Below are 57,671 nucleotides of genomic sequence, written 5' to 3'. Positions count from 1 at the left end.
AAAAACGTTCCTTTTACAAAACCGATGGAATCTTTGCAACACAGTTGCACGAAAATTCGGTTATCTTTGCAAAGTGAAAACAATTGCACTCATACTATCCATCTACTTTCTAGCACTTAATTTAGTGCCTTGTAGCGATACTGCAAATGTTGCAGATGATACACAAGAGGTTTCTGTTATCGATTTCAATGGCGAACATGACCAGGAGTGCGAGCTATGTTCCCCTTTCTGTCAATGCCATTGTTGCCATGTTCACATTGTGGATTTAGGTCTCGCCAACTTCAAACCCTTTCAACCTTCAGTTAGCCAAGAAATATTTGCCCATTTCGATAGTCTTGGCAAAGACATTTCACGCTCTCTTCTACAACCCCCACGAGCATAATTCAGTTTACATAGGATAACTATATCCTTTTTTGAAGCTTTCGTTTCGATAACTATCGAATTCACGGAAGAACACACCTATTTTTTTTAACTGAATTAACGCTGTAACCTATGATTAATAGAATCATTGATTTTTCAATCAATAACAAACTTATAATAGGGCTATTTACCCTGCTCATTGCGGGCTGGGGAGTTTACTCGCTCAATCAAATACCCATTGATGCCGTACCCGATATTACCAATAATCAGGTACAGGTCATTACTACGTCCCAGAACCTTGCGGCCCAAGAAGTCGAGCAGTTCATTACCTATCCTGTGGAACTGGCAATGGCCAATATTCCCGGAGTGGTAGAAATCCGTTCCATATCCCGTTTCGGACTTTCCGTTGTTACCGTGGTCTTTGAGGAAGATATGGGAACTTATCTTCCGAGGCAACTCGTCAACGAAAAATTAAAAGAGGCCGAAGAAGACATCGGTTCCGATTTGGGAACGCCTTCCATCGGACCCATATCTACGGGGCTTGGGGAAATCTATCAGTACACCCTAGAGGTTGAATCGGGCTATGAATCCCAGTACGATGCCGTCAAGTTACGAAGCATACAGGACTGGATTGTAAAACGTCAACTGAGTATGACCCCCGGTGTAGTCGAAATCAGTAGTTGGGGAGGCTATATCAAGCAGTATGAAGTTGCCATTGACCCCTCTGTACTCAACTCTTACAACCTCACTTTACCAGAAGTGTTCAATGCCCTAGAACAGAATAATGCCAATACGGGAGGAAGCTATATTGAAAAAGGCTCCGAGCTTTTTTATATACGCAGTAAAGGATTGGCAAAGGATTTTGACGACATACGCCGGACCGTAATTACCAACAGGAACGGAGTACCGCTGACCGTAGGACAAATCGGGAAAGTGGGAGTTGGTAAAGCACCAAGATACGGAGCGGCAACCAAGGATGGAAAAGGCGAAACAGTTGTAGGTATTGTGATGATGCTGAAGGATGCCAACTCTGCCGAGGTAATTACCCGAGTAAAGGAAAACGTTGCAAAAATCCAGCAGACCCTGCCGGAAGGTATAACGATTAAACCCTTTCTCGACCGTACCCGCCTAGTGGAGAAAACGACATCTACCATTTCAGAAAATTTGATAATCGGTGGACTTATCGTGATATTCTTCTTGGTATTTCTATTGGGAACGTGGCGTTCAGGACTTATCGTGGCATCCGTAATTCCACTTTCGATGTTGTTTGCCTTGGGGATGATGAACACCTTCGGCGTTTCGGCCAACCTAATGAGTCTGGGGGCTATTGATTTTGGGATTATAGTAGATGGAGCGGTCATTATTATCGAAGCAATGGTCGTCCTTATAGTGGCAAGGCTTGCCACGCTCAAAAATCTATCCAAAGAGGAACGCAAAACCGAGGTAAACAAGCTAGCTTTTAAATCATCTTCCCAGATGATGAACGCCGCTATTTTCGGTCAGATTATCATTCTGATTGTCTTTATCCCTATCCTAACACTTACGGGTATCGAAGGGAAGATGTTCCGCCCAATGGCGTTGGTATTCGGATTCGCCATTATTGGGGCGATGATTTTATGTCTGACCTACGTTCCGATGATTGCTGCCAGCCTATTGTATTCCAAAAAATTGGATAAAAAAACATGGGGCGACAAATTCATGGGATGGTTGGAACGTAAGTACCGCCCTGTTTTGGATTGGGCATTGACCGCTAAAAAACTTGTGGTCATGGGTGCAGTTTTTCTTTTGGCGATTGCCCTTTTCATATTCTCGACATTGGGCGGGGAGTTTATCCCAAAACTGGATGAAGGGGATTTTGCATTGGAAACCCGTATGGCACCAGGTACTTCCCTTTCGGAAATGACCAGAAATATGACCAAACTGGAAGCTATTCTACAGGAAGAATTTCCAGAGGTCGAAACCGTTGTCACGAAAATAGGGGCGGGAGAAATCCCTACCGACCCAATGCCCATAGAAGGTGCGGATATTATGGTAAGCCTTAAAAATAAGAACGAATGGGTATCGGCCGAAAGCAAACAAGAATTGGCGGAACAAATGGAGGAAGCCCTGTCCGTAATTCCGGGAGTAGATGTAGAATTTTCACAGCCTATCGAAATGCGTTTCAATGAACTAATGACGGGAGTGAAACAGGACATCGCCGTAAAAATTTACGGCGAGGATTTGGAATTGTTACAGGAAAAAGGAAACCAAGCTGCTGAAATTATCAGGGGCATTACAGGTGCCGCTGATGTTCTTGTGGAACAGGTCGTGGGCCTACCACAAATCGTTATCGATTACCAACGTAGCCGAATGGCAGAGTATGGCCTTACCATTCGCGAACTCAATCAGATTGTCAGTACAGCTTTCGCAGGGGCAACTACAGGAAAGGTTTTTGAGGGCGAAAGAAGGTTCGACCTAACGGTTCGGCTGCAGGAAAAGTCCCGTGATGGTATTGCCTCCATTCAGAACCTATACGTACCACTTGCGAACGGTCAAAAAATTCCGCTCAAGGAAGTGGCCGATATTAGTTTTGAGGATGCACCCGCCCAGATTTCGCGTGATGATACAAGGCGTCGTATTGTTATCGGGGTCAACGTGGGCAATAGGGACACCCAATCTCTGGTCGAGGAAATGCAGAATACGATACAACAACAACTCGACCTGCCACCGGGCTACTCGGTTACTTATGGCGGAGAGTTCGAAAACTTGCAACGGGCGAAAAAACGCCTTGCTCTGGTCGTTCCCTTGGCCTTGGTGCTCATTTTTGTCATCCTGTTCATCAGCCTTCGCTCTTTGAAGCAGTCGCTATTAATCTACACCGCCATTCCCTTTGCTGCAGTCGGGGGCGTATTCGCGCTTTGGCTGCGGGGGATGCCATTCAGTATTTCCGCAGGAGTCGGCTTTATTGCCCTATTCGGGGTAGCGGTGCTCAACGGTCTAGTATTGATAAGCAGTTTGAACGAACTGAAAGCGGACGGAGTAAACGACCTAAAGACCCGAATCAGAAAAGCGACCAAATCACGATTACGGCCTATTTTTCTGACCGCCGTAACCGATATCGTTGGCTTTCTGCCTATGGCTCTTTCCGGTTCTTCGGGTGCTGAAGTACAAAGACCTCTGGCAACGGTCGTCATTGGCGGTCTGTTTACCGCCACGCTGCTAACCCTAATCGTATTACCGGTTCTATACAGCTGGTTTGAAAAACCCAAAAGGATGAAAATAAACCCAGCAATAGCAACGGTCTTGGTGTTTTTGGTTTTCTCGTTTTCCGTGAAAGCGCAGACCCCAAAAGATAGTAATGGAATTTCCCTGGCCCAAATTCAGGAACGGGCCATGGAAAACAATCCATTGCTCAAGGCAGACAGCTTGAATATCTATAAAAACAGGAAGTTGCAAGGAACAGCCTTCAATCCTTCGAATACGAATTTTTTCTATTCAGAGGAAGAGGTGCCTGGCAACGGTATCGACCAATCCAATCTAGGAAGCGGTATCAATAGTTATGGCATTGGCCAGAAATTCGATTTCCCTACCACCTATATACAACGTTCACAATTATTGAAACAGCGTACAAAAATTGCCGAAAAAAGCTATCGATTGCAACAAAACGAACTGGAAAAACAGGTGGCAACGGTCTATTACAAATGGGTCAACGGATGGCAGAAAGTTATGTTCTATAATCAACTGGACAGTCTGTATGCCAATTTTGAGAAGGCGGCCAAACTTCGTTATCAGACAGGCGAGACAACTAAATTGGAACAGTTAAATGCCAGTAGTAAACGAAAGCAAGTCGAACTGAAACTGAAGGAATCCATGGTTCTTTTCAATTCCGCAGTTTTGGAACTGGAACAGTTGACAGCTTCGGAAATATCTAATAGGGATTATCCATTAGCGATTCAACATAGTCCTATTTTGAATTCCGAGAATGAAGAAGCCCTGACCGATGACAATGCTTTTATTTCCTATCGCAGCGAGTTGGTAAAACTGGCCGAGGAAGAAACCGATGTCCAAAAGTCGCAATGGTTACCTGATATCAACCTGCAATATTCCTTACAGACCGTTGACGGTACAAGTGGATTTTATGGTTTTCAGGCAGGTATCAGCATTCCATTACTTTTCAATTCCCAAAAAGCAAACGTACAAGCCTTGAAAATCGATAAGATGCGTCAAGAGGAACTGTTGAGAAGCGAAAGACTGACCATAAACAAAAGCGTGGCAACGGCCACAGCAAATTATGTCCAATGGTTGCAACAAGTTGCCTATTATAAGGAAACTGGACTACCAATGAGCGAGGAACTATTAAGCGGGGCTTCGCTCTCCTTCCGAGTAGGCGGTATTGATTATATTGAATACATCCAAAGTCTTTCGGAGGCGACCAATATAAAGACCAATTGGTTCGGTGCCCTGCTGAATTACAATCTGTCGGTAGTCGAACTCGAGTACTTAACTGCAAAAAAGTAATAAAATGAGCCCGAAATGGGCATTTAAAATATATACAAATGAAAGATTTATCAAAAATATTTGTCTTGGGATTTGCGCTTTTTTCGTTGACCGCCTGTAAGGACAATCAGAACGATACAACTGAGATAATGGCAGAAAATGCTGAAAAAGAACATCACGAAGAAGGACATATTAGCCTAACGCAATCACAGGCGGAAGATGCCGGACTTGCCTATGGCACCTTTGCTCAGGAGGAAATCAAAGTACCTATCGAGGCCAACGGAAGTATAGAGCTCCCGCCCAACAATATGGCTTCCATTTCTTCCCTTTTGGATGGATTTGTGGTCAAAATCAATTTCTTGGAGGGCGACGTGGTCAAAAAAGGCCAAGTATTGGTGGAATTGAAAGACCCTGCCTATGTAAAAATGCAACAGGAATATTTGAGTGTTTATGGTCGCCTTAATTACTTGGAGCAGGAACTGGAACGCCAACAGATTTTAAACGATGCCGATGTAGGGGCAAAGAAAAACCTTCAACAAGCACAGTCCGAGTTCTCGGCTAAAAAGTCGGAATTGGCGGCATTAAAAGAGCAATTGAGTTATGCCGGGATAAGTGCAAGCGCAATAGAGGAAGGTCAGATTCAGAACCGGGTTTATTTGAGGGCACCATTTGGGGGTACGGTCACATCGGTATCGGCCCATAACGGCCAGAAAATGATGTCGGGACAGGAAATAATGCAGGTCATCAACAGGGAACATATGCACTTGGAGCTGCAACTATTCCAAAAGGATATTCCCAAGGTCAAGAAAGGACAAAAAGTACAGTTTACTATTCCGGCATTTGAGGACAGTCCTGTTTTCGAAGGCGAGGTTTCATTGGTAGGTAGAAACCTAGATATGGATTCTAAAACCATTAGGGTACACGCCCATTTCAAGGAAAATGAATGGTTGATACCAGGCTTGTACACAGAAGCAAGGATTATGCAGGATAGCAAAAAGACACGGGTTCTGCCAACGTCGGCAATAGTCTCGGACAAAGGAACTTCCTATTTCTTTGTCAAAACCGAAACAGATGGAAATGAAATCGATTATGAAAAAGTCGCCTTTGAGCCGGGCATCAAATCGGACGACTATGTTCAAATAAAAAAATACGATGAAATACAGGACACTACTGCAATTGTTTTAAATGGTGCGTTTACCTTAAAAGCGGTAATGAACAAGTCCGAAGGCGGGCATCAGGACTAAAATAAAAACGAGCAATGACAGAAATAGAAAAAACTTTAGAGAACAAGAATGTGCGGCCTACGGCAATGCGCATCCTGATTTACAAATATATGGCCGAAAAGGAAATCGCAATCGCGCTGACCGATATTGAGAACGCCTTTGCAAAAGCGGAACGCACCACTTTGTACCGTACCCTTAAAACTTTCGAGGAAAACGGCATTGTGCACCAAATAGACGATGGCACGGGAATTTCAAAATTTGCGCTTTGCGAGGCGGGCTGTAATTGTGATATAGAGCAGGATTTGCACCTACATTTCCATTGCAGCAACTGCAATGAAACGGTCTGTCTGACTGAACATAAGATTCCACATATCAACCTTCCTGAGGGTTACGTTGCCGAGGATGCAAATTTGGTTTTGAAGGGAATCTGTGACAAATGCAGCGGACAATAAATGCACTTCTGTTGCATCAAAAAAATTAGGAAATTGCACTTATGAAAAAGAAGAAAGTAAACTTACGCGATTTAGACCCGAAGGAACACCAGGGCGAGCACAGTCACGATGACGGACACAATCACAGCAGTCCAGAAGAAGCATCCAATTTCAAAACTTATTTACCAGCGATTTTTAGCTTTGTAATGTTGATAGCCGGTATCGCCATTGATTATTTTGATGCCTTTCCTTTCTTTAAGGGATGGGTCCGAATCGTATGGTACACGGTAGCCTATATTCCTGTAGGTTTTCCTGTCATTAAGGAAGGTTGGAATAGCATCTTAAATGGGGACTTTTTTACGGAGTTTTTATTGATGTCTATTGCAACCTTGGGCGCATTTGCCATAGGCGAATATCCCGAGGGTGTTGCGGTAATGCTCTTTTATGCCGTAGGCGAACTTTTTCAGAATGCTGCGGTCAACCGTGCTAAAGGAAACATCAAAGCGCTGCTCGATGTACGTCCTAATGAAGCCTTGGTAAACCGTGATGGCGATTTCATTTCGGTCAATCCCGAGACTGTTCAGATAGGCGAAAAGATTCAGGTGCGTGTGGGCGAAAAAGTACCACTCGATGGTATTCTGCTTTCAGAAAAAGGGTCTTTCAATACTGCTGCCCTAACAGGCGAGAGCAAACCTGACACCATCGCCAAGGATGATAAGGTTTTTGCCGGAAGTATCAATTTGGATGGTGTAATCGAAATCGAGACCACAAAAGAGTTTAAAGATAGTTCCATTGCGCGTATTCTCGATATGGTACAAAATGCAACCGCTCATAAATCAAAGACAGAATTGTTTATTAGAAAGTTCGCACGGATTTATACGCCAATCGTCGTTTTCCTCGCCATCGGTCTGACATTCTTGCCCTACTTTTTTGTTGATGATTATGAATTTAGGGATTGGCTTTATCGCGCTTTGATATTCTTAGTGATTTCATGTCCCTGTGCATTGGTCATCTCTATTCCATTGGGTTATTTCGGTGGTCTTGGTGCAGCGTCCCGAAACGGTATTCTGTTCAAGGGCGCATCCTTTCTCGATGCAATGACAAAGGTAAATACTGTTGTGATGGACAAGACCGGAACCGTTACCAAAGGGGTTTTTAAAATCAAGGAAGTGGCAAATATTTCCGCTTTCGCTGAGACGGAATTTATGAAATACCTAATGGCAATGGAAGAACAGTCAACCCACCCCATTGCCAAGGCGATATTGCAATACAAGGCGAACGGAGCGGATTTTGAAGCGACCGATGTCTCAGAAGTTGCTGGAAAGGGATTGAAAGGAACTGTTAACGGGAAAGACGTTTTGGTAGGAAACAAATCCTTAATGACCTCGAACAAAATAGAAGTGCCTCCAGAAACGGATAATATCGTAGAATCAATTGTAATGGTCGCCATTGATGGAAAATTTGCAGGCTACGTGACCATTGCCGATGAATTAAAAGAAGATGCCCATCTAGCCATAAAACAGATTAGGGAATCGGGGATTTCCAAAATCATTATGCTTTCGGGCGATAAAGATTCCATTACCCAACAAGTTGCCAAAGAGTTAGGTATCGATTGGGCAAAGGGTGGATTACTTCCAGAAGATAAACTCAATGAAGTAGAAAAACTCAAAGAACAACCAGATACAAAGGTTGCCTTTATTGGCGATGGTATCAACGATGCTCCCGTTTTGGCTGCAAGTGATGTTGGGATTGCTATGGGCGGTTTGGGTAGCGATGTGGCTATTGAAACTGCTGACGTTATTATTCAAAATGACCAACCTTCAAAGATTGCACGTGCCATAAAAATAGGACGTTCTACAAGACTTATCGTCTGGCAGAATATCGGGTTGGCATTCGGGGTCAAAATCATAGTTCTCATTTTGGGTGCAGGTGGTTTGGCTACAATGTGGGAAGCCGTGTTTGCCGATGTGGGTGTGGCGTTACTTGCAATATTAAATGCGGTTAGATTACAGCGGATGAAGTGGCAGTAGACCATTTTGATAAATAGACATTTAAAATCTAGTCCCAAAAAACGGCCGTTTTACGGTACGATTAAAATCTAATCAAAAGATATCTGTTTCTAGTTCCATTTGTCGTTCTTTTTAGTAGTTTCGTAAAGTAACCTTTAACGGAACTAATTATGGTAGTCGGATATGCAAGGGTATCAACCCCAGAACAAAAATTGGAATCACAAATCGATTTGTTGAAAAATGCAGGATGTGATAAAATTTATTCCGATATCGCAAGCGGAACTCGGGACGATAGAAAAGGCCTGAACGAGATGTTGAAATATATGCGAAAAGGCGACACCGTCCTGACATATAAAAATGATAGGGTATTTCGTTCACTGAAAAATATGGTAGAACTTATCGACAGGTTCAATGAGGCCGGTGTGCATTTCAAGAGCTTGAGTGAGCCCGAATTCGATACCACTTCCGCTAACGGTAAATTTTTACTTCAAATTTTTGCGGCCGTTGCAGAATTCGAACGAAATCTAATAAGTGAACGGACGAAGGTAGGATTGAATAATGCCAGAAAACGGAACAAGCTTTTGGGTAGACCCAAGGGCTCCAAACCCGATACAATTGAAAAGTACCAATATGCCAAGCATCTTTACGAAAATCAAGGAGTTTCAATGGATACAGCTTGCCAACGAGCAAAAATAGGTAAGACTACTTTCTATAGGGTAGAAAAGGAAGTCTCAAAAATAAGTAACTTCTAGTGTTAATAGGGTCTCAGACCGAAGATGTCGTTTCATGCAGCTATTAGGTCATTGGGACTCTTAAGTGTTTTGCAATAAAAACTGCAATGCTCACTTTAATCCGGAATGGGTGGTGTACTATGTCCCTCATTTCCAATATATGTCTTGAATAAATACAATCAAGGCACTTTCGATAGTTCAAAAATGGCTATTCAAAGAGGTTTGTTATTATTAAGCCTCACTTTTTCTATTGTATTTTATATACAAAAAAAAGAATTTCAAGGAATTAAGGATGTGTTAGCTTTCTTTTCAGAATCTGCTTTTGCACCACCAACAGCCGTAGAACTTTTACATTGAATTGTCAAATTATATAAAAAGAGGTCCATCTAATTTTGCATTCACTGAAATAGCTTCTACATATCTTTCATACCCATAGGCTATTTAAAACTAAGCGTTTTAATTATTTATCCATGCAACATTCTTTAACCAATGTTCTTCTCCGTCTCCATCTTTATAAAAGATTTCGGGGTTACCCTCCTGATAAGTACGCTCAAATGTTCTTATATCATCAAATCTTTCTTGACGACAGGTATGCGAAGCACTTAGCCCACTACTAATCAAAAATTCAGCGTAACCATTATCATCTGTTTTTACAGAAGTTGCAACTTCTCCGTTGAATTTGGTTGGTTCTTCACAATTATTTTCGACAAAAGCCAAAGAACTTCTTCCATAAATATTGACATTTGATACTGCATACCCCAAAGATCTTAAGTTCTCTAATGTGGGATTTACCAAGTCATCACCTTCCACATGATCGTCAGGAAAGGCCATGAAACCAATCGTTCCTGTCTCTGAAGATTGATTAAAACCATCATAGAATCCAACAAATTTTCCTGGAATTCGGTATTCACGGCTTAAAGGATGATCTTCCTCATACAATGTTCCTTCTTGACCAATACTTTTAAAAACTTTTTGAGTTACACCCAATCGAGCACTTCCTTTGATTTGGGTGCCAATATGCCAGTCTATACCGTTTGATTTGTATGTTGTGTAACGAGACACTCCACCTTCTATAAAAATACTTAGTGACCTAAAAAAGAGCACCTCAGTTTTCAAATACAACCCATGTCCTAAGGAAAAATTAAGGTCTGTATGATATTCTGGGTACAACCCTTTTTTGCCCCAACCAAACGTAACCTCATTTCGATTCACACTTAGTCCTCTATTATCATAGGTAAACTTATATTCGGGATAAAGATTAAATTCTAAAGATCTCTTTGTAGTTACCTCAGATGCTGCAAAAACTTCTGGTCGATATATAAGGGTTGCTCGTACAGTTGTATAAATTGGACCTATCAGAAAAGTTTTTTCAATAGAACCTAGTTTAAAATCGGTCTGTTCTTCCACACTACCGCTCACCCTCAATACCATCTCTCCATACAGATGTATGTCCTGATCTCCATTATGTTCTTTTTCACCTATAGTACCTATTTCAGGATTTATACTAAATTCAATTTCTTTTTCTTCATAGTTAACTTTTGTTTTGAAAACAGGTTTCCAATTCATCCCTCCGTTAAAAGTAGCCGTTACACCATTTGCTATGCTAAATGTTTTGCCAAAACTAAGTGATAAATCCAAATCTGTATCGGTTTCTTTTATTCCTGATCCATCAGGATTAGTTTGAAGAATAGATGTTAGGCCAGAAAAGAAGAATTGATCTAAACTTGCATCTACAACAATTAGAATATCATCTTTTATCTCGACAACTTCGACTAAAAAACCTCGCACGTTATCCATAAGAATACTACCTACTTTAATGTTCGTTTCATTTTCAATAGACTTACGACTTTCAGTTGTTTTATTGGAAGAACTTGAGACTTTGTTGGAGATTCTTGAGATATTAATCCGCATTTCACCTGTTGATTGAATGGTATCAATTACAAATCCTTCGGTAGTAACGTCTATCGCATTTTCAGTTAAAGTAAGTCCACCAATTTGCCTAGATTTATTGTTTGAATCTGATGGTTGGTCTCCATTACTTTCTTCATTACCTTCAGAATCTGCATCTTCACTATTATTTTCTTCATAAATTGATTCTTCTACTTCGGTTTGGGAATCAAGAACGCTAGTATCATTAGAACATCCAATTAAAGTAAGAAGAAGAAATAATATTAGAGAATCCTTGAACATGACTTAATTTTTTGAAAAACAATATAATTTAATTTTTCAAATATTGAAAGAAATTAATTAGACAATGGACCATAATCTGTAAATTCATCTTTAAAGCTATTATAGACTTCTTTATGTTTACCATTATATGCAAGACTATGTATTAGTTTTTTGATACTTAGAAGGGGCAAAACCTACGATTTTTTTTTAAATTCTTTAATTAGAAGGGCTTGCTCATAGTACCCGCTTGTATACTTAAATAGTTAGATAAAGAAAATCTTTTTATTTCTTAAGAGCCTTAAAAAATCGTTTCATACTACGCTATAAAGCAGTTTACAATTAAAAATGCTATGTTCACTTTAATCCGGCATGGGTGGTATACTATGTCCGTCCTTTCCTTAATTCCCCCGATTCCAGTTTTTTGTCAGATTGACAACTGAAAATGAAAATTAGAAATGTTACTAAGTATCTCATTTGTTTTATAATAACAGCTAACGGCTGGGCTCGTATGTTAATCAATCTTTATTTGAACTTTCTTGGAAGTTACTAAAAATCCCATAGCAGTATAAAATCTATACAGAAATTGCGAATTGTAAAGAGTTAAATAGAAACTTCATAATTGATACGATAAAATAAACTTGTAGTATACTAAGGGCCCATAATTTACTAGTATTTATTATATTAGTTGTTATAAAAGAAACATTCACAATTGTTCCCGTCAAGCTAATCCATACAACTAATATTACCACCCTTCTATGCAGGATAGGAATGAAATTATCAAAAATTTTGCAGGCATCGCACTTTCAACAGGTCTTGCTATTGCAACTCAAGGCAGCTCTAATTTAATATTGGGAACCTTAAGTGGAATGGCTGGTGGAATAGCTACCAATTATATCTCCAAAGTTGAATTCAATAAAATCAAAAAACTCCTTAACCAAACGGATCCGTCCGACCTAAATCATGATTTACAAAAAATCATAATTCAAGCTTTAGAATGGGCTATCTTAAATATTCAAATACTCTATAAAAAAGAAGAGTTAGATAAACTACAAATTGAAGAGTTAAATGAGTTTTCAAAATCACTAATTGAAGAGGTCAAAATATTAAATACTCAATTGTCAAAAACGGGAGGTAGTTTATATAAAATAATTGAGAAACCAGAAAATGAGCAAATCATTTTCAAAACTTTCGATTTAAAAGTTGATTCTTTTCCAATTGTCAAAAATGACAATCCCTATAATGAGTTTTTCAAGAAACATTTCACTTCTAACTTACAACTTTGTTTCGGCGAACTATTAAAAAATGAAAAAAATAGGCCAGCACTAATAGCCTATCAAAGAGAAATTTATCAAAATTTAGGATCAAGTATTGATAGGGTGATCTCTCAAAATGAGAAAATACTCATTGCCTTAACCCAACAAGTAGATAAAGAACATACAATAAGAGAAAATGAAAAGTGGGTTGTAGTAAAAGACAAAATACAAGAGAAGTCTTTAAATACGGTAACGCCTGAGTTTGAAAATCTACTTAATTCTCGATTATCAAACATTAAACAAGACACCGAATTACTTATAGATACTACCTCTGATATTAAAAATGAAATAGAAAGGGTTAAAGGTATCACAGTTGGATTTGGAAAGGAGTTGAAGAAAAACTGGATAGCCAAAAACAAAGTTTGGATTCTTTCGCTCTTTGTAATAGCCGCTTTGATTATTACAGGCTTGACTTACAAGCTAAATACTGCTTCTTATCATATGAATGTGGGACTTAATATTGACAAAAATATTAAAGTACATCCTGAATATCCTAAACTTTCGAATGAAGCTCGACTGCGTTTTTATTTTCCTCAAGAGAACATAGAAAAGGAAGTAACCTTTAAAAATGAAATTATCCTTTCGGAAATTTCGAATGATTTAAAAAATAGTAAAATCAAAATTGAATTAATCGATGATTATTGGAAGTTAACCAATGATAGTTTAACGATAAATAAAACAGCTATACAGTTATCAATACAGCCAAATGATAGATTGGCAAACTTATCTGGTAAGGTAATTTCACGAAATTTACAAGAGCTAATTCTCGACGCAATAATTAAAGTTGATGGCTTGGAAACTAGTACGGATAAAAATGGTAAGTTTTCACTAAATATGCCAATAGAATTGAGAAAACCAGACTATATAATACGCGTTGAAAAAGAAGGATACCTCTCTAAAGAAAAATACGGTGTACCAAATGACCACATCGAAATTCTTATTTCCAAAAAGAATTGATTATGCTAAAATCAATAGTAACTATCATCGTTTTATTGTATTCGTTTTCTATTTATTCTCAAAGTAGAATCATGGGAGAGGTAGTATATCTTAATAGCGGTAACAAAGCTGCCAATGGTGTCGAAATAATGGCAAAAGGGAGTAGCGGAGCAACTTCAAGAAATGGGAGTTACATTCTAGATTTTCCAAATTTAAAAGCAGGTACAACAGTATATCCTAAAATAGGCGCTGAAATAGAAAAGAATGGAAAAATAAGCAAAATTGAATTGGTCAATGACGAACGATTAAAATCTTTCTCCATACCAACAGACCCTACATTAGATTCTTTAAAAATAATTGTATGCCCTAAAGGTTTTAGAGATGAAGCAGCTAAAAGATATTATAAAATATTAAAAACATCCTCAGAAAAGCAATTACAAAAACTAAAAAATCAAACCGCTGAACTAAAACAAAAAGGGAAAGACACAAGTGCTTTTTATGCAAAAAAGGTAGCGCAATTGAAGGAATATCAAAAAATAGTAAACGATAGTTTGCAAATTTATAAGGAAGCCCTTGCTTATGCGAGTATTAATAGACCCGATCAAAACGGAAGAACAAATGAATATTTAGAGGCGATAGATAATGGCATGGACATAGAGGAAGCCCGAAAGTTCTTAAGCACAAAAAAAGCATATCTTGAAATACTAAAATATGAAAATGGCATAGAATCTAGAATAGCCGAGATAGAATTGGATGCAAAAAATCTAGAAACACAGTTTAAATTTGAACGAGCCATTCAGAAATACGACACTATTAGCCTTATTTTAAGACGTAAAAGGTACAACCCGAGGTCATTAATATCTAATCTTCATATAGCAGGGTTATTATGCCAAAAACAAAATTATTTTATGCAAGCAGAGCATAACTATCAAGAAATATTAGGGGTATATAAAAAGGAAGGATATAACACCAAAGATTTCACCTATCCAAGTATTTTGTACAATTTGGCTATGTTATATTCAAACAACAATGAATTTTCTAAGGCATTAGACAATTATCAAGACGCACTAAAAATATTTAGAGAACTTGCCAAGCAAACCCCAAGAATCTATCTGCCAAATGTAGCTACAACGTTGGACGGTTTAGGAAGTTTACAACAAGTTAAAAATGAATTTTCACTAGCAGTAGACAACTACCAAGAAGCCATTGAAATTAAACGTGAACTTGCTAAGGAAAACCCAAGTATTTATTTGCCAGATGTAGCCATAACTTTGAACAATTTAGCCGTTTTACAGTTGGGCAACAATGAATTTTCAATGGCACTTACTAATTTCGAAGAAGTTTTAAAAATATTTAGAGTGTTTGCCAAAGAAAATGAAGAAACATATTTGCCAAAGGTAGCAACAGTTTTGAACAATATGGGAAGCATACAAAAAAATGAAAATGAAATTTCGAAGGCCGAAGACAACTACCGAAACGCCTTGGAGATATATAGAAAACTTGCCAAAAACAACTCAAGAATTTATTTGTCCCATATAGCACAGACTTTGAATAATTTGGCTCTTTTACAGCAGGGAAAGAAGGATTTTTCACAGGCACTGAGCAACTACAAAGAATCATTAATGATATTTAGAGAACTTGCTCAAGAAAACTCAAAAGTTTATTTTCCTCAAATTGCTCAGACTTTGAACAACTTAGCAATTTTACAAACGGCTACAATTGAATTTGCGAAAGCAGAAGAAAGCTATCAAGAAGCCTTATCGATAGGAAAAGAACTTGCCAAAGAAAAGCCAAGTGTCTATTCGTCCGTTGTAGCTTCAACTTTATTTGGTTTAGCCCATATACAACAAGTCAAAAATGAATTTTCGAAGGCCGAAGGCAATTACCTAGAAGCCTTAAAACTTTATAAAAAACTCGCTAAAGATAACCCTAGAAAATTTAATTTTAAATTAGTAAGAACTTATTTGAGTTATGCATATAACAAAACCTCACAGTTACAATTGACTTTTAATTCTAAAACTAAAAATGAAGCAATAGAATTGGTTAATGAAGCAAAAAATACTCTAAAATTTTATGATAATGCGAATGCAACTAAAGTAATCTTCAACAAAAATATTTCAACTTTAGAAACTTTTCTTGCCAATATAAACGAAAACTCAGTTAAATTTACTAAACTTAAACATGAGATATCTATTCTAAGTAAACAAATAGAATCCGAACACAACCCCAACAAAAAAGTTAGTATACAAAAGGAAATTGTTAACAAGTTACTTGCTTATTCCAAAAGAGACCCAGACAACATAGAAGCCATTGTTTTAATAAGTCAAAATTATGGCAGTTTGGCTTGGTTTGCTTTATTCAATAAAGAATTTGTTTTGGCCGAGAATTCCGCTAAAAAAGGACTTGAACTATCACTGAATGAAGAGTGGATAAACACCAATTTGGTATTAGCTTATGTTTTACAAGATAAGTATGATATGGCTCTACCCATTTATCAAAAAATGAAAGACAAACCTTATGTTAATGCCACCTATGCAACAACATTTCTAGAAGATATTGAGGCCCTTGAAAAAAGTGGAATCACGCACAAAGATTTTGAAAAAGTAAAGAAGCTTTTAAAAGACTAATTATCATAAAACGAGCAGAGTATTAGATAATTAACAACATGAAAAAAACATAAGTTTCAAATGATATTTGGTGTAAAATACGCAGTACTAAAATATGCACTCCCTCTTACCTTTTTATTACCCTTCTTAAGCTATTCCGATTTATCACAAACAAAAACAGATAAATTATGGGTTTATATTTCCACATCAGAGTCTAAAATTCTAAACAAGGAGTGTCCAAAAGAATTGTTTACAGAAGTTTTTGAGATTGAGAAATGGAAAGACGGGTATGACAATTACATGAAGAAATTAATTGAAGAAGCCTTTAGAAATTCACCCCAATTCGAAAAGCATGATCTTCTTTTAAGCACAATAGAAGTACATACGCATAAAAGCCTTGATGATGCTGAGGAAAATCTAGGAATTGCTTATAACGACGCACTAATCAAGAATCAGCAGTATTTCTCAAATACCGCTGATTATGAAAAAGAAAACAGATGTGCCCCAAAATTTATTGATTGGTCATATCAAGCTGATGATAAAAGTAATTTATCTAAAATTAGACCCTTAAAAAATGGCTGGAAAAAAGCAGATACAACAGATTTATCCTTTATAGCAAATTTTACAGATAGCATTAATAATTACCATATCAGTAGCAAGTTAATGCAAAATATTAGCGTTAGTAAAAATGTGCTTTTATGGTACGATGCTACTCTCTATGAGGTCCAAATGCTTAAACAAAATGGCCCTACCAGAGTATTCTATATGATGAGGACAAAAAATGGATCATTCATTCTAAATAGTAAAAATGAATTGTATGAACATTTTTCAAAAAACCCACCAACACGATTGTCCTATAAGCGCTTTTTGATGGATTATTTTACGCTCTGCATTAATTCTACCTACACAGAAGATGGTCCTTTTAAGCTCGTTACTAGAGATAATTTTTCGATATACTTTGAAAAGTCTGAAATCATCCCTGACGATTTGGTATTCGAAATATCGAATCCAGAGGTTATTTATATGAATGATGATGCTTCACTTATTTCCGCTCTTTTTTATCATAATGAAACCTTATCTCAAGTAATCATACAAATCGATTTATCATCCGGTATTATGGAAATGAAAAAAAAAATTACGCTTAAAAAAGATATTTCGGTACCAGCACAAGTATTAGAGGATGGGGTTTTTCTGTTATCGAATTAATCATATTAATTCCCCTTTAGTTGATTTGGAATATATTCTAATTCAATGATATCAATTTCCACATTAAATAAGTAATGTTAAAGGTGAATTCCACTTAGTCGTTATTATTTACAGCTAAAAAAATCGGACGCCCTTTTGCGACCTTTTTTTCAATATTCTTTACATTTCGCATGCTGGTCGCGATTATAAAATCGTTTTAGAAGTTTCCAAAATAGGGCTCTTAAAAACAGAACTCTTTACAAAATCCGCTTTATGTCAAGAGTTCGACATTTTCCTGAACCCAAATGACTTAATTAATAGCAAAGTAGCTGCGCCCCTAACTGGTTTTTGCTTAACGTTTATCTGACGGTACACTACAAAACTGGTCAGAATCTAAGTGCAATTTTTTTTAACTAAATCATACTTGACCTCCAACACCTTTAAACTTTTCTACAAAGGAGGAAATCTTCTGAAAAACACTTTGCTTTTTTGTTAAGTACTGAGGATTTAAAGGACTCATTTTAGGTAAAATTGAATTTAATTCTGTACCGTTTTCACTAGCATATTCACGTTTTAATGATGACGTGATGTAACGCTTCGCTTCTTCTGCATTTAAACTTTCTTCGGTAATTAATTCTGAGGCTTCTTTTTTCTGTTTAGCTTGTGCATATCCAAAGAAAGCATCAATAATAGTCGCTTTCTCTTTTATATCATCTAAATCTGTTTCATTGATAAAATCTACAACTAAACTTTCTTTTGCTCTATTGCCTACACTTGCACGAATTACACGTCTTATTTCTTCTACTAAATCTGCTTTATTCTTGGTTTTCTTATTACTATCAAAAATTAATTCTAAAATATAGTCTAAGTTTATTTCTTGAGATTTTAATAAATCGACTTCAAAAACAACATCATCCCAATCAATATCTGATTCTTCCGCTTCATTACCTTTTTTCTCACGCCTCAACCAATCACGTATATCATTATAAGTAGAGCGATAATCTTGAATTGTTCTTTCCGCTGGTACTTCAATACCTTGCATATTAGCAATATCTTCGTCCGTCAAAAAGTTATCTTCTTTAAACTCCTCTATTGCAACTGTATCAGTTTTATCGATGCTTTGCAATTCTTTTAAATGAACAAACTCGTCATAATTTTGAAGTATGTTTTCTACACGTAAATACTCACCAAATAGTTTAGCAAATGCTTTTTTATCCTTTTCGGTTTCAATTTCATCAGGGTTAGGGAATCTTTCATTTAACTCATTTATCACTTCTACATAACCTCTACGAGCTTTACCCGTTGCAATATCTGTAAACCCTTCTAAATATTCTTTATAGCTTTTTTCTAGGACTACATTTTTAGTACTACTGTCACCAAAAAGTGTAATCGCATCTATAGTTGATTTTTCTAAATCTCTAAAGGTTACAATGTTTCCAAATGTCTTAGTTGCATCATAAATACGGTTGGTACGTGAAAAGGCTTGCATTAATCCATGATAACGTAGATTTTTATCTACAAATAAGGTGTTTAAAGTAGGTGCATCAAAACCAGTTAAGAACATACCGACCACTATCAGTAAATCAACTTCTTTACTTTTTACACGTTTAGCAAGGTCTCGATAATAGTCTTGAAAGCCTTTGCTATCAATACTATAATTCATCTTAAAGGCAGCATTATAATCATCAATAGCCTTAGACAAAAACTCCTTTGCGCTACTGTTCATTGCAGTAGGCTCAAAAGTTTCATCTGGAATTTCACCAATTGCACTCTGTTCTTCATTGGCTGCAAAAGAAAAAATAGTCGCTATTTTTAAAGGCTTATCACTATCTATTTGAAACTTATTTAACGCCTCGTAGTAACATTTTGCAGCATCAACACTACTTACCGCAAACATGGCATTAAAACCGCTATTGCTTCCTTTTGTTCGGTGTGTTTTTTGTCTGAAATGTTGTAAAACATATTGAGAGATTTCGTTAATACGAACAGGATGTAGTAAAGCTTTTTTATTTTCAGCAGCTGACAACTTTTTTAAGTCTTGCTCAGTTTCAATGCCTTTAAACTTTGGACGAACATCATTATAATCCACTTTAAACTTTAGTACTTTTTCATCTCTAATAGCATCGGTAATAACATAAGAATGTAGTTCTCTACCAAAAACACTTGCTGTAGTTTCTGAACCTAAAGCATTTTCTGGAAAAATAGGTGTTCCTGTAAAACCAAATTGATAGTATTTTTTGAATTTCTTTTTTAGGTTCTTTTGTGCTTCACCAAATTGCGAGCGGTGTGCTTCATCAAAAATAAATACGACTTGCTTTTGGTAAATAGATAGGTCATACTCACTTTTAATAAGATTGTTAAGTTTTTGAATGGTTGTAACAATTATCTTATTATCCTCTTTATCTATATTTCTTTTTAATCCTGCTGTACTATCTGAACCGTTTACACTATCTGGTGAAAAGCGTTGATATTCTTTCATGGTTTGAAAATCTAAATCTTTTCTATCTACCACAAAAAATACTTTATCAATAAAATCAAGTTTTGTTGCTAAACGTGCTGCCTTAAAACTTGTTAATGTTTTACCAGACCCTGTTGTATGCCAAATAAAACCGCCACTTTCTGTTGTAGCCCAATTTTTAGAGTTATATGAACTTTCTATTTTCCATAACATTCTTTCTGTAGCTGCAATTTGATATGGTCGCATTACTAATAGTGTATTACTAACATCAAAAACAGAATAGGTAAGCAATACGTTTAAAAGGGTACGCTTATCAAAAAATGTAGTTGTAAAGTCTTTTATATCTTTTATCAATGAATTATCAGCCTTTGCCCAATTCATGGTAAAATCAAAACTATTTTTATTACGCTCTACTGTATTAGCAAAATAACGACTGTCTGTACCATTAGATATTACAAATATTTGCAAGTATTTAAAAAGTGAGTTTGAAGTATTAAAACTTTCTTTGGTATAGCGATGTACCTGATTAAATGCTTCACGAATAGCTACACCACGTTTTTTTAATTCTATTTGTACTAAAGGCAAACCGTTTACTAATATGGTAACATCGTAACGATTGGTATTTGTGCCTTTTTGCTCAAACTGAGAAATAACCTGTACTTTATTACGTACGATGTTTTTTTTATCTACTAAATAAATATTTTGAATATGCCCATCATCAAAGACAAAATCATAAATAAAATTATCGTGTAGCTTTCTTGTTTTGTCTACTAAATTATCACTTGGTTTGTCTAAGTATTCTTCTACAAAACGCGCCCATTCCTTATCTGTAAATTGCATATCATTCAATTGTTGCAATTGTACACGCACATTCTCCAACATTGCTGTTGGTGTGGTTAAGCTTTTTACATACTCATACCCTTGATTTACCAAATCTTGAACGAGTTCTTTTTCTAAATCTGCCTCGGTTTGATAAGTTGCAGGTGCTTCATTAAGTTCTGAAAACTTTTTGTATTTATCTAAAACAATAAAATTGTTTGATTCTGCTATGGTTTTATATTGTTTCATTTCGTTGCATAAGTTCTGAGAATTTATAATTGTTTTCTAGATAATTTACTAACTCAATTAACTTAACCCTATCATTTTCTTGAAGCTCACCTATTTCATCTCCTGCATGAGCAGAATGACTTGAAAGATTCAAAAGACGATTTAAATGAGGATCAGGCTCATCATTTACTATTGGCAACAAATCCTCCCATTTTGTATATCCTAAAAAAGTAGCTGTTTTTTCCAAGATATTCCTCAAAAAATTAAGATGATATTTTTTTAACTGATTGGGAATGTTTTTAATTGTTTGAATTTCTCTTAACAATTGCAAGTGATATGAAAAAGGTGTTTTTCTTCCCAATGGATTTAAATCATAACTACCATCTTCGTATTTAGTATAGATGTATCTCGCAGAATGCTTATCTACGTTGTAAATCCATTTTTGAATACCCGGACTTTCTTCTTTACTAACAAAATTGGGATTAAGAATATTATTGTTTAGTTCGTTGGATATAACATTATAAAATAACGGGTTGTGTGTAGTTATTATAAATTTAAGGTTCGAAGTGCTATTTTTAATTAATTTAGAAATTGAAACTCCCAACTCTATTAAATGATTATCATCAAGTGAACTAACAGGGTCATCTATAAAAATATATTCTAAATCATTAAATTTATCTGTTGAACGATTTGTAATATCTGTTTCATTTAATGTTTCAACTGCAGCTTCTAATAAACTATAAAATACACACCAAATAAAATTACTTTCCTCTGCTTTAGAAATTTTAATATTTGGATGACTTTGGTCATCACCGCTTGCAATTGAAAATGTTACCTCCGAATATGCTTTTACAACAAAATCATTACCATCCTTATCTTGGTCTGTATATTCTTCATTAAAAAGTGGTGTTATTGAATCGTTAGTATAATGCTGAAAATTGGTAATAATATTAATATCTAGTCCTTGTTCTTTTAAAAATTCTAATGCGAACCCAGTAAAATTATTAGGTCGTATAATTAACTTTCTATTTGTATCGGTATCTAAATCATTATCCCAATAAAAAAGGTCTTCTGTAAATGCATTGTAATACATTACTTTAACACCTGATGCCTCTTGTTCGTCTTGTTCCTCTTCTGTAACTTTTGGATCTACTAATAACCTAAATTTACGAGATAAACGTGTTTTACCTGTACCATTAAAAGCGTAGATTAACTGAACTTTTTTCAGACTGTCTTTTAGTGCTTGAGCTATTTCTGTTAATGACTGACCCATATGCTTATTCTACAGTGTCTTTGGGGAAAGTCAGCAGTTTATTTCTATAATATTCATATTGTATTTGTCGTGCTGAAAGCTCTGCTGAAAGCTCTGCTGAAAGCTCTGCTGAAAGCTCTTTAAATTTATTTAAGGCGTCAACTATTTCATTTTGGATCCTTACTGAGTTTTCAGGTTTATTTGGGCAAGGTATTGGGATTTTTTTTGCGCAATATTTACTAATCCACTGTCTTTTATGGTCACCTTCTACTAAACCACTTGGTAGCGTGTTGAGCCAAAAGTAAATATACCTTAAAGAGATTTTCGTATCATCTTTAGAAGTTATCATTTTCATCGCCGATGATTTCACTTTAAAATCAAAATCAACCCATTTATTAGCAGTAGTAAAATCATCAAATATGATTACTGGATTTTCGGAACCTTTGTAAATACCATTAGTTTCGTCTGTGTACCCTAGAATAAAAGTTTTACCTGCAGTTAAAACTGGGGTCTTATATTTATCACTATAATCAGTTGAACTTACTCTATAATTACCAGGCTGCTCGTAATTAGTAACATCCCCAAGTGGCATCCATTCAAAATCAACACCATCAACTAATTTTTCTATAAAATTCTCACTATTATTGGAATCAATATCTCTAACTAATATCTCAATATTTTCACGAAGCCTGTTTATATTATTCACAGTATCTGACACCTTTTCATTTAGCTCATTAATATCAATGTCTTTTTCCGTTTTCTTTGGTTTAACATAAGTATTGACAGAAAGATTGTAATTTTTTTCGGCTATTTTATTGTTGTCTATGGTTGTAGTAACATGTGCAACTTCTGCTTTGCTATCAAATAGCTGCATAATCTTTTGAATGTGCCCAGGATTATTTTCATCATCAGAATCTGTCAATACATTGTTATTGGTTTCTTTATTAAAGAAGTCTTCTCCACTAGCATCTATAAACTGGGTTTTGGTATCGGTTTTATGTTTAGATAATACCAATAGTGTAACTGCGATGGTAGTACCGTAAAATAGATTAGGTGCTAAATTGATAATGGTTTCTACATAATTATTATCTACTAAGTACTTTCTTATTTTTTGTTCTGCACCACCCCGATAAAAAATACCAGGAAAACAAACCAAAGCTGCTCTACCTTTACTAGACAAATAACTTAATGAATGTAATATAAATGCAAAATCTGCTTTAGATTTTGGTGCTAATACACCAGCAGGTGCAAAACGGTCGTCATTGATTAGCGTTGGGTCGTCACTACCTTTCCATTTTATTGAATATGGTGGATTGGACACTATAGCATCAAACGGTTTTTCATCTCCTAATTGTGGGTTCATTAATGTATTACCCAACACTATATGAAACTTATCGTAATTTATGTTATGCAAAAACATGTTCATACGTGCCAAGTTATAGGTGGTATGGTTTATTTCTTGCCCAAAGAAACCTTCTTCAATAATATGGTTATCAAAGTGCTTTTTTGCTTGCAATAGTAAAGAACCTGAGCCCGCAGCAGGGTCGTAAATTTTATTGATTTTATCTTGCTTGTGCATTGCCAATTGTGCAATCAATTGAGAAACGTTTGTTGGTGTAAAAAATTCACCACCAGACTTACCCGCATTTGCTGCATATTTATGAATTAGAAATTCATAGGCATCACCAAAAAAGTCTATTTTACTGTCTTTGAAATCACCCTCTAGTTTTAAGCCTTCTACACCTTTTAAAACATCTGCCAATCGACTATTTTTGTTTTCAACAGTATTACCTAGTCGATTACTTGTGGTATCAAAATCGGCAAATAATCCTTTTATGTCCTCCTCTGAAGGATATCCATTCGCAGAACTTTCTATTGCTGTAAATATGGCAGCTAAATCTGTATTTAGGTTTTCGTTATCGTTAGCATTCTTAACTACATTAACAAAAAGCTGACTAGGATAAATAAAATAGCCTTTAGTCTTGATGGCATCTTCTTTTATTTCAGGCGTTACTACAGTATCTGGTAAACTTGCATAGTTAATGCTGTCGTCACCTGCTTCAATGTAATCGGTGAAATTTTCACTTATAAACCTATAGAATAATGTCCCTAAAACGAAGTGTTTAAAATCCCATCCATCTACAGAACCACGCACATCGTTTGCTATTTTCCATATTTGGGATTGTAATTCTGCTCTTTGGTTTGTGCTTGTCATTTATTGTTTTTATATCTTGTTTATCAATTCACTTTTGAGCCACTCAAAAGCAGCAGCTTGATTATATTTTATTTCAGGTCTTAACAAAGCCTCCATATCTCCTGTAAAATCTGAGTCGATTTCTTTTGCTTCAATATTAAGTAAAAACCCTTTTTGGTTTGCTGGTTTAGAAACAGAAAATTTCATGTTGTTATACTTTGACATTCCAGGTTATAGATTTAATACGGTCTGACACTTTTTGAAGTGTTTTCAAAATCTCTTTTTCATCTGGCAATTTGCCATATACTAAGTTTTTAAAATCAATTTTATACGTGTTTTTTAGTTGCTGCCAGACCTTCTCTGGGTCTTTAAAAAGTATAGCATCATGAGGGTGTTTCTCTAGCCATTCGTTATTGGTTTTAAAACTATGCACGTCGTCTTGCGCAACCTTATCTAACATTTCATCAAATGGTGTTCCTTTGAAAAACTCATTTACTTCATCTAGCTTTAAGAGCATATGTATATCATACATATGACGTATTTTGTTCCTCAAATCGGTTATGGGGTCATCAGAATGCGAAAACCGGACAAGACTCATGATCTTCTCGCAAAGTGTTCTTCGAACATCTAACACACTAATATCAAAGGGTAGCATATGATGCTCTCTTGCTAATTCATTTTGGTTAGCATTCACCATCATATCATAGATATACGTTGAAATTTGTTGGGCGCTATAAGGCTCAAAATGGCCTAACCAAGAAACCTCTAGTATAATATGCTCGCGCACTTGACCAAAATTTCCTTTAAATGTTTTGGGGTAGGCATAAGCGATTTTTCGAATCATACCCCTTTTATTGGTGATACCTTCTATTTCTTCTTCAATAAATGGATCTGTTACAGCCTTTGTTACTTTTCTAAGTTTCTCCTTTAGTTGGTTTCCAGATTCTCCTTTTTTTGTTAAAAGCACCAAATCAATATCTTCTGAAAAGCGCTCTATAACATCAAAACATTTAGACAAAGCTGTACCGCCCTTAAAAACAACTTCATCTTTGAATTTACTATGATAAATAAGATGCAAGGCATAGCACACCCAATAATCCTTTTCGATGTAGATATCTAAGATTTCCATACGTTCGGCTGTGGCACGTATGGCTTCATTGAATAATGCTGTGTTTTCGTGAAGCGTCATATGATATACCATTTTTTTGCGGTTGGTAGTATCTTCTCAGAAACAGGAATCTTATAAGTGGTAATAGGGTTTAATGATTCGAAAAGGTCTTTAAGTAATATCTCCTCTTTAACTTTTAAAGAAGATAGTAACGCTCCTAACAGCGCCCTTACCCCTGGACCATACTTGAAGGCTAGTTTTATAATTTGTGTCCTTTGTTCTGGTTGCAGCTCCTTTAACAATGTGAGTAGGCGTGTACAACTATCATCTACAGTAGTATCAGGTATTTTCTTTATAAATCGAATTACATCAAGCAATTGTAGCAAGGGTATATTTTCAATATTAATAGTATTCTTTTGTTTTACAAAAGAAATATTATAACGCCCTCTTTTTAATTTTGGACGTGTTTGTTGTTTACCTATCTGGATGGTATTACTAACCTGTGTGGTAAAGCCTAGATTATTATAAATACTGTAGCCTGTAATATAACCGATACGCTTTCTGCCTTCTTCTTCTAATAGGTCTTTTACTATTTGGTATTGCTCCGGTAATAGACTACCAAATACACTTTCTTGTGGTTTGTAATATTTTCCTTTAGAGAGCTTACTGATTTTACCAGATTGCGCCATTCTATTCAAATGCTTTATAATAGCTTCGCGCTTATTCACCGATGTCAAAAAATCAACATAGGTGAATACATAGCTCTTAGATAGCTTATTTATCTTATCTTCGATGTAATCAGAGGTTTTCAGCTTATCGTATTTTATGTAAAGATATTAAAATGTCCAGTTTATTAACTAATAAACTGGACATTTTTTGAAATTTAGTTGATAATTTCTAATATCTTTATTTGTTTTTCATTACAGGGGTTCCGACCTTTGTTTGCGTTTAAAAAATAAACCAGTTCGCAAACAAAGGTCGGAACCCCTGTAGCGCGCACGTTAAGATTGTACAGTTCGTCTCTCAAAATGAAGTTATTCTACTTAACTTTACCTTCCTATTTAAATAATTTTGATTCTCAACTTTTCTTGGATGCGAGGTTGGCCATTTCTATATATGTAGTACAATTAGGCTTATAAATATTTGTGCTAAGTTCATTGCACAAGAAAGAATAAACTTCATCAGCAAGACAAGTTTTGATATACTTAAACACATACAATCTTAGTTATTTTTCGAGAAAGCTACCAAATTTTGAGTATAAACTCGAATAACTACTACACCAAATTCATCTTGTTCATTTTTTTGTCGTGTTCATGTAACATGAACACGACAAAAAAATGAACATTCATAAATTATATAATATCTAAAGCCCTTAAAAATAAAAGTCATGGAACGTAAAATTCAAATAAAGCAAGTGCTGGCAGATCTAATATCTATATTACCACAGATTGTAAAACAGTTTAAGAATGAAACTAAATACGATAAGATTATTGGTTTTTTAAATGCGAAAGATTATTTAAATGATGACGATTTACCTTATCCAACTTTAAAGCAAATATCTATTGAAACAGGTTTGACGCCCCACCAGATCAGAAAACAACTAAAAGAAATATATGACTCTCTACTTAGTTATGACGACGATTTCAACTTAGATTTCTCAAAAATTGAAATTCAAGTTACTGCAGAATTTCTTAAAAATTATGCTTCATTCACATGCAAAAACCTTGGTTATATCCCGAGAGTTGGAGAGAATATTATGTTACCCTTTTTAAAAGCTAAAGTTGGCATCGGTCATTTCTATGTTAAAGACTTAAGTCATAGCTTTGAAGCAGACAAACAGATTATACACCTATATGTAAAAGGTGGTACTTATAATTCTTATTGGCACTATCGAATGGATAAGGCTCTAGAGTTAGGAGAAATTGGTTTATTAGAGGAACATAAGTTGTATGAATATCAAATGAAAGAACGCCTTGGTCTACGTATATAGCTTATTACAATTGTTGTTTTGAAAACAAAATCAAATCAAGAGAAAACAAAGAAGTACACCTAAAATACACCTCGAAGGCTCCTACCCTATTGTTTACGGGGATAAGTAGATATTGTATCGGCAAATAAACTTAAATATTTGATTATCAATCACTTTATATTTTCAAAAACTTATTTATTTTATTTCTTCCGATATTCTTTTTCGATTAATGTGGTTAATTTAAAAGTGATTTTCTATGGTCGCCACGGGGTAAAGCAAGAACTACGTTTACTAAATTAACAGCATCTATAGGGTTCTTACTCATCAGTGGTGAATCTAAGTGTCCAAAAGTTATTATTCGCTGTGTAATTCTGTTGTTTGTTGCAGACATAAATTAAATTAAAAATTTTTAATAATTAAGAGCGAAGAATCAATTTGTTTTAGGCTACTATTACCGAAACTTTTACGAATGCCTAAAATATTAACATATTATCCTAATTCATCTTTTGGCAAATATTGCATTGCAATCAATTACAACAGAGTTAAATCAGCTCATTTTTTGATAAGGTTTTATAAAATAAGTAACTTCGGTAATTTAATTCACTATTAAACATGAGCGGACAGCCGACCTTAATTTGTATTCCCGATATAAGTGGTTTTACCAATTTTATGAGTGATGCAGATTTTGAACTTAGCTCAAAGGTCATACCTGCCTTGTTGAATAATATCATCTATTCCAACGAAATTGATTTAAAAGTCTCCGAAATAGAAGGTGACGCAGTCCTTTTTTACCGAACCGGGGCGCTACCTACCTTAGGCCAACTCGTAAAGCAATGTAAATATTTTTATACTGAATTTTACAAACAATTGGAATTGCTTCGTGAGCAATACATCGATATAAATGGCGCTTCAAAAATTCCGAAGATATTGGGCCTTAAAATCATTCTTCACTTTGGCGAGGAAATCGGACTCGTGAATATAGGGAAGCGTATAAAATTAATGGGGGAAGATGTGATTTCTGCACATCGACTGCTAAAAAATAATATTCCTTTTGATGAGTATATGTTGTTTTCCAACCAACTTATCAATCAATACAAGAATAATTTGGAAAACGACGATTTCGATTGGGCAGAACTTCGGGAAGGCCACATTGACGCGGATTATATCGGTGCAATTCATTTTAATTATATAAACCTTTCCCCGCTATCCGAATGACTATTATAACCATTTAGCAACTTGGTGGAGATACAAAAGCCTTTACTACTGCAACGAGCTCTATTTCCTATTCAACAGAAAAAACATGCTAAGTGTAAAAAAGTAACTTGTGACATCGAAAATGAATAATTCGACCAAAATTTTTAAAGTATGATTACTAAAAAATTAGGAATTTATTTGATACCCACACTCTTCCTATGTTTTTCGTCTACAATGGTTTTTGCCCAAAAAATAAAAGCAAAGAAAGGCAGTTTCGGAATTGATAAGTCCAATAAAATTATCGTTTGGCATCATAGCAAAATTGACACCATCTCTTTTACATCTTCAGAAATAAAAGGATTTAAATTTGGTAACTCGTTTAAGGTTTTGGACACGATTTCTTCACTAGCCTATTCTAAAGAATATAAAGTCAGTAGAAAAGGGAATATATACTCACTTTATATTTCAAAACTGCCACTGGTACAAGTTAAAGTTAGGCCAGTAATTAACGAGAATACTAAGGTATTAGGGCGATACAAATATTTCAATCAAAACGATTATATTAAAAGTAGTGTGGGTATAGAGTATCGAGGAAACCTCTCTTTAACCTATCCCAAGAAAACATACGATTTAGAATTTTGGGCCGACAGTATTAAGAACAAATCAAAAGATTTAAAATTCAAAGACCTACGTGACGATGATGATTGGATTCTTGACGGACTTTACAATGAACCTCTCAGAATTCGGTCTTACATAGCCAATAAACTATGGCTATCGATTCATAAACCGGGCTATCAATCCGTTGGTAAAAAAGCTAAAAGTGGTATCGATGCGGTCTTTGTGGAAGTTTTTAAGAACAATCAATATCAAGGAATACATACTTTATCTGAATCTGTTGACCGTAAGCTCCTCAACTTAAAAAGGAATAATAATGAGAATATAGAGGGAGAACTATTCAAGGCTTCCTCCTATGAGGGCGCGCCAGCGTTTAAAAAGGCCCCAGAATTTAATAACCTCTTTCCGCATTGGGGTGGTTTCGAAATGGTTTTTCCAATAGTGGATTATGAATCGCATTGGGATAATCTCGCCGACTTTGTGGATTTGGTGGTTAATGGCAAGGATACAGATTTCGCTCGAAGCATTTCGGAGAAAATCGACATCGACAATACTATCGATTATTTTCTTTTTGTAAACCTATTGCGGGCAACGGATAATCTAGGCAAAAACTACTACTTGGCGCGGTACGATGAAAATGGCGTATATTTTTTTATTCCTTGGGATTTAGATGGAATTATGGGAATAATACAAGATGGCAAAAGAATTGTTACTACTGATGATATCCTAAGTAATGGTTTGTTTGATCGGCTTTTAAAGGTAAACCCTAACGGATATAAATCGAAAATCAAAACTAGATGGAAAGCCTTGCGGAAATCCGATTTTAGTGACGACAATTTATTAGGGACAATCGAGACACTGTATTCGAAATTACGGACAGAGAAAATATACGAGCGCGAACACCTTATTTGGCCAAGTGAAAAATCAGTAGAAAATGATTATGAGTATCTTGAAACTTGGCTAAAGAATCGACTTGTTTTTCTTGATGCACATTTCCAAAATTTACAATAATCACATGAGTAAGGTTTTATTTATAGTTTACTTTACTTTTTTGGTAGTATTCTAGGCAAATTCCATGAAACTAAAAAAAGTTCATGCTATAAATGTCATAAGTCATATAAAAGGCAAATATGCCTCAGCAGAATTTATGCTGAAAAATTATTTTGATTAAGGAATTAAAGTACAAATAAAGGATGAAAATGAGCAAAGAAGTAGAAGTGAAATTAACCCTTGAAATAATTAGAAAGGATGGTCTTGAAGGACGAACTAAACCGTACTAGACAGTTATGGAAGAAATCAGAAATAGAATCAAAAAGTTTAAATAAAGAATTCAATGATTAACCTTTCATTATCATATAAAAAATAAAAATATGCCGTAAGTACAGTGGAGAATCAGATTATCTGGCTCGGGTCAGTAATCAACAAGATAGTCTATTAATATCTGATGATGACTGGGGTCATATTGATGGGTTTATTATGGACATAGGTTTGGTATAGAAGAATTTAGCCTCAATGTGATTTGCAGAAGAGTTGATTACAAGATTGAAGCGGCTATAGGATAATAAAATTACCATTGAAGAACTAGAAATATTGAGTAGGAAGTTCTATTGATATAAGAAAGTTCAAATAAACGATTGAAAGATTGTTACTATAAATTGGAAGTCGAATTCTAAATGACTTTTTTTGCTTTTATAATTATCATATATCTTTTGAATTCCCCTTTTACTTTTGGGAATAAAAAAAGCAACCCTATCATATTAGGGAACACCAATGCAAGTATCATTGCATCGGAAAATTTAATTACGGCATCCAGAGTAACAGCAGCCCCCAAAACTGTAAAAATCAAAAAAATGATTTTGTAGGTTAAATCTATTAGTTTGCCTCTCCCAAATAGATATTTCCAAGCTTGTAAACCATAGTACGACCATGACAAAATAGTTGAGAAAGCGAACAAGACTACCGCTATAACAAGTATATATGAAGAACCAGGTATAGCATTATCAAATGCCAAGGATGTTAAATTTACGCCTCCAACTCTACTTCCATCCGCCATCAGGGCTTGCCCGTTAACCACATCACCATAGACAAAAGCCCCGTCAATATTGAACATAATGATTACAATAGCGGTCATGGTACAAATCACAACGGTATCAATGAAAGGTTCAAGTAAGCCCACCAAACCTTCAGAAGCCGCAAATCTTGTATTCACCGCTGAGTGGGCAATGGCAGCTGAGCCCGCACCTGCTTCATTGGAAAAAGCAGCTCTTCGAAACCCTTGAATCATTACTCCGATAAAACCTCCTGTGATGGTTGCTTTTGGGGTGAAAGCCTCATTGAAAATCAAGGAGAACGCGTCATCTACAAACCTAATATTCGAGAATATTATGAACAAAGCACCCGCTACATACAACACCGCCATGAATGGCACAATTTTCTCGGTCACCTTGGCAATGCGCTTAATACCTCCAATTATTACAATACCTACAAAAATCGCGAAGATAAGTCCCACTATACTACCCGAGGCAGACCCTTCAAATCCAAATCGCTCTATAATCTGCGCTGCAGCCTGATTGGTCTGAAAGGCATTTCCGCCACCAAAAGAGGCCCCAATACATAATACAGAAAAAATAATGGCCAACAATTTTCCGAAATGTTTATAACCCTGTTCTTTCAATCCTCTCGACAGATAATACATGGGACCTCCAAAAACATTGCCTTCCTTGTCTATATCACGATACTTCACCCCTAAAGTACATTCCACAAATTTAGAGGACATACCCAATAAGCCTGCTATGACCATCCAAAAAGTAGCTCCGGGGCCACCAATGGATATTGCGACTGCAACCATAGCAATATTTCCCAAACCTACAGTGCCTGAAACAGCTGTGGCCAGTGCTTGAAAATGATTTACTTCACCATAATGGCTCTCATTCTTAATGGTATCAACTAAATCACCTTCAATTTCATGGACATTTGTAATCAATGGAATGTTCGACTTTTCCAATGCATCATACTTGCCCCTTACCACTTGTATGGCCGTTGGAAAGTGTTTCACATTTACGAAACCGAAATACAAAGTAAAAAACATTGCTCCTGATAGTAGCAAGATTAACACTATAGGGATGCCAAATCCGGCAATTGTGATCTCGGTAAAGATTAAATTTTCCCACCAAATAGCAAATGGCATAAACGTTTCATTGATGCGTTCGTCCAACCCTTGAGATTTGGCATTAAGAATAAATGGAAATATAAATAGTGCAGTGAATGTTGCTTTGCATTTTTGGTTCAAGTACATACTTTCTGGTTTGTGATTTGAACGTAAAATGCAGAATCGAAATACAAAACTTGCGAAAAGTCTGAAAAAAGTTGAAATTGTCAGTAAGCAACCTACTGACATAATCAATGGAAAGTCATATCCTATAGGAGAATGTTTTCTGAGGGTATTGCCAAACGAATTTTTCGTTCCCTCTTTTCCGACATTTCGAAAAGCATGTCTTTTAGTGGTTTAAGGTGATGATTTCGGGTCCAATTCTCCTTGCCAAAAAGACCATCCAATAAAGCGACGAGTAAGCGCTTTATTTCATTGTAGTCTTTGATGTCATATTTTTTTTTGGAACCATCAAAACTTTTCGGTTTAATTTCCAGCCAATCATCACTGCCATTTTTCTTGCGTTCTGCAAACTTTAGAAAAAGTTCATAGGAGGCAGGTGTTAATACTACTTTTCGTTTCGAGCTTCCTGGCATACCCTTTAATAGGACAAATTGTTCCTGTTTACCGCTTTTATTTTTTTGTCTAATGAAATCGATGTGGAAATGTTGTGCAATTGGGATTACGTTTTCGGATAGTTCCTTAACCCAGCTCAAAGCAAGCGCAAAGAAAATCATAATGAGCGAAGATTTGAAAATTGCCGAGAAAAGAGTGAGATTCATGGAAGAATCCGTCAATTTGAAAAATTGGGCCACCAAGGTCAACAAAATACAAATCAATGATAGCCATGCTAATCCTTTCAACCTTCTTTTTATAAAGGATTCCCATAATACAAATCCCAAAAATCCCAATGTTAAAAGTGCATAGTACACGTCTAATTCACTTATGATAGCCAAAGATTTTCCGGAGGCCAATTTACTTACTGTTGGCAAAAAAGAGAATAAGAATGGAAGCCCAACTATATAAATCCAATATTTCGATTTAATAATAGGTGCCAAAGGTTTTGGCAAATATCGAAACCAAGGAAGGGCAAGTAAAATGAACAAACTATTAAACAAGGATAAAATGCTGCGCCAACCTTCATGAATAGTGTCGTTGATTATCTGATTTTGAGAGAAATAAACTTCTAACCCACCGGAAAAACTCCAACATAATACCGACAATGCAAGCCACACCTGTCCGAAATCATTCTGTTTTTTACCAATATGCCACCAAACTATAATCAGTGCAAGAAAGGCAAATAAACATACCGAAAATTGCCACCATCCATAAAAGGATAATATTTCATTATCAATTATTGATTGATCTAAAAAATAGGTGGATAATAGATTTAATTCCATTTAACTTCAAATATAACTATTTGGCTGAGTAGATTTCTACCTAGCAATTTCTTCATGACTCTTATTTCAAATTTTATATCTTAAGGAAGTTCAAATAAAGGATTCATTTGATGTGGAATTTAATAAAAATGAAAATTGGATTAAACTTGTTTTTGGTTTTTCTACTCCTTGCAATATTCAATTAAAGGGCACAACTATTACCAGAAGATGAAGAGTTTATATCTGGATACATAATCAGGAACAATATACCAGGACTAAGCATTTCGATTGTTAAAAACGCGCAAATAGTTTATTCAAAAGGATTTGAGGCAAAAAACTAACTACGATAAAACCTCCTATGAAAAGCCCTAGTCCAATTCTCTAAAGTTTAAACAAAAGGATAGTTGTCATCCTCATAATTTATTCATAAATTGAACCATTATTATTAATATTGGTTCATTATGGCGGTAATTAGAAAATCTATCACATTTACAGAACAACAGGAGGCTTATGTAAAAAGTTTAATCGAACAAGGCTTTTACACGAATGATAGTGAATACATAAGAGATATTATTCGAAAAGATCAAGAGCGTAGAAAGCGCATTGTGGATTTGAACGAAGCACTTATCGAAGGCATGGAGAGCGGGCCATCGGATGCCACAATAGATAGTATTTGGGACGAAGCAATTAAAGAGCACAATGCCGAAAACTAGCTATCTAATTAGTGTTAAGGCAAAGAGTGATATTAAGTTTATTGCCAAATACACCATAAAAGAATTTGGTGTAAGTCAATCTTTGAAATATGCGAAGGGTCTAAAAGAGATTTTTGGAGAGTTAGCAAATAACCCCGATTTGGGTAAGAGATATGTGGCTGTTAAAAACCAAATGCTTCTAAGGTATCGATATAAATCACACGTAGTTTTTTATTATATCGACAGTAAAGAAATTTTCATAGTTCGAGTACTTAGCGGTAAGATGGACTTTCCAAAGCACCTAAAGTAAAGTTCAAATCATGAATACGATATAAACCCTGTAACAATTAATTAACACTTAATCTATTACTTATTAGTGGTCAATTAGAGTGTCTAAAGTGGTTTTCTTCCTGAAATAATATTGTAAAGTATGGCAATAACCGCAAGAACTAATAAAATATGAATTAGGTTGCTTGAGCCAATGCCAGCAATTATGCCAAAAAAGCCTAAAGCCCAAACTAAAATAGATACCACCGCAATTAACCAAAGAATACTTCTCATAACTATATTTTTTAAGATTTCTAAATTTCATCCATATCTCAATAACCAGTAATCAGCTAACATTAAAATATGTTGATGTGGTTTTTAAAAGTATTTAATCTCAACGACCTTAATTGCTCCTATTACTAAATATATTAACACAATAAAAATTCAGCTATTTAAAGGCTTTTAATCAGGTTAACATATCTTTTCATTAAGGTAAGAATATCTTGATTTGTAGCATATTTTTATTTTTTGATGTTAAAGTATATCTATACTAGACTTAAAATATTATAAAGGCAAGCCTTAAATGACTGAACATAAAAACACAAATACATTTAAAATAAAACATCTTCCATCATTAATTGTGGATACCTATAAAGCGTGGAATGCTTCCGACCCATTTAGACTTAGCGCTGTAGTTGCATATTATGCAATACTATCACTTCCCGGTTTGCTAGTAATCATTATTAATTTGGTAGGTGCTTTTTGGGGCGTAGAAATTGTACAGGGACAATTAACTAATGAAATTTCTGGAGCATTAGGGCACGATGCCGCTGATGCTATTCAAATCATGATTACAGAAACACAAAATGAAAATAAGAATTTTATAGCAACGGTTCTTGGAATAGGAGTTTTGCTATTCGCCGCGACCGGGGTGTTTTATCATTTACAATTATCACTTAATGAAATTTGGCAAATAAAACCAAATCCAAAAGCTGGTTGGAAAAAGTTGTTCTTCGATCGAGCCCGTAGTTTTGCATTTATTCTTGTAATTGGATTTCTGCTTCTTGTGAGCTTTATAGTTACGACAGCTATAACAACCTTAAATGAATATATTCGAAGCATTCTTCCTGAATTTATTATTTACATTGCTTTTATTTTAGATTTCACCATCTCAATTGGGATTATAACAGTCTTGTTTGCATTAATTTTTCGTTATTTGCCTGATGCTAAAATTCGTTGGAAAACTGTTTGGATAGGTGCACTGATTACTTCTTTTCTATTTGTTCTAGGTAAATTTTTATTAGGATTATACTTTGCAGAAGCTAACCCAGGCTCTACTTATGGCGCAGCAGGAACCATTGTTTTAATATTATTATGGGTGTCTTATTCCTGCTTAATATTATTTTTTGGTGCTCAATTTACTTGGGTATATGCCAACCGATATGGATTAGGAGTACAATCAAAATCTACCCCATAGATTGCAGGCGATAAAAAATAGTTCCAATAGGGTTAACCATATAATTTATTGAAACAATCTGAGCTTGTTTTTAATGGTAATTTTATGAGAATTAATAATAGTGAAAAAACAAAATTATGAAGACAAAACGAATTTCAGATAAAGTAGAAAAAGCACTTAATGAACAAATGACTAGAGAAGCCTATCAATCTCAAGTTTATCTTTCTTATGCCTCATGGGCAGAAGTAAATAGCTTCCCAGGAATAGCTACTTTTTTATATGGACACATGAAAGAAGAACGTGAACACATGTTCAAATTCCTAAAATATATTAATGACAGAGGTGGTGAAACAAAAATTGAAGCCATAAAAGCTCCACCAGCCAATCCAACTAATATTGAAGATTGTTTGAATAAAATTTTAAAGCATGAAATTGAAAACTCTAGGCAAATTGATAAAATTGTGAATCTCACCCATAAAGAGAAAGATTGGGCTACGTTCAATTTCGCTCAATGGTTCGTGCAAGAACAAATTGAAGAGGAAACATTAATTAATGAAATTATTGATAAATACAGATTGGCTTCAAAAGAGAAAGATAATAACGCAAATCTATATGATCTAGATCGTGATTTAGCAAGTGCTTCTCAACATGCAACAATACCACAAGAAGAAAAACTATAGCAGCATAAAACTATGTTTAATAAAGAAATTAAAACCCTCAATAAAATTGAGGGTTTTTTATAAATCAAAAATATAACCTACCAGCTTTTTATTTCATCCCTTATTTCTTCTTTCTTTTTGCCAGTTTTTTCTTGAAGTTTACCTAACATTTCATCAAATTTACCTTCAGAATATGTTAAGTCATCATCAGTAAGACTTCCATATTTTTGTTTAAACTTACCTTTTACTTGTTTCCACTTTCCTTCTAATTGTTCACTATTCATAGTTTCTATTTTTAAAGATTAATATTAAATCTAGACTCTAAAATAAGTACAACTAATCCGTTCCATTAACTTGAAAAATTAAAATACTAATGCAAAAAAGTATAGATTGTTTTCTATCTATTTTAATTTTTTGAGATAGAAAAAATCTTTAAAGGGATAGTCTATACTATCTGAATTTTTAATCTTTAGTGAAGTGAAAGAATTAAGTAAACAACGCTTATTAGAAGTACATAAAGAAAAAGGTAAGAATATTAAGTGGTAATTGAAAAAACGCATTACGAAGGCCTTACTGTTCATTTGTTTATTAGAACTTAGAATCTTAAAAGTACTTTACAGCTCTAAAAATGGCCACTGTAAAGAAGGTCATACACGACCCATAATTTTCAAATACGTGTTGCCAAAATAAATATATCAATTTTATACAAACTCATAAATGAATACCATTAACCCAAAAATAATACGCCAGATTTTTGTTCTTATTTTAATACTTACTCTAGGTGCTTTAATTTTCAAAGAAATTGCACCTTATTTATCCGGAGTGTTAGGTGCGATAACCTTATATGTTTTATTGCAAAAACCAATGGCTAAATTAATTAAGAGAGGATGGCATCCAAAGATTGCATCCAGCTCACTAATGATGCTTTCCTTTCTGGTTATTCTTATACCTGTTTCCGGAGCTATATTAATGTTAGGAAACAAAATAAGTGATGCTGTAAACAATTTCGAGAATGTAACAGCTGCTCTTAAAAATCAATTAAAAAAAGTGGATACTTATTTGGGTTATGACCTTACCTCAAAAATAGATGTTTCAGCAGTTTCCGGTTGGGTTTCTAAGAACCTTCAAGGTTTCGCTGGCACCACATTCTCTACGATTATCGCTATTTCCATAATGTATTTCCTTCTATTTTACATGTTAACAAATCGGAAAAGTTTTCGTGAATCGTTATTCGATTATATCCCCATAAGTGACGACAACCTTAAAGTCATTGGTAATGAAATTCGGTCCATGGTTAAAGCTAATGCATTGGGTATTCCCTTAGTAGCTCTTGCACAAGGTATTGTAGCACTAATAGGGTTCTTAATTTTTGGGATTGAGAATGCGATATTCTGGGCAGTTATTGTTACCATTGGATCAATGATACCTTTTGTCGGAAACCTACTTGGTACAGTTCCCGTTTTTATATTAACCATTTCCAGCGGTAATACATTTCAAGCATGGGGCATTTTAATATACGGAATTGTGGTAGTTGGATCTACCGATAATTTAATTCGCTTATATGTCCTTCAAAAATTAGACAACGTACATCCCTTAATAACATTAGTTGGTGTAATTATCGGAATTCCTTTATTTGGATTTATAGGTTTAATTTTTGGCCCACTTTTAATAAGTCTTTTTATTATTATCATTCGTATTTATAAAATAGAATATGGTAATATGAATTAAGACTAACTTTAGAATCTCTTTAAAAGATTTTTATTCTATTTAGGTATTATTTGGGTCTACTTTTACATGATTTCCTGAATAATTGATAAAGTATTAATTGTTACATATTTGTATAACCCTGTTTGATAAGAATGAATTCCATACACGATTATAAGTGCTTCTACAATTAAAATAATACTTCAACCATAATTTAAAATCAGGAAATACGTTTGTTACCCTACCTTAGTGTATTACTATTTTAGTGATAAAATCCTTCATTTCTGATAATAAAATTAAAAGAACTACATTAAACTCGTTTAACTATTATGGATTTTGAATTGGAGATTCAAAAAATATCCCAGATACAACAACACCCATTACAATTAATATTAGAATTGCCACTATAATGAAAAAACCTGTTTTTGTGATTTTGTTTTTTTGAAAAATATAATTACGTTTTGGGTCATTGGCTTCCTTAACAAATTCTGCATTTGTTGCTGGTTGTTTTTCATCTAATTGTTGCTTATTCATGTTTTTTTTATTTTAAATTAATTACTTACTATACTTATTTTAAATACTATTATAAATCCACAATAATGTCTTTATCTTCTTATATCAAGGTTATTGAAACTAACTCCCATTTTAGATAAAATTGTATTCAATTTATATAAACAGTTTTTTTGTTCACGAATTCTAAAATTCCTTCTCGAGAAAGTTCTCTACCAAACCCAGAATTTTTAGTGCCCCCAAAAGGAAGTCTCGGGTCAGATTTTACCATTTCATTAATAAAAAATGCTCCATCATTTATTTTACTGGTGCATCTTTTCGCTTCATCCAAATCTTGTGTAAACAACATTGTTCCCAGGCCATATACAGTATCACTAGCCACCTTAATTGATTCCGACCGTGATGCCACCTTTACTACAGCAGCCACCGGTCCAAATATTTCTTCCTTAAAAAGAGGCATCCCAGGTTTAACATTTACGATAATTGTCGGTTCATAAAAAGTTCCATTCATTTTATTACCCAAATGTACTTTTGCACCATTTTCTAAAGATTTATCAACTTGTTGCTTTACTTTTTCTGCTAAATCTTTACGAGCCATTGTACCAATTTCTGTATCCTTGTTTTTTGGATCACCCGATTTTAAATTTTTTACTTTTAAGGTGAACTTTTCTATAAATTCTTCATAAATATTCTCCATTACAATAAAACGCTTAGCTGCAATACAACTCTGTCCAGAATTTTGCATCCTAGCACTTACCATGGTATCTATATATTTATCCAAATCGGCATCCTCCCAAATTATACAAGCATTATTTCCTCCCAACTCTAGCACTACTTTTTTGAGTTCTTTAGCTGCTATTGCAGCAATTTTCCGACCTGCCTTTTCACTACCAGTTAAGGATACAGCTTTAGTAATGTCGTTTTCAATAATAAATTCAATTTGCTGATGATTTGCAAGAACGCTTTGAAAACAACCCTTGGGATATCCTGATAATTCAAACAATTCTTGCAAGGCTAAACTACAACCTGAAACGTTTGCTGCATGCTTTAAAATGACAGTATTACCAGCTGTTAATGTAGGAGCTGCAAATCGAATAACCTGCCAAAAAGGAAAATTCCAAGGCATAATAGCCAAAATAGAGCCTAGTGGATCATAACTAATAAAACTTTCAGTAGCTTCCGTTTTAATAATCTCATCTGCTAGAAATTGCTCGGCGTTTTTTGCGTAAAAATCACACACCCAAATACATTTTTCTATTTCAGCTATACTCTCACCTATAGGTTTACCCATTTCTTCAGTTATTAAAGAGGCGAACTTATTTTTATTTTTTTCAAGATTATTGGCTAAATCAACTAAGATATTTGAGCGTTTTGAAATAGGAACATTCTTCCAATCCTCAAAAGCCCATTTAGCCTGTTTCAATTTCTCATTAATTTCTAAATCAGAAGATTCTTTGTATTCTCTTATTAATTTTCCACTAAATGGATTTATAGATTTCATTCTGTTTATATTAAAATGCCTTAGCTATTAGATTTTTATTTTGCACAATCTACTAAAGAATTCTCACGAATATTAACGCTAAAAAAGAAAATCTTAATTCGAATAAGACTATTCGAATGAGTCAAATATTTGATGATTGGAGTCAAGTCTTTTAAATATAAAATCCAAATTTTGAAATATATTGAGTTGTAATAACTAATACTTTTGAATAATTATTTAAAAGGTGCTATGCAGTTCATTTGTCAATAAAATAAATGGAAGACTGAACTTTTATACTATTAAAATAATTGCGCTATGATTACAAAATTTATAGAGTTAGTAATTCAATTTATTAGGTAAAAAGGCTACTAGACTTCTTCCTAAATTTATCAGAAGATGTGAATTGGTAAACATCTGAAAACAAATTACCAAAAACAATAAATATAAAATGATGAATACATACACAGAAACAGTTGGAAATAAACTAAACAAATTATTAGATAAGACCATTGATGCTGAAAAAGGTTATAAAAAAGCAGCAGAACACGCCGATAGTGAAAACTTGAAATCTTATTTTAATCGAAAGTCCATAGAAAGAAAAACATTCGTGGACGAACTAAAAACGGAGATTGTATCTTTTGGTGAAAATGTAGAGAAGGGAGGAAGTGCTGCAGGGGCATTACATCGCGGTTGGATGGATGTAAAATCATGGTTTTCAGGAGATAATGATGAAGCAATGTTAGAAGAAGCAATAACAGGTGAAAGAACAGCAGTAGATGAATACAAAGAAGTTTTGATTGAAACTAGTTTACCTAGAAGTACAGTAAACTTACTAACGAAACAAATGTCTAAAATCAATTCGGATCTTAATAGTATAAAAAGGTTAGAAGACATTGCATAGAATTTTAGTGAATCAAAAAAAAGAGGATGTAATAGTACATCCTCTTTTTCATAAAGAATAGTATATGTTTTACAAACTATCTAATCAAAGACTACAAAAGAATATCGAAAAAGAATTTGACGCAATTTACAAATATGGGCACATTTTTAGTCCGAGATTAGTAATTGATGGACTCCAAGAGAATACGGTCTCTGTTATAACCGCCAATCAGCCCCACATCATTCAGCCGTCAATTTGGGGAATTCTCCCAGAATCATTTTCAGACGATTGGCAAGTTTATCAGAATCAAATGAATACGCTAAATATTACTGATAAATCAATAGATTCAAATGAATGGTATTCAGCACCTTTTTTGCTACGTCGTTGCCTAATTTTAGTGACCGGTTATTATACAAACCTAATAGTAGATAATCAATTATTACCTTTTCATATTGGTAGTAAAAGTGGAACACCTTTTAGCATTGCAGGAATATATAATAAATTAATGGATGGCTTTCTCACCTCATCTTTAATTACTGTAGAATCCAATAAACAACACCAACAAATACATAATATTAGTAATCAAATGCCACTAATAATTCCTAAAAATATGCGGAATACCTGGTTGGATTGTGATATATCTACACCAGAAATTAAGCATTTATTTAATTCAACATTGCACAATGATTTTAGGGCTACTCCTGTTTCAAAACGGATATTTGACAATGATTTATTAGCGGATTCAAAAGACTTACAGGTAATAGATAATGAAGTCCCACTTCCATTAACCCTGCAATTACTTCTTGCTGATTACAATATAAAAATATTAGAGACCGATTAAACATACTACAAGAATAAATAGTTTGCATCTCTTCGCTTTTTTAAGCTTAAATCACTTTATTATTTTCTTAGAGCTCCCCTCCTATTTAAACTAGTAATTAATGGAACCATTCCAGGTTTATCCAAATTAATTACACCTCTTTTTAACGTAACATCCTTTTGTTTCTATGATTATTTGCGCTTCAAATGGAAAATCAATTCAATAAAATTGATTGCGTTAAGAATGAAATGGATGGTGCTAATCAATTACCCAAAATATATACATATTTGTATATCGAGGTCGGATAATAGCCGGCAAAAATAAATAAGAACCTAAAAATAAAAATACTATGTTACGTTGGACAATTACTTTCGTTATTCTTGCAATAATCGCCGCAATTTTTGGATTTGGTGGTATAGCTGCAGGAGCAGCGAGTATCGCAAAAGTACTATTCGTTATATTCTTAATCCTTTTTGTAATCTCCCTGATTTCAGGCAGAAAAAAGGTTTAAATATATTTTAATTTAAGAAACATGAAAAAGAAATTTTATATCCTCGTACTTCTATTGGTAACCACTTTATCTTTCACTGCGCTTACTAGTTGTAGGGAAACAAACAAAGATGCAGAGGATAAGATTGAAGACGCTATTGATGACACTGGAGATGCCCTTGATGAAGGTGCTGAAGAGGTTGAAGATGCTGTTGATGATGCAACAGATGAAAATTAAGAATATTTTGGTTGGTTGATTGAATGTTAGTTATTTATAAAATACTAACACTTAACGGGTATCCTGTCTTCCATAGGATGCCCGTTATTTATTTAGAATATTCCGTCGTCAAATAGATACAAATGCTCAATGCTTCTCTAAAATAAATTATTGAACAGATTAATTCAAAGCATCTAGCACTTGTATACTATATAACTCACCTACATTAATGAACACATAAAAAAACAATAATTATGGATAACAAATTTGCAAAACACGAGATAGATTATATAAACTATTATCAGGAAAAAGGTTTTACCGCTAGTTTTATTTTTAAACAAGAAAGACTGATAGAAACTAAATCTAAAAACACCTATAAACCTGCACAGATTTTTGTCGTTGAAGAACGAAGGTTTGAAGGAATGAGTAATCCATCAGACTCGTCATTATTGTATATTCTTAAAACTGAAGATGGTAAAAAAGGGTCTTTTTTAGTGGCTTATGGACCACAAGCAGATATTGAAATAGCAGAATTTTTTAAGGCCATCCCTACTGCTAATTATATTAATAAGGTATAAATTAAAGGTTGGTGCTCCTTTACCTTTATCAAAATACATATTACTTGTCATCTACTTCATTATCATCAATTGCTAAAGGATGATCTGTCATTCCTAGACCAATTATTTTAATGATATTGACTACAGTATTATAAAGCATTAAGACCACTACAATAAGCGCTGCACTCAAAACACTTGATATACCTAAAGAAATGTAATATAAAGTACTAAACCAAGCTGCCGGTACTTCGTCAGATTCGGTTATGGGTAAATTAAAAAGCAAAAAAGTAATTACAGCAGCTATAAAGACTATAGTGTCCAATTTTGCAATTTGCAATACATGATGGTAGTGGTCCTTCTTTAGTTTTGATTTTGATGTAGAGCTTAAACCTAATAAAGTAAGCAATAATGCTAATATGGTGGCCGATGCCAATGCAATTGTATTACACAAAGTATTCATTCCATCCAAAGAATTTTTGATAAGAACTTTTGCTTCATAACCACTTAAACGTCCTAATAGGATTGTTCCCAATAGAATAATTAACATTGAAATAACCCCTCCGAGTAATGCTCGTTTTGTATACCTGCTTAGTTTCATTCTTTCATTAATTTTAGGTTTGTTGAAATTATAATACTTTTTTTACTGATTTTCGCTCAGCCAAACACTTAGCTAAGGCGCAATATTGGTTAAAAATCCATTTAACTTATTTAAAAAATATCTACATTTAAATTAGTATTATACTAGTTTTGATAAATTCTATTTTAGAATTTCTTAAATATACCAATGAACAATGAAAATAAATGTAAAATTTGATTTCAAAGTGTGCTGTATTGCAATTTTAGGCGAGCAATTAAATAAAATGAGCATTCCGCATATCGTTCATGGTCCTGGGGAGGTGGAAATTAAAAAACCGCTTTCCACAGAAGAGATAAAGGAATTATCAGATAATCTCAATAGTTATGGTATTGAGATTTTAGATGAGCAAAAGACGGTTTTAGTTGAACGAATTAAAAACACAATTGAAGAAATGCTAGAGGGAGACAAAGCACAAGTATTAAAGGTCTCCTCCTATCTTTCAGACAAATTAAATTACTCTTATGCCTATCTTTCAAACTTATTTTCGGAAACTACCTTTACCTCTATTGAAAATTTTATAATATTGAGGAAAGTTGACCGAACTAAAGAATTAATGGCAAATACCAACCTTACTTTAACCGAAATTGCTTTTCGATTAAACTATAGTAGTGTGGCACATTTATCTGGCCAGTTTAAAAAAACAACAGGATTAACACCCACAATGTTCCAAAAAATAATGAATAAGCGAAAAGAAAACAGCCAGTATTCTTCTTAACGAACCATATAATGGAGAACCATAAAAATATTTTAAATGTTGCTTTAGCAGACGATGACATTGATGATCGTATGCTTTTTAAAGAAGCCATTGAAGAAATAGATATAAGAACCAATTTATCCTTATATAATAATGGGCAAGAATTGATGGATGCTCTTTATCTTCCGAACGTTATATTACCTAACCTCATATTTCTAGATTTAAATATGCCCGTTAAAAACGGTATGCAATGTCTTAAAGAAATACGCCTCAATCCAAATTTAAAAGGAATAACTATTGCGATATATTCTACCTCTTCTTCAGAGAAAGATATCGAAGATACTTTTGTTAATGGGGCAAATATTTATCTTAACAAGCCCAATAACTTTAGTAAATTGCGAAAGTCCGTTGAAAGGGTCTTACAACTTGATTGGCAATACCACACGTCAAATCTTAATAAAGATAATTTTTTGTTTCGTTTGTGAAATATTAACGTGAGGTTATTAAGATTTTGCAATTTCTTCAAGTTTACTTTTTATTCAGAAAAATTGAATTTCTCAGTTAATTTTAAACAATATGGAATTAAATACAACACCTACTAATTCTAAAAAAACTATACCATTTAAAATAGCTCTGGTAATTGCAATATTTCTATTACTTTTTATTGCTAGTGTTAATTATCGTGAGATAAAAAACCTGCAAACATCATCCGAATTAGTTACTCAATCTTTGATGGTAGATAAAGAAATAAATAATCTTTTCTCGCAATATAGTTTAATGGAATCCGCAGAATTTCGCTCTGTAATATTAAGAGACTCTACCTTTGCCGATTCTTATGTTGATTACAAGATAGAAAGTGATAAAGCGTTTGATCGGCTTTATGAACTAACAAAAGTCTTTCCAGAACAACAAGCAATTTTGGATTCTGTAGCAGTTTTAAAAGATAAATTGCATCGTACTTTAATAGCGCTACATGGTAAAATTGAACCTACAGATTCAGCCGTAGAAGTAATGAAGAATGTAGATATAGCTGCTGAATTATTAAAAAAAATGAGGAGTCAAAAAGTGCAAATGGTTTTAAAAAAAGAAGCACTTTTACAAGAGCGATTAACCTTATATAAAAAGCAGACCAATCTTACACCTCTTACTTCGTTATTATTGGCCTTTTTCGCCTTAGCTGTATTTACAATTGCTTTTATTAAAATTAGAAGGGATAAAGATCAGATTCAATCTTCGCAGTTGTTACTAGAAAATATTGTACAGAGCACCGATAATATTATGAACTATTATGAACCTATTTATAATAATCAAAGTAAACTAATTGATTTTAAAATAATTTTTGCAAATGAATGTAATCGCGAATACTTAGGACTAGACCCCAAGGAAATTATAGGAAAACCTATTTCTACCGTTTTTCCTTTTCTATTGCTCAACGGAGAGCTAGAGGAAATGATTGAAAACTTTAACAAAGGAAAAACTATTGAATTTCAACGTCAAGTAGCAGTAAATGGTGAAATATTATGGTTTCATTCCATAATTAAGCCTATGGATAAAGGCCTATTAGTTGTGGTAAGAAATGATACCGATGAGAATAAGGCTCATGAAAAGGTTCTCGCTTTAAACGAGCAATTAGTATTGCAGAACTCAATTATGGTTGAGGCAAAAAGAATGGCGCGTATTGGTAGTTATACATGGCATATTGAAACTGATACAGCTGAAATTTCTGATAACTTTTATCATATTTTAGGGTATAATCCTCAAGAATTTGAACCTTCATTTGAAAACTATAGAAAATTAATTCATCCAGATGATGTTGCTACTTATGAAGAAATAATGAAAGATGTAGTAGAAAGTCGAGAAGCACCAAATCATACTTATCGCGTGGTTGCTAAAAATGGCGATACTATTTATTTAAAAACAAAGGGCAAATTTTTACATAATAAGGGTAAAGAAATAATGATTGGCGTTGTTCAAGATATAACCACAGAAATGATGGCCATGAACGAACTTCAAAAATTAAATGAACAACTTGAAGTTCAAAATTCTATATTCGTTGATGCAGAGGGCGTAGCTGGTTTGGGTAGCTATATCTGGTATCTTGATAATGGAGAGGCAATTCTTTCCGATAATTTTTATCGTATTCTAGGCCTTGAACCTAATTCTCTAGAAATAACTTATGATAGTTATAAGCAATTTGTACACCCCGACGATCTTGAAGATTATAATAAATTGGGAGAGGAAACTGTTAATCACGGTAAATCTAGTATATCTAAATATCGAATAATTTCTGCTAATGGTAAAGTTAAACATCTTCAACTTAATGGTCAAATTATCGAAAAAGATGGCAGGCCAACCTCTGTAGGCGTAGTACAAAATATATCAAAAAAGGTTAAAGCTGATGAAAAACTTCGGATTAAAAACCTTGAACTAAAACGTAGCAATATCGAGCTAGATTCTTTTAATCGAGTCGCCAGTCATGATCTACAAGAGCCGCTAAGAAAAATTCAAATGTTCCTTTCGCGAATAGAAGATAAAGAAGGTGAAAAACTTTCTGATAAAGGGCTAGAATATTTTGACAAAGTTAATAGCGCAGCACTACGAATGCAATCTTTAATCCGTAACCTATTAACTTATTCACGTATTGACAGTACCCATGGCGATTTTGAGAAAGTAGATTTGAATGAAGTATTGGAGAAAGTTCAAGAAGACTTAGGTGAACGAATAAACGATTCTAAAGCGGTAATTGTTTCGGAGCAATTACCAAAAGTGAAAGGTATCTTTTTTCAATTAGAACAATTATTTAGTAACCTTATTTCTAATGCTCTTAAATATCATGACCCACAATTAACTACAAAAATAAATTTAAAATCTGAAAAAGTACATAGGGAGCAAATTCCAGAAGATTTTTTTAAAACAAAAAAACATTATTACAAAATTACAATTGTTGATAATGGTATTGGTTTTTCTGAAGAAAATGCTGGGAAAATTTTCGAGGTATTTCAGCGCTTACATCAAAAAAATGAATACTCAGGAACCGGTATTGGTTTAGCTATCTGTAAAAAGATAGTAGAAAATCATCACGGAAATATTCACGCCACTAGCAAAGTTGGAAAGGGCTCAGCATTTGTGATTTATTTACCTGCATAAATTTTATTGCCATCAAAAATTTATAAATTCAATAAACTTCTAGCGGTTTCTATATGTTTTAACTTAGCTATTTTCTTCTACTAAGTCCTTATTATTTAGTGTTTTTAACATCCTATCCTAACATAACTAAAAGTTTTATAACATAATCCAAAAGTTGTGTAAGACGGTAGGTTCATGTTGTTTCGATATTTGCTGTATGAAGATTAAACAATCTTTTAAGAGTCAAATTAATAATCTAAAACAACATACACTATGAACACCTTAACTATAAATTCGTCAAAAATAAAAGACATATTTCAACAACTTAAGGGTAACCTTGGTGGTGAATTACAAGTAGATATTAAAGAACACGTTTTAGAAATAAATAATCATTTAGGTAGTGGTCAAATAAAAGGTATTACTTTAAAGAGTGGTATTTCATATTTGGAATTTGATATGAATTTTTCAGAAGATTTTACGTTGATTACCGAATCTAGTAAACAAGCACCTATATGTTTTGCATACTGCACACATGGTAAAATTGTACATAGTTTTGGATCAAATGGAGAGAAACGAACGCTAGAAAATTTTCAAACCGGAATATTAACTAGTAAATCGCTTCAGGATAATATCATCTATTTTGATAAGAATGTAAACTTAAAAATGACATTAATTATCGTTAATCCTTTACAAAAAGAATCAGACCAAAAGACCTTGAATTATAAACTTCAAAATTTATTTTTCCAAGATAATGTAGCTGACAATTTCGCTTATATAGGATCTTATAATTTAAAGATTGCTGAAAAAATTCGTCAATTAGCAGCTGTAGACCAAAAAGGAATTGCTAGAAGTCTTATGATTGAAGGTTTGGTTCAAATGATTCTAGCTTTAGAAATACAACAACATACAGACGATTTAAAAAAATCATCTCAAAATAATGGATCTTTAAATAGTTGGGAAATGGAAGCAGTAAAAGAGATTTCTCAATTTATACATAGCTATCCAGAAAAAAATCATACCGTAACAGACTTATGCAGAAAAGGTGGTTTATCTCCTTCTAAATTGCAAGAAGGATTCAAACTAATGCATGGTACAACCGTTATGGATTACATTAGAGAAGTACGTGTGTGTAAAGCTGAAGATTTAATTAAAAATACAGATCTAAATATTTCTGAAGTAGTATACAGTATTGGTTTTACCAGTAGAAGTTACTTCTCAAAAATATTTAAATCAAAATATAATTGTAGTCCAAAACAATATAAAGACCAGCAAAATTTGATAGCAATGTCTGCATAATTATTAGGGTGATGATTGTTAGGTTAAAGCCGATTTTCACAAATCGGCTTTTTGTTTTTATTTCAAAATTATTTTTATACAAATTATAATTGATGGTACTAATAGAATTATAACTTCATAAAAAGGGCTGCTTTAATAGCAGCCCTTTATTATAATATTGATCTTACTTTATTTAATAATACCACTACAACTAACTCTAGCACCTGCATCACCACTTGGTTGAGAAGTAAAATCATCTTTACCTTGGTGAACAATTACAGCCTTATTTAATATATCTTTACTTTGATCATCGCATCCTAAACACCATTGATCACCTGCGGAGAATTCTACTGTCGCATCACCATTGGCATCAGCGGTAAAATTTCCGATATCACCTTTGTGATATCCGCCCTCATCGTTCCACTTACCATGGGGTTCCATTGTAGGATTCCAATGCCCACCAGTAGACTTTCCATCTTCCGAAGAGCAATCTGCCTTTTCATGTAAATGAATTGCATGTTCTCCCTCTGAAAGCCCCGAAAATAAGGCTATCATTTTTACAGTATTATTATCCTCTGTAAACGTCACCTCTCCCCTCACCTCACTATTACTTTTAGGTTCCATCACAATTGTTAGATACTCTATATTTTCTTTATTACTTTGAATTATAGCCTCGATTGGCGTTTCAGCAGTTCTTTTATTTTTTACTTCTTTACAACCATAACTCCCAATTAAAATTAGACCTAGTGTTGTTATCGTTATATTTTTCATGTTTCTTTTATTTTAAATTATCTAAACTTGATTTAGTCATTAAGTTAAAGTCAGAATTAATTTTGATCAATAGCCTTCCTATTCAATCTACCTTCAGCTAATTTGTCAAGTTTATTATCAGTATCATACTCTTCGTCCAAAGTTTCTTGAAGTGTTATGGCAATACTTCGGTATCCCAATTCTTTCGCAAAACGCACAGCGGTACCGTAACCCGAAATTTCATAATGTTCTACCCGTTGAGCTTCTGCAATTAATCCTGCATCCATAACATCTTCCGTAGTAGCTTCTGCAATGAAGTTTTTAGTTTCTTTAATGAGGCCCTTCATTGCTTCGCAAGGTTCGCCAGCAGGAGTAATATTCAGTTCTCTGCAAATAGTTTCCAACCTACTTTTTTGCAACTTTGTTTCTGCTAAATGATCTTGAAATGTTTCTTTGAGCTTATTATCACTGGCTTTTTTTATCATTTCTGGAAGCACTTTAACCAGTTGTTTTTCAGCACTATACAAATCTTTTATTTGATGTTCAAATAAGTCTTCTAAAGTTTTCATATTATATTTTTTAAATTCTTAATACTCACATCAATGTAAATAGAAATAATACTGCATCTTAACCAGATGAATCAAAATAGTATCTCAAAACCTTGTGCTAAATGAAATTTTTTAAAAATTGGAAGGAACTATAAAACTTAAGATTTATTTAAATAAATTACTGGAATTATTATCTTTCCAAAAAGAATTCAATTAATGTTCCAACTAACCTATATTTCAGTTGCTTCCCCTACTATAAATACCCAAAACATAAAGGATATTTTATTAGAAGCAAGACTTGCCAATTCGCAAAAAAATGTGACAGGTTGCTTGGTTTATTATAATCAGAAGTTCGTGCAAATTCTAGAAGGAAAGCAAAGCGATGTGATTGAAATATATGGTAAGATTAAAAAAGACAATAGACATCATAATGTAAAAAAATTATGGGATGGTGATGTTTCAGGAAGATATTTTAATGATTGGAATATGGCATATTACCATGGCACATCAGATTTGAATGGTGAGGAAGAAAAAATGTTCCTAAAAAATATGCAATTGCTTTCTGAGTTTTCATCAACTTCAACAAGTTCATTATTAATGTTCTGGAGTACTGTTAGAAACCTTTTGAATAACGACCCTGTAAAGATATCCTAATTACGCTAGTACTAAATTAGTGCTAAGTGTGATTAAAAAAATACCAAATCTATATTGAAAAATCTATACAATTTTTTAAATGCTATTTCTCCTATTCAAGAAAACACTTGGAATAATGTTAAAACCCTTTTTACAGAGCATTCATTAAAAAAAGGTGAATTTTTTTTAAAAGAAGGTGAAGTTGCTAAGAATTTTGGCTTTCTTCAACAAGGTGTTATTAGAGCATTCTATCGTAATAATGAAGGACAAGAATATAACAAACATTTCTTTACCCAAAACAATATGATTGGTGGTTATTCTTCTTTAGTTACTCATCTCCCAAACACCATAAATCAACAGGCGTTAACGGACTGCGATTTACTAATAGGAAACTATAGAAAACTAACTGATCTATTAGACCAACATCAGGATTTAGAAAGACTCTTAAGAAAAATTGCTGAACACTATTTTGTTGATAAAGAAAAACGAGAAGTAGAAATTGTGTTGTTAGAAGCAAACAAACGATACGCTATTTTTCAAACAAAATATCCGCAATTGGAACAATTAATCCCTCAGTACCATATTGCCTCTTACCTAGGTATTACACCGACACAACTAAGTCGAATTAGAGCCCAAAATAAGAAGAATTAGTTTTCTTTACATATGTAAATGTCTACGCAGCTATTGTGTATTTCCTTTGTAACATAATTAAAACTCTAAAATTATAATGCGAAGGATAATGTCATTTACAATATTGTCAATATTGTTTTCGTGCACAGAATCAGAAAACGTAGTCACCAAAAAAAACAATAGTATGACGCAAGAAAAAAACAATTTTATTAACCCAGAAAAATTATTTAATCCAAGGCAAAATGGCTTTTCACATATTGTAAAAGTTCCGAAAGGAAAGGAATTATATTTTTTCTCAGGTCAATGGGCTTCCAACACAGAAGGAAAATTGGTATCAGAAAATTTTGAAGATCAAGTAAAGCAAACGGTTTTTAATGTAAAAACAGCTCTAGAAACTGCTGGGTTATCAGTGAATGATGTAGTGAAACAAACTATTTACATTGTAGATTTCACTGTTGAAAAAAAGAAAATATTGATAGAAGTAGCATCCAAAGAATGGAGAGTTAAAAATTTCCCTGCCAGTACTATAGTTCCTTTACCATTATTAGCTACAGCTCCGAATTGTCAAATAGAAATTGAAATAATCGCATCTAAATAACTTAAAATGAGAAATATAACTCTAATAATTCTAATTATGATTAACGTCTCTCTTTTCGCTCAAAACAAGAAAATTCTTTTTGTTTTGAGTGCAGCTAACACTTTAGAATTAAATAATGGACAAAAGCAACGACAAACTGGAGTCTTTTTAAATGAATTTTATTTGGCATATAAATCTGTTTTAGAAAACGGATATACCGTGGAATTTGCTACACCAAAAGGTGTTGTCGCAACAATTGACGAAGAGAGTATCTATGATAAATATTGGAAGGGATTTTTAGATGTTAAGAATGAAGCAGTAGAATTTATAAAAAAAGATAGTTCATTTAATTCACCTATTACATTGGACAAAGCAATTGATAATCAGGGTGATTATTTAGGTATTATTATTCCAGGTGGACAAGGTTTAATGATAGATTTAATAGAAGACATAAACATTCCTATTCTTTTAAAAAAATTTGCAAGAGAAAACAAACCAACCGGACTTATTTGCCACGCTCCTAGCCTTATTTTGACAATGCCGACTGTTGATAATCCATACATTGGATATAAGGTTAATTCTGTATCACCTTTTGAAGAATTTGTTATTGAAAAATTTATAATGAAAGGAAAACCTAAAAACAGAAAAATAGCCAAACAACTAAGAAAATTGGGTTTGAAATATAGAAGTGGAATGCCAAAGTCGAACTTTGCAATTAAAGATAGAAATCTTGTTACTAGTCAAAATCCATTTTCGAGCAGCTCTTTTAATAATCTTTTTTTAGAAGCCCTATTAGAATATTTAGAATCACAAAATGAAATGCTTGATAAAAACACCATATAATAAGATAAAATAAAAATAGCGTTTAGGTTATACCTTAAATCGATTTTGCATTTTATTAATTATCATACTTCCCAAAGGCAAGTGTATTAAACTTGCTACATAGCATAAACTAGTCAATAATATTTCTAAATAATAAAATGTAATAAATAGGAAAAGTAAAACTTCCACTTAATAATAGTTGTATTACTAAATAAATCCATATAAATTTTTAAGCTGAATTTTAAAATGGATATCCAATAGCGAAATTAAAAACCAAATTATCACTACCACCATCAAAAAAAGGTATTCGACTACGTTCACCTTCTGCCAAGTAAGGTACTCGCCATGGTGACGCAAAGTCAAATCGAATAACAAAGCTTTGGATATCTACACGTAAACCAAAACCTACTCCTACTCCCAATTCTTTTATCCAATCCGAACCAATTTTACCCTCAGCTAATAACTGTTCGTTGAATTCATTGTTTTCCTCTGATTCGTCTTCTGGAATTTTTATTTGATCTGTCAACCACACATTTCCGGCATCTATAAATAAGGCCCCTTTTAAATATGACAAAATTGGAAATCTATATTCCAAATTTGCTTCCAGTCGAAGATTACCTGATTGGTCAAAAAATGACGAAGTATCATCTTCATCAGAAATAAAAGAACCAGGACCTAATGACCGTATCTGAAAAGCACGAACGCTGTATGGTCCACCAGAAAAAAATTGTTTTACAAAAGGAAGTGTCGTTGAGTTACCGTAAGGAATACCCCACCCGGCATACATACGACTTACTAAAGCTTGCTCTTTTCCCCATTTAAAGTAATATCTAAAATCTAAATCTGCTTTTACAAATTGAGCATATTCCAAACCCAAAACCGTTCCACTTCCACCATCAATTAGACTAAGCGAATTACCTGCAATTTCAAAACTTGTGGATGCGTATAAAGGACGTGTTTTGTTAGCGTCCACTAATTCATTATAGGTGAAAGTATAGTTGAGACCCGCAATAAATTGCTGTTCAAAGCTTTCTGCCAAATACGAATTATTTTCTAAGATTTCTTCAAATTCTGTAGTGGTATTAGAAAGATTAACGTAATTAATACTTATTGGATTCAATTCATGATATACAAATCGGTTTTCATTCCAGGTATAGCCAAAAGAAGTATTGAATGAAGTAAGCGTATATAATTTGCTTCGATTGAGAATATCGCCCCCTAAACTAATTTTAGTTTTGGGTACGGCATCATTAAACTGACTGGGAGAAAAAGGAACCAATTGCGGAATAATTAAGTTTGCTTGTAATCCTCCTGCAATACTACTTAATCCGCCATCATTACCTCCCAATATTTGGGCTTCATAACTAAAATCACCCGTAATACTTAATGTTTCACCGCCTTTAAAAAGGTTTCGATTATTGTATGTTACTGCAATTCCTGGGCCTGTAAATCCGTTTGATTTTGTAACCGCTTGTAATTCTGTTCGTACAGATCTTTTGGTTAATGGAGAAAGAAAAATATCAGCATCTAACGATCCCGCACCGTCTACAGCAGTAGTATCTTTTTCATTAAATCGAATATTCACAAACTTGTAACTTCCTAAATCTGAAAGTCGATTACTCGTTAATCGCGCTGTCTGAGCATTGTATTTCTGTCCTTCTTCAAATAGCAAATAGGGTTCTAATTTTTTAGGTTTAAAAAAGTCTTCCTTTTGAACAAAATGAATATCATTTACTTTTTTTATTTCTGTTAAGTTACTAGTGTCATTTTCTATAGCATAGTTGGGATACACTGTAATTGAATCTATTTCGTAAGGAATAACTGATTTACTAGGTGTGCCTTTTTTCAATCGAAGAAACAAATCGAACTTTTTATTTTCATATCGATTTGTATCTATTTCAAAAATTAAAAAATCTGGATTAAAATTGTAATATCCTTTTTGTTTTAATTCTTTGTCAATTCTCTCGCGTTCGAACTTCAACAGCGCAAGATTGAAACGACTACCCTGTTCTATTTTCGTTTGTGCAAGTGTTTTTTCAATATCATTATAAATTGAAAGTGAATCTTTATCAAGTTTAAAATTTTCAAGTGTATAAGGTTTAGGAAGTTCGGCTGAATAATGTACTTCTGCATATTTATTAGTAGTATCAATTTCAGAACGCACCTTACTATAAAAAAAGCCACGATTATCCAATCTGTTATACATGAGTTCTTCCACTCTTTGCGAATTTACATCGGAAAGATAAACGGGTTCTTCTCCAAATTTTTTATTCAACCATTTATTGATAAAACCTGGTTTCTCTTTTTGAGATTTGTAATGATAATATAATCCCAATCGCATGCCTAAAACCGTTGAATTTGGTTCGGGTTGTATAAGGGTCTCCAATTCTTGCTCTACTTTCTTTACGTCGTCTATATCTTGATCTGCAGTCGTTTCTATAGCTGCACCCGAATAAAGTATTTCACCTTCTGGAATATACTTATTAACCCCACAGGATGAAACTAGTATCATCAAAAATACAATAGAGTTACCCGCACCCTTTTTCAGTGGATTGAATTTTATAATTCTATTAGATAATTGAAGCCTCATTCTTTTCTTTTTGTTTCGTTGGTTTCCTTCTTATCTTTTGCATCTTGATTCTTTTTACCAGATGCATTCTTATCTTTTAAAGGATTAAATAAATGGCTGAACTTATTAAACTCACGATTAAATATTAAAGCAATACCAGTTACTATTAATTGGCCGTCAATAATATTTTCATATTCACTTTTACGAAAACCTTTCAGTCGATACCGTCCATCTTTTGTTAACAAATATTCTAGACTTACATTGCCAATTATAGGAGTTTCTTCTTGTCCTTCTTGCGCACTACCTTCTACATCTACGGCACTACCTGCAGTAACTATTACCCGATCATCGAACAATTTTTTCTTAGCATTGATATTAAGCTGTGTACGATCCTGTGGACTATCGCCTTGGTAATCTGTAAAACTATCCAAATCAAAATCAACCTCAAATCCAGAGCTTCCAAAAACCTTATCCGAAAATGTGTTTAGTTGTCCAGAAAGAACTCTATTTACATTGTCACGTGCGATTGCAGCAGTACCACCAGAACTACCATCGCTTCCAGAATCAGAATAAAAACGGTTTAAGGCTAACAACGAAAACACTTGTTTATTGAGTTCAGATTCTTGTTGATTTAGCTGCTGTACCCTAGTATATACTGTACCTCCAATAGCGCCTTGGTCATCCTCGGGCATATCAAGACCAAATGATAAATCAGGTTGTAGCAATTCTCCATCAACGTTTAGATAAACGTAAAAAGGAAGCACTTGTTGATACTTACTTTGCACACTAACATCTTCACCTGAGGTTACTGAAGACATTAAAGGAGATGCAGAGGTTTCTAATTCGTATACAGCTGTAACATCTAACTTAGCATCTGTTGGATTACCTTGCCAAGTTATTGTGCTACCGGGGTTTATTTCAAATCTTCGTTTTACAAAATTATACAAGTTGGTCTCATAATGTCCTGAGTTCAACTCATACCTACCAGAAAGGCCAATTCTACCATTGGGTTCTATGTTTAGGTTTAGGGCTGCATCACCAGATATTTCTAAATTATCACCAGTACGTTCATCAATAATAATTTTAAAATCAGCATCTTCTGAAATCTCTAATACAGCATCTACATCTATTCCCTGAAAAAATGCAGGGGTTTCTTCTTCATCATTTCTTGTGAGAATGGCATCTGGTTCGTCACGGTTTACAAAGACTACGACACCGTCACGTTCTTCTATATCCAATTGAGATTCTGGCACAACATAAGTGATGTCGGTTATTTTTCTTATTCTGAGTTTTCCATCAATTTTAGGGAGTTCCAAATCACCATTAACTCTAATAGCAGCATGCATGCTAGCCATTCCGTAAAACAACTCATTATCTTCTTTGGTTGAATTTAAAACCTTGAATTGTTCGGTTTCAATTTTTAAATCAAATTCTGGATTCAATAACGTTGTTGTCAATATTGAACCATCAACCGATAGGTTACTGCCATCCATATCGGCTATATTAAAATTATCGAAGTACAATCCATCGGTATTAACTTTAAGGGTTTCCTCAGATATTTTAAAAACAGAATTCAAGCTTGAAATATTAAAGTCCGCATCATTAAAATTTATATTTCCCTTGTAAATAGGAGAAGTGGCATTCCCAGAAAAATTAATTTTACCTGAAATTGACCCTTGGGAATCTTTTATAGTTCCACCTGTAAACCCTTCAACTACTTTTAGTTTAATTTGATTTAAATTGAGATCTAAATTAAGTTGAGCACCTGTTTCTTCTGCAGCGTAGTTTCCAATTAAATCGAGATCTGCACCACCGTCCTTTAATTTTAAATCAAAATCATACGTTGCATTTCCAGAAGAGGAAGCATCTAACGAAA

The 57,671-nt window shown here is 33.9% G+C and carries 49 protein-coding genes and 1 pseudogene (1 of these 50 cut by a window edge); 31 read left to right on the top strand and 19 right to left on the bottom strand.

Annotated features, from left to right (window positions below; genetic code table 11):
* Positions 1 to 73 precede the first annotated feature (73 nt).
* The 7 genes from UH7x_RS16290 (at position 74) to UH7x_RS16260 (ending at position 9,587) form a co-directional block, all read left to right on the top strand.
* Positions 74 to 382, top strand: a complete 309-nt coding sequence (locus UH7x_RS16290; protein ID WP_482360984.1) for a DUF6660 family protein — start codon at positions 74 to 76, stop codon at positions 380 to 382.
* Positions 383 to 492: 110 nt separating this feature from the next.
* Entirely contained in the window at positions 493 to 4,857 is a 4,365-nt protein-coding gene (locus UH7x_RS16285) for a CusA/CzcA family heavy metal efflux RND transporter (protein ID WP_482360983.1), read from the top strand.
* Positions 4,858 to 4,895: 38 nt separating this feature from the next.
* The gene (locus UH7x_RS16280; protein WP_482360982.1) at positions 4,896 to 6,080 is read left to right on the top strand and encodes an efflux RND transporter periplasmic adaptor subunit; all 1,185 of its coding nucleotides are present in this window, start codon (positions 4,896 to 4,898) and stop codon (positions 6,078 to 6,080) included.
* A 14-nt stretch (positions 6,081 to 6,094) separates the two neighbouring features.
* Positions 6,095 to 6,511, top strand: a complete 417-nt coding sequence (locus UH7x_RS16275; protein ID WP_482360981.1) for a Fur family transcriptional regulator — start codon at positions 6,095 to 6,097, stop codon at positions 6,509 to 6,511.
* 41 nt (positions 6,512 to 6,552) lie between these two features.
* A complete protein-coding gene (locus UH7x_RS16270; protein ID WP_482360980.1) occupies positions 6,553 to 8,520 on the top strand; it encodes a heavy metal translocating P-type ATPase in 1,968 nt (655 codons plus the stop codon).
* Between the two features lie 149 nt (positions 8,521 to 8,669).
* Entirely contained in the window at positions 8,670 to 9,251 is a 582-nt protein-coding gene (locus UH7x_RS16265; RefSeq protein WP_482360979.1) for a recombinase family protein, read from the top strand.
* Between the two features lie 105 nt (positions 9,252 to 9,356).
* A complete protein-coding gene (locus UH7x_RS16260) occupies positions 9,357 to 9,587 on the top strand; it encodes a hypothetical protein (protein ID WP_482360978.1) in 231 nt (76 codons plus the stop codon).
* Positions 9,588 to 9,686: 99 nt separating this feature from the next.
* On the opposite strand, the gene UH7x_RS16255 is transcribed toward UH7x_RS16260, so the two are convergent.
* The gene (locus UH7x_RS16255) at positions 9,687 to 11,420 is read right to left on the bottom strand and encodes a hypothetical protein (protein ID WP_482360977.1); all 1,734 of its coding nucleotides are present in this window, start codon (positions 11,418 to 11,420) and stop codon (positions 9,687 to 9,689) included.
* Between the two features lie 734 nt (positions 11,421 to 12,154).
* On the opposite strand from UH7x_RS16255, the gene UH7x_RS16250 reads away from it, so the two are divergent.
* The 3 genes from UH7x_RS16250 to UH7x_RS16240 are packed head-to-tail and all read left to right on the top strand — an operon-like array spanning position 12,155 to position 17,460.
* The gene (locus tag UH7x_RS16250; RefSeq protein WP_482360976.1) at positions 12,155 to 13,669 is read left to right on the top strand and encodes a peptidase associated/transthyretin-like domain-containing protein; all 1,515 of its coding nucleotides are present in this window, start codon (positions 12,155 to 12,157) and stop codon (positions 13,667 to 13,669) included.
* A gap of 2 nt (positions 13,670 to 13,671) precedes the next feature.
* Entirely contained in the window at positions 13,672 to 16,275 is a 2,604-nt protein-coding gene (locus tag UH7x_RS16245) for a tetratricopeptide repeat protein (protein ID WP_482360975.1), read from the top strand.
* Positions 16,276 to 16,335: 60 nt separating this feature from the next.
* Positions 16,336 to 17,460, top strand: a complete 1,125-nt coding sequence (locus tag UH7x_RS16240) for a hypothetical protein (protein WP_482360974.1) — start codon at positions 16,336 to 16,338, stop codon at positions 17,458 to 17,460.
* A gap of 397 nt (positions 17,461 to 17,857) precedes the next feature.
* Here UH7x_RS16240 and UH7x_RS16235 read toward each other — a convergent pair whose 3' ends face one another.
* The 6 genes and pseudogenes from UH7x_RS16235 to UH7x_RS16210 form a co-directional block, all read right to left on the bottom strand.
* Positions 17,858 to 20,965: a type I restriction endonuclease subunit R gene (locus UH7x_RS16235; protein WP_482360973.1), complete on the bottom strand. Its 3,108-nt coding sequence runs from the start codon at positions 20,963 to 20,965 to the stop codon at positions 17,858 to 17,860.
* A complete protein-coding gene (locus tag UH7x_RS16230) occupies positions 20,952 to 22,217 on the bottom strand; it encodes an AAA family ATPase (protein ID WP_482360972.1) in 1,266 nt (421 codons plus the stop codon). Before UH7x_RS16230 ends, UH7x_RS16235 begins: the two co-directional genes overlap by 14 nt.
* A gap of 625 nt (positions 22,218 to 22,842) precedes the next feature.
* Positions 22,843 to 24,411: pseudogene (locus tag UH7x_RS16225) on the bottom strand (type I restriction-modification system subunit M); the annotation flags it as partial.
* Positions 24,412 to 24,420: 9 nt separating this feature from the next.
* Complete coding sequence (locus UH7x_RS16220; RefSeq protein WP_482360971.1) at positions 24,421 to 24,615, bottom strand: hypothetical protein; 195 nt, start codon at positions 24,613 to 24,615, stop codon at positions 24,421 to 24,423.
* A complete protein-coding gene (locus tag UH7x_RS16215; protein WP_482360970.1) occupies positions 24,602 to 25,579 on the bottom strand; it encodes a nucleotidyl transferase AbiEii/AbiGii toxin family protein in 978 nt (325 codons plus the stop codon). The genes UH7x_RS16220 and UH7x_RS16215 overlap by 14 nt, the downstream gene beginning before the upstream one ends.
* Entirely contained in the window at positions 25,576 to 26,280 is a 705-nt protein-coding gene (locus tag UH7x_RS16210) for a DUF6088 family protein (RefSeq protein ID WP_482363619.1), read from the bottom strand. Before UH7x_RS16210 ends, UH7x_RS16215 begins: the two co-directional genes overlap by 4 nt.
* 605 nt (positions 26,281 to 26,885) lie before the next feature.
* Here UH7x_RS16210 and UH7x_RS16205 point away from each other — a divergent pair.
* Positions 26,886 to 27,488, top strand: a complete 603-nt coding sequence (locus UH7x_RS16205; RefSeq protein ID WP_482360969.1) for a hypothetical protein — start codon at positions 26,886 to 26,888, stop codon at positions 27,486 to 27,488.
* A 214-nt stretch (positions 27,489 to 27,702) separates the two neighbouring features.
* On the opposite strand, the gene UH7x_RS16200 is transcribed toward UH7x_RS16205, so the two are convergent.
* The gene (locus UH7x_RS16200) at positions 27,703 to 27,858 is read right to left on the bottom strand and encodes a hypothetical protein (RefSeq protein WP_482360968.1); all 156 of its coding nucleotides are present in this window, start codon (positions 27,856 to 27,858) and stop codon (positions 27,703 to 27,705) included.
* Positions 27,859 to 28,079: 221 nt separating this feature from the next.
* On the opposite strand from UH7x_RS16200, the gene UH7x_RS16195 reads away from it, so the two are divergent.
* Both UH7x_RS16195 and UH7x_RS16190 read left to right on the top strand, forming a co-directional pair.
* Positions 28,080 to 28,682 (top strand): DUF2652 domain-containing protein, encoded by a 603-nt coding sequence (locus UH7x_RS16195; protein ID WP_482360967.1) that lies wholly within the window; start codon positions 28,080 to 28,082, stop codon positions 28,680 to 28,682.
* A 150-nt stretch (positions 28,683 to 28,832) separates the two neighbouring features.
* Positions 28,833 to 30,287, top strand: coding sequence for a CotH kinase family protein (locus tag UH7x_RS16190; protein ID WP_482360966.1), 1,455 nt, complete (start codon positions 28,833 to 28,835; stop codon positions 30,285 to 30,287).
* 658 nt (positions 30,288 to 30,945) lie between these two features.
* Here UH7x_RS16190 and UH7x_RS16185 read toward each other — a convergent pair.
* Positions 30,946 to 32,571 carry an alanine/glycine:cation symporter family protein gene (locus tag UH7x_RS16185; protein WP_482360965.1) on the bottom strand — a complete coding sequence of 542 codons (1,626 nt, stop codon included), beginning with the start codon at positions 32,569 to 32,571 and terminating at the stop codon, positions 30,946 to 30,948.
* Between the two features lie 122 nt (positions 32,572 to 32,693).
* On the bottom strand, positions 32,694 to 33,824 hold the full coding sequence (locus tag UH7x_RS16180) for a hypothetical protein (RefSeq protein WP_482360964.1): 1,131 nt from the start codon (positions 33,822 to 33,824) through the stop codon (positions 32,694 to 32,696).
* Positions 33,825 to 34,264: 440 nt separating this feature from the next.
* On the opposite strand from UH7x_RS16180, the gene UH7x_RS16175 reads away from it, so the two are divergent.
* Positions 34,265 to 34,516: a type II toxin-antitoxin system ParD family antitoxin gene (locus UH7x_RS16175; RefSeq protein ID WP_482360963.1), complete on the top strand. Its 252-nt coding sequence runs from the start codon at positions 34,265 to 34,267 to the stop codon at positions 34,514 to 34,516.
* Positions 34,503 to 34,805: a type II toxin-antitoxin system RelE/ParE family toxin gene (locus UH7x_RS16170; protein ID WP_482360962.1), complete on the top strand. Its 303-nt coding sequence runs from the start codon at positions 34,503 to 34,505 to the stop codon at positions 34,803 to 34,805. Before UH7x_RS16175 ends, UH7x_RS16170 begins: the two co-directional genes overlap by 14 nt.
* An 83-nt stretch (positions 34,806 to 34,888) precedes the next feature.
* Here the strand turns inward: UH7x_RS16170 and UH7x_RS16165 are convergent, their stop codons facing one another.
* Complete coding sequence (locus UH7x_RS16165; RefSeq protein ID WP_482360961.1) at positions 34,889 to 35,056, bottom strand: lmo0937 family membrane protein; 168 nt, start codon at positions 35,054 to 35,056, stop codon at positions 34,889 to 34,891.
* Positions 35,057 to 35,345: 289 nt separating this feature from the next.
* On the opposite strand from UH7x_RS16165, the gene UH7x_RS16160 reads away from it, so the two are divergent.
* Together UH7x_RS16160 and UH7x_RS16155 are read left to right on the top strand one after the other, a co-directional pair.
* Positions 35,346 to 36,239: a YihY/virulence factor BrkB family protein gene (locus UH7x_RS16160; RefSeq protein ID WP_482360960.1), complete on the top strand. Its 894-nt coding sequence runs from the start codon at positions 35,346 to 35,348 to the stop codon at positions 36,237 to 36,239.
* Between the two features lie 116 nt (positions 36,240 to 36,355).
* Positions 36,356 to 36,898: a ferritin gene (locus tag UH7x_RS16155; protein ID WP_482360959.1), complete on the top strand. Its 543-nt coding sequence runs from the start codon at positions 36,356 to 36,358 to the stop codon at positions 36,896 to 36,898.
* Positions 36,899 to 36,975: 77 nt separating this feature from the next.
* Here the strand turns inward: UH7x_RS16155 and UH7x_RS16150 are convergent, their stop codons facing one another.
* Positions 36,976 to 37,161: a CsbD family protein gene (locus UH7x_RS16150; RefSeq protein ID WP_482360958.1), complete on the bottom strand. Its 186-nt coding sequence runs from the start codon at positions 37,159 to 37,161 to the stop codon at positions 36,976 to 36,978.
* Between the two features lie 433 nt (positions 37,162 to 37,594).
* Here UH7x_RS16150 and UH7x_RS16145 point away from each other — a divergent pair, with 433 nt between their 5' ends.
* Positions 37,595 to 38,605, top strand: a complete 1,011-nt coding sequence (locus tag UH7x_RS16145) for an AI-2E family transporter (RefSeq protein ID WP_482360957.1) — start codon at positions 37,595 to 37,597, stop codon at positions 38,603 to 38,605.
* A 303-nt stretch (positions 38,606 to 38,908) separates the two neighbouring features.
* On the opposite strand, the gene UH7x_RS16140 is transcribed toward UH7x_RS16145, so the two are convergent.
* Together UH7x_RS16140 and UH7x_RS16135 are read right to left on the bottom strand one after the other, a co-directional pair.
* Positions 38,909 to 39,115, bottom strand: coding sequence for a hypothetical protein (locus tag UH7x_RS16140; RefSeq protein ID WP_482360956.1), 207 nt, complete (start codon positions 39,113 to 39,115; stop codon positions 38,909 to 38,911).
* A gap of 127 nt (positions 39,116 to 39,242) precedes the next feature.
* Positions 39,243 to 40,592 carry an NAD-dependent succinate-semialdehyde dehydrogenase gene (locus tag UH7x_RS16135; RefSeq protein WP_482360955.1) on the bottom strand — a complete coding sequence of 450 codons (1,350 nt, stop codon included), beginning with the start codon at positions 40,590 to 40,592 and terminating at the stop codon, positions 39,243 to 39,245.
* 427 nt (positions 40,593 to 41,019) lie between these two features.
* Here UH7x_RS16135 and UH7x_RS16130 point away from each other — a divergent pair, with 427 nt between their 5' ends.
* From UH7x_RS16130 to UH7x_RS16110, 5 genes are all read left to right on the top strand, one after another.
* Entirely contained in the window at positions 41,020 to 41,472 is a 453-nt protein-coding gene (locus tag UH7x_RS16130; protein WP_482360954.1) for a ferritin-like domain-containing protein, read from the top strand.
* Positions 41,473 to 41,536: 64 nt separating this feature from the next.
* Positions 41,537 to 42,292, top strand: coding sequence for an SOS response-associated peptidase (locus UH7x_RS16125; protein ID WP_482360953.1), 756 nt, complete (start codon positions 41,537 to 41,539; stop codon positions 42,290 to 42,292).
* A gap of 328 nt (positions 42,293 to 42,620) precedes the next feature.
* Positions 42,621 to 42,782 (top strand): DUF1328 family protein, encoded by a 162-nt coding sequence (locus UH7x_RS16120; protein WP_482360952.1) that lies wholly within the window; start codon positions 42,621 to 42,623, stop codon positions 42,780 to 42,782.
* 21 nt (positions 42,783 to 42,803) lie between these two features.
* Positions 42,804 to 42,998 (top strand): hypothetical protein, encoded by a 195-nt coding sequence (locus UH7x_RS16115; RefSeq protein ID WP_482360951.1) that lies wholly within the window; start codon positions 42,804 to 42,806, stop codon positions 42,996 to 42,998.
* Positions 42,999 to 43,231: 233 nt separating this feature from the next.
* Positions 43,232 to 43,555, top strand: a complete 324-nt coding sequence (locus tag UH7x_RS16110) for a hypothetical protein (RefSeq protein WP_482360950.1) — start codon at positions 43,232 to 43,234, stop codon at positions 43,553 to 43,555.
* 40 nt (positions 43,556 to 43,595) lie between these two features.
* Here the strand turns inward: UH7x_RS16110 and UH7x_RS16105 are convergent, their stop codons facing one another.
* Positions 43,596 to 44,132, bottom strand: coding sequence for a hypothetical protein (locus UH7x_RS16105; RefSeq protein ID WP_482360949.1), 537 nt, complete (start codon positions 44,130 to 44,132; stop codon positions 43,596 to 43,598).
* A 193-nt stretch (positions 44,133 to 44,325) separates the two neighbouring features.
* Between UH7x_RS16105 and UH7x_RS16100 the strand changes: the two genes are divergently transcribed.
* The 4 genes from UH7x_RS16100 (at position 44,326) to UH7x_RS16085 (ending at position 49,287) form a co-directional block, all read left to right on the top strand.
* On the top strand, positions 44,326 to 44,886 hold the full coding sequence (locus UH7x_RS16100; protein ID WP_482360948.1) for a helix-turn-helix domain-containing protein: 561 nt from the start codon (positions 44,326 to 44,328) through the stop codon (positions 44,884 to 44,886).
* Positions 44,887 to 44,897: 11 nt separating this feature from the next.
* Positions 44,898 to 45,350: a response regulator gene (locus UH7x_RS16095; RefSeq protein WP_482360947.1), complete on the top strand. Its 453-nt coding sequence runs from the start codon at positions 44,898 to 44,900 to the stop codon at positions 45,348 to 45,350.
* A gap of 91 nt (positions 45,351 to 45,441) precedes the next feature.
* Entirely contained in the window at positions 45,442 to 48,012 is a 2,571-nt protein-coding gene (locus tag UH7x_RS16090) for a PAS domain-containing protein (protein ID WP_482360946.1), read from the top strand.
* A gap of 252 nt (positions 48,013 to 48,264) precedes the next feature.
* On the top strand, positions 48,265 to 49,287 hold the full coding sequence (locus UH7x_RS16085; RefSeq protein WP_482360945.1) for an AraC family transcriptional regulator: 1,023 nt from the start codon (positions 48,265 to 48,267) through the stop codon (positions 49,285 to 49,287).
* 168 nt (positions 49,288 to 49,455) lie between these two features.
* Here UH7x_RS16085 and UH7x_RS16080 read toward each other — a convergent pair whose 3' ends face one another.
* Entirely contained in the window at positions 49,456 to 50,037 is a 582-nt protein-coding gene (locus UH7x_RS16080) for a superoxide dismutase family protein (protein ID WP_482360944.1), read from the bottom strand.
* Between the two features lie 56 nt (positions 50,038 to 50,093).
* Positions 50,094 to 50,585: a YciE/YciF ferroxidase family protein gene (locus UH7x_RS16075; RefSeq protein WP_482360943.1), complete on the bottom strand. Its 492-nt coding sequence runs from the start codon at positions 50,583 to 50,585 to the stop codon at positions 50,094 to 50,096.
* A 195-nt stretch (positions 50,586 to 50,780) separates the two neighbouring features.
* Here UH7x_RS16075 and UH7x_RS16070 point away from each other — a divergent pair, with 195 nt between their 5' ends.
* From UH7x_RS16070 to UH7x_RS16055, 4 genes are all read left to right on the top strand, one after another.
* Positions 50,781 to 51,218 (top strand): BLUF domain-containing protein, encoded by a 438-nt coding sequence (locus UH7x_RS16070; protein ID WP_482360942.1) that lies wholly within the window; start codon positions 50,781 to 50,783, stop codon positions 51,216 to 51,218.
* 54 nt (positions 51,219 to 51,272) lie between these two features.
* A complete protein-coding gene (locus UH7x_RS16065; protein WP_482360941.1) occupies positions 51,273 to 51,848 on the top strand; it encodes a Crp/Fnr family transcriptional regulator in 576 nt (191 codons plus the stop codon).
* 163 nt (positions 51,849 to 52,011) lie between these two features.
* Complete coding sequence (locus UH7x_RS16060) at positions 52,012 to 52,425, top strand: RidA family protein (RefSeq protein ID WP_482360940.1); 414 nt, start codon at positions 52,012 to 52,014, stop codon at positions 52,423 to 52,425.
* Positions 52,426 to 52,431: 6 nt separating this feature from the next.
* Complete coding sequence (locus tag UH7x_RS16055) at positions 52,432 to 53,247, top strand: DJ-1/PfpI family protein (protein WP_482360939.1); 816 nt, start codon at positions 52,432 to 52,434, stop codon at positions 53,245 to 53,247.
* Positions 53,248 to 53,467: 220 nt separating this feature from the next.
* Here the strand turns inward: UH7x_RS16055 and tamL are convergent, their stop codons facing one another.
* Complete coding sequence (tamL, locus tag UH7x_RS16050; protein ID WP_482360938.1) at positions 53,468 to 55,816, bottom strand: translocation and assembly module lipoprotein TamL; 2,349 nt, start codon at positions 55,814 to 55,816, stop codon at positions 53,468 to 53,470.
* A protein-coding gene (locus tag UH7x_RS16045) for a translocation/assembly module TamB domain-containing protein (protein WP_482360937.1) crosses the window boundary here: on the bottom strand, positions 55,813 to 57,671 show its end. Its footprint extends 3,154 nt past the window's final position; the window shows 1,859 of its 5,013 coding nt (coding positions 3,155-5,013); its start codon lies beyond the right edge, outside the window; the stop codon is at positions 55,813 to 55,815. Before UH7x_RS16045 ends, tamL begins: the two co-directional genes overlap by 4 nt.

The organism is Aurantibacter sp. UH7 (genome assembly GCF_056839165.1).
The sequence above is the reverse complement of the archived record's forward strand: the minus strand, read 5'-3'. Positions and strand labels throughout refer to the sequence as shown.

What these genes read in the sequence shown, in the direction of transcription:
- UH7x_RS16285 (WP_482360983.1), top strand. Translation starts at nt 493, where the DNA reads ATGATTAATAGAATCATTGATTTTTCAATCAATAACAAACTTATAATA.
- UH7x_RS16280 (WP_482360982.1), top strand. Translation starts at nt 4,896, where the DNA reads ATGAAAGATTTATCAAAAATATTTGTCTTGGGATTTGCGCTTTTTTCG.
- UH7x_RS16275 (WP_482360981.1), top strand. Translation starts at nt 6,095, where the DNA reads ATGACAGAAATAGAAAAAACTTTAGAGAACAAGAATGTGCGGCCTACG.
- UH7x_RS16270 (WP_482360980.1), top strand. Translation starts at nt 6,553, where the DNA reads ATGAAAAAGAAGAAAGTAAACTTACGCGATTTAGACCCGAAGGAACAC.
- UH7x_RS16265 (WP_482360979.1), top strand. Translation starts at nt 8,670, where the DNA reads ATGGTAGTCGGATATGCAAGGGTATCAACCCCAGAACAAAAATTGGAA.
- UH7x_RS16260 (WP_482360978.1), top strand. Translation starts at nt 9,357, where the DNA reads ATGGGTGGTGTACTATGTCCCTCATTTCCAATATATGTCTTGAATAAA.
- UH7x_RS16255 (WP_482360977.1), bottom strand. Translation starts at nt 11,420, where the DNA reads ATGTTCAAGGATTCTCTAATATTATTTCTTCTTCTTACTTTAATTGGA.
- UH7x_RS16250 (WP_482360976.1), top strand. Translation starts at nt 12,155, where the DNA reads ATGCAGGATAGGAATGAAATTATCAAAAATTTTGCAGGCATCGCACTT.
- UH7x_RS16245 (WP_482360975.1), top strand. Translation starts at nt 13,672, where the DNA reads ATGCTAAAATCAATAGTAACTATCATCGTTTTATTGTATTCGTTTTCT.
- UH7x_RS16240 (WP_482360974.1), top strand. Translation starts at nt 16,336, where the DNA reads ATGATATTTGGTGTAAAATACGCAGTACTAAAATATGCACTCCCTCTT.
- UH7x_RS16235 (WP_482360973.1), bottom strand. Translation starts at nt 20,965, where the DNA reads ATGAAACAATATAAAACCATAGCAGAATCAAACAATTTTATTGTTTTA.
- UH7x_RS16230 (WP_482360972.1), bottom strand. Translation starts at nt 22,217, where the DNA reads ATGGGTCAGTCATTAACAGAAATAGCTCAAGCACTAAAAGACAGTCTG.
- UH7x_RS16220 (WP_482360971.1), bottom strand. Translation starts at nt 24,615, where the DNA reads ATGTCAAAGTATAACAACATGAAATTTTCTGTTTCTAAACCAGCAAAC.
- UH7x_RS16215 (WP_482360970.1), bottom strand. Translation starts at nt 25,579, where the DNA reads ATGACGCTTCACGAAAACACAGCATTATTCAATGAAGCCATACGTGCC.
- UH7x_RS16205 (WP_482360969.1), top strand. Translation starts at nt 26,886, where the DNA reads ATGGAACGTAAAATTCAAATAAAGCAAGTGCTGGCAGATCTAATATCT.
- UH7x_RS16200 (WP_482360968.1), bottom strand. Translation starts at nt 27,858, where the DNA reads ATGTCTGCAACAAACAACAGAATTACACAGCGAATAATAACTTTTGGA.
- UH7x_RS16195 (WP_482360967.1), top strand. Translation starts at nt 28,080, where the DNA reads ATGAGCGGACAGCCGACCTTAATTTGTATTCCCGATATAAGTGGTTTT.
- UH7x_RS16190 (WP_482360966.1), top strand. Translation starts at nt 28,833, where the DNA reads ATGATTACTAAAAAATTAGGAATTTATTTGATACCCACACTCTTCCTA.
- UH7x_RS16185 (WP_482360965.1), bottom strand. Translation starts at nt 32,571, where the DNA reads ATGTACTTGAACCAAAAATGCAAAGCAACATTCACTGCACTATTTATA.
- UH7x_RS16180 (WP_482360964.1), bottom strand. Translation starts at nt 33,824, where the DNA reads ATGGAATTAAATCTATTATCCACCTATTTTTTAGATCAATCAATAATT.
- UH7x_RS16175 (WP_482360963.1), top strand. Translation starts at nt 34,265, where the DNA reads ATGGCGGTAATTAGAAAATCTATCACATTTACAGAACAACAGGAGGCT.
- UH7x_RS16170 (WP_482360962.1), top strand. Translation starts at nt 34,503, where the DNA reads ATGCCGAAAACTAGCTATCTAATTAGTGTTAAGGCAAAGAGTGATATT.
- UH7x_RS16165 (WP_482360961.1), bottom strand. Translation starts at nt 35,056, where the DNA reads ATGAGAAGTATTCTTTGGTTAATTGCGGTGGTATCTATTTTAGTTTGG.
- UH7x_RS16160 (WP_482360960.1), top strand. Translation starts at nt 35,346, where the DNA reads ATGACTGAACATAAAAACACAAATACATTTAAAATAAAACATCTTCCA.
- UH7x_RS16155 (WP_482360959.1), top strand. Translation starts at nt 36,356, where the DNA reads ATGAAGACAAAACGAATTTCAGATAAAGTAGAAAAAGCACTTAATGAA.
- UH7x_RS16150 (WP_482360958.1), bottom strand. Translation starts at nt 37,161, where the DNA reads ATGAATAGTGAACAATTAGAAGGAAAGTGGAAACAAGTAAAAGGTAAG.
- UH7x_RS16145 (WP_482360957.1), top strand. Translation starts at nt 37,595, where the DNA reads ATGAATACCATTAACCCAAAAATAATACGCCAGATTTTTGTTCTTATT.
- UH7x_RS16140 (WP_482360956.1), bottom strand. Translation starts at nt 39,115, where the DNA reads ATGAATAAGCAACAATTAGATGAAAAACAACCAGCAACAAATGCAGAA.
- UH7x_RS16135 (WP_482360955.1), bottom strand. Translation starts at nt 40,592, where the DNA reads ATGAAATCTATAAATCCATTTAGTGGAAAATTAATAAGAGAATACAAA.
- UH7x_RS16130 (WP_482360954.1), top strand. Translation starts at nt 41,020, where the DNA reads ATGATGAATACATACACAGAAACAGTTGGAAATAAACTAAACAAATTA.
- UH7x_RS16125 (WP_482360953.1), top strand. Translation starts at nt 41,537, where the DNA reads ATGTTTTACAAACTATCTAATCAAAGACTACAAAAGAATATCGAAAAA.
- UH7x_RS16120 (WP_482360952.1), top strand. Translation starts at nt 42,621, where the DNA reads ATGTTACGTTGGACAATTACTTTCGTTATTCTTGCAATAATCGCCGCA.
- UH7x_RS16115 (WP_482360951.1), top strand. Translation starts at nt 42,804, where the DNA reads ATGAAAAAGAAATTTTATATCCTCGTACTTCTATTGGTAACCACTTTA.
- UH7x_RS16110 (WP_482360950.1), top strand. Translation starts at nt 43,232, where the DNA reads ATGGATAACAAATTTGCAAAACACGAGATAGATTATATAAACTATTAT.
- UH7x_RS16105 (WP_482360949.1), bottom strand. Translation starts at nt 44,132, where the DNA reads ATGAAACTAAGCAGGTATACAAAACGAGCATTACTCGGAGGGGTTATT.
- UH7x_RS16100 (WP_482360948.1), top strand. Translation starts at nt 44,326, where the DNA reads ATGAAAATAAATGTAAAATTTGATTTCAAAGTGTGCTGTATTGCAATT.
- UH7x_RS16095 (WP_482360947.1), top strand. Translation starts at nt 44,898, where the DNA reads ATGGAGAACCATAAAAATATTTTAAATGTTGCTTTAGCAGACGATGAC.
- UH7x_RS16090 (WP_482360946.1), top strand. Translation starts at nt 45,442, where the DNA reads ATGGAATTAAATACAACACCTACTAATTCTAAAAAAACTATACCATTT.
- UH7x_RS16085 (WP_482360945.1), top strand. Translation starts at nt 48,265, where the DNA reads ATGAACACCTTAACTATAAATTCGTCAAAAATAAAAGACATATTTCAA.
- UH7x_RS16080 (WP_482360944.1), bottom strand. Translation starts at nt 50,037, where the DNA reads ATGAAAAATATAACGATAACAACACTAGGTCTAATTTTAATTGGGAGT.
- UH7x_RS16075 (WP_482360943.1), bottom strand. Translation starts at nt 50,585, where the DNA reads ATGAAAACTTTAGAAGACTTATTTGAACATCAAATAAAAGATTTGTAT.
- UH7x_RS16070 (WP_482360942.1), top strand. Translation starts at nt 50,781, where the DNA reads ATGTTCCAACTAACCTATATTTCAGTTGCTTCCCCTACTATAAATACC.
- UH7x_RS16060 (WP_482360940.1), top strand. Translation starts at nt 52,012, where the DNA reads ATGACGCAAGAAAAAAACAATTTTATTAACCCAGAAAAATTATTTAAT.
- UH7x_RS16055 (WP_482360939.1), top strand. Translation starts at nt 52,432, where the DNA reads ATGAGAAATATAACTCTAATAATTCTAATTATGATTAACGTCTCTCTT.
- tamL (WP_482360938.1), bottom strand. Translation starts at nt 55,816, where the DNA reads ATGAGGCTTCAATTATCTAATAGAATTATAAAATTCAATCCACTGAAA.